Origin of the sequence: Peribacillus sp. YIM B13482, from assembly GCF_042787975.1 — a bacterium.
Lineage (GTDB): Bacteria > Bacillota > Bacilli > Bacillales > DSM-1321 > Peribacillus > Peribacillus simplex_A.
In genome coordinates, this window is record NZ_JBHZPF010000013.1 from 1 (window position 1) to 57,671 (window position 57,671).

Here is a 57,671-nt window from a genome sequence, read left to right on the forward strand (position 1 = left end):
GTAATGAACTAGCTACAAAAAAAGGAAGAAAAATAATAAATAAACAAGCAATTAACGATAAAAATCAAAATGGGGAAGGAGCAAAAGCTCTCCCCCATTTTGTCAACAGCCCCTGTATGGGTCCCTTTTTTGTTTGGCCTTAATAGATAAACACATCTTGATCCTTTTTTATCATTGCGCTAAACAAAAGACAAAATTAACCGAATTATTAGGTATGTGTTGATAATAAAAAAACATGATAGGTCCATGTAACTGACAAGCAGGATTTTTATGCTGTTTAAAAGATTTAGGGAATTATAAAAAGTAAGAGAAGGGCGAGATGAAATGGAAACTAATAAAGGGATATTACTGGAAAGTGGTACAAATGAGCTGGAGATAGTGGAATTCGGCATCGGTAAGAATAAATTCGGCATTAACGTAATTAAGGTGAAAGAAATCATTAATCCTGTTCCTATCACGCTTGTACCTCATTCCCATCCAAATGTGGAGGGGATCATTGAGCTTCGCGAAGAAGTCCTGCCGGTTGTGAATGTAGCGGAGCTTTAGGATTTCCGCCATCTGAAACTCCTGAGCAGGATAAATTCATAGTCGCTGAATTCAATCAGCAAAAAGTGGTTTTCCATGTTCATACAGTAACGCAGGTCCATCGTATTTCCTGGTCTCAAATAGAGAAGCCTTCGGATATGTATCAAGGGCTTGAAAGTCAGATTATCGGAGTAATAAAATTAAAAAGCGAAATGTTACTGTTACTCGATTTTGAAAAAATAGTGGTCGAAATCAATCCGGAATCGGGAATAAACATCCAGCAGGTTAAAAAGCTCGGTAGCCGACAAAACTCAGATAAGAAAATCCTGATTGCAGAAGATTCTCCATTACTGAGAAAGCTGCTTTTTGATACATTGTCGGAAGCAGGATTCAAGTACTTGGAGTTTTATGAAAATGGACTTGATGCAATTAATTATCTGGAGAATTTGATTGATTCAGGAAAAGTGGTCGAAAAAGAAGTGCAACTTGTGATTACCGATATTGAGATGCCCCAAATGGATGGTCATCATTTGACTAAAAGAATAAAGGAAAGCGGTGAACTCGCATTATTGCCGGTGATTATTTTCTCTTCCTTGATTACGGACAGCCTGCGTCATAAAGGGCAGGTCGTAGGGGCTGACGCCCAAATCAGCAAACCCGAAATTGCTGAGCTAATAAAATTGATAGACAGGTTTATATTATAAATGTGAAAACGGGCCGATGAGGCATTACCTCACGGCCCGTTTGATTTATCCGGAATTCATACTTAATACTTGGAACCTTTTCCTAAAAAGGAGGATGGGAATGGGTTGTGAAAAGGTTGCTTGACCGACCCACGCCCGTAAGCCCTTTTCTCGGTATTGGTTGGGGTCGGTTGTTTTTCACCTGCTTGTCCAACGTAAGATTGCAGGATTTGTTTGGCCTTGGATAATGACAACGCAGCTTTAGGATTACGTATGGATGCTGCCCGGCTGCCGAGGTGGGGTAGTTTTTTCAAATCTTCCTTAGTGGGAGGCAGATGAAAAACATATGATCCGCATTCGACAATCACGTCGGATTGTTGTGCTGCAAAGCGAGGGTTATCAGAGAAATGAAGTCCAATCTTCTTCGCTTTTCCTTCTTGCATAAGCTTGCTTAATGCGAGCCGTTTCAAATTATATAAATTTTTAGGCTCCAACGCAGTTTTTGCGTGCTTATTAACAATAAACACGGCTTGGGCAAGGGAGTTAATCGAAAACTCATCCCTTTCAGAATGTCCTTTCGTTTGGTTCATTATGGAAACTCCTTTTCTTAATAAGGTTAGAAGGGCATTGCAGACTCCTTCAATAAAAACCTGTTTTTATAATGGGTGAAATATAGACGTGTGCCAATAAGGCAAGAAATAGTTAAAAATTAATGCATGTACATCTCTAGGCTATGACAATCATTTCCCAACACTTTACCATCTATGCATTTCATATTATACCACTTCAAAATATATAAGGAAGTAAAATTCAATCGGATGCCTTTTAAGCTAAGAAAAAGAAGGCGTTTAATGACGCCTTCTGTCCAATCCTTATCTAGTGTATATATTGATATTTTCGGATACTCCAGCCTGTGCGCCGAATTGTTGTTGCTGGTAGCCCTGAAAACCTTGATAAGCAGGGTAAGCAGGATAAGCAGGATAAGGAGGGTAAGCGGGTGGAAATGGGGGAGGATATGGAGCGTAGACTGGTGGACGGTTATTGAATAGCAACGGTCCAATTGCCAATCCTGCAACAAAAGCTACAGGCGCCAATAGAGGAAAGAAAGGAAAGAAGCGCTCGTCATTCCAATATTCAGGTCCATATTCATTCCCATATGCATTTCTGTATTCGTTCTGTAGCATCATGGTTTGTGGATAGTGGTAGTAAGGAAAATGCTGTACTTGCATAATTAGCCTCCTTTTCTCTAATTCTTTACATAGTATGGATTTTTTTTAGAAAAGAGCCTGTTTCATCTTAATCTGTTATAATGAATCTACTTGTGAGAAAAATTTGGGGTGACTGTAATGGATCGGTTAAAAAGCTTTATTGCCGTCGGTTTCGGCGGAGCAGCGGGAGCGTTATTGCGGTATTGCGTAATCTTGACCACTGCCCATTCCTTCTTCCCGTTTGGAACCCTCTTAATAAATATAGTAGGCAGCTTTTTACTTGGTATGATAAGTGGCTATTTCGCCTCAAAAAAGAAATCGTATGTTTTTTTGGCTCTGGGAAGCGGGTTTTGCGGCGGTTTCACCACGATGTCCACGTTTTCCCAAGAAATGGTGAATCTATTACAGACTTCTCTGCCATTTGCAGGACTGTATCTTGTGTCCACGCTTTTATTTGGTTTGGTCGCCGGTTTCCTCGGACTGTGCCTTTCTAATATAAGGAGAGGTGAGACCTTATGATAGAAGTTTTTTCAGTTTTTATAGGAGGCTTTTTTGGAGCATCCTCTAGATATGTCTTACAGATTATTTTTAATAGGCTATTGCCAGGTGGCTCAATACCCATTAGTATTTTACTGATTAACCTTATAGGATCTTTCGGTTTAGGAATGGCATTTCCACAGAAAGAAAGCTGGGCTTTATCTTTACAAGTTTTCATTACAATAGGTTTCTTAGGAGCTTTTACGACCTTTTCCACATTCAGTATGGAAACACTAGAACTTATTAGAAAACACCGTTATATAGATGGTCTTATCTATATAACGGTGTCGGTTATAGGTTGTATCGGAACTTTCCTGTGTGGCTACTTAAGCATGTTATGATTTTATGCCGCTTACCTATGTTGCTGGTAAAAAAAACCTGGTTTTCTCAGATATACATCTAATGCTATAATTCATAAGAATACATTACAAATGATTTATGGAACAAGTTGTTTTAGTCGCACAGGTTTTGTTAATAAGTCTGGCGGTTTTCCCCTGTGTTTTTTTCTTATCATTTTTCGGCCTGGAATTCGTAAACCGTCAACTCAGGACGCGAAAGAAAACGATAAGGGAGTCGGGTAGTGCCAAGCCCTCTATTAACATGTAACGTTAACGAATCGATTTCATACGTGCCTTCTCGGTACTTTTCAGCGTATGGGGGAGTTACAAGGGCTCCGGCAAAGGGAATTTGTACTTGGCCCCCATGACTGTGACCGCTTATTTGATATTGGATGTCGTAAGTCCTTGATATGTCGGCAAGGTCAGGAGCATGCGAAAGCATAATGGTGAACACTTCTTCTGGAATGCCTGAAAGGGCTTTTTCAAAATCCGGTTTTCCAAGCATAGCATCATCAACCCCGGCAATGAATATTTCTTCTGCCGTTAATAAGGTAATCTTAGTCGAGGTATTTTGCAGCATGGTAAAATGAGATTTGTTCATGATATCGCTGTAAATTTCCGAGCCATATCCCCCATGATCATGGTTGCCATAGATGCTGAATTTTCCAAGCGGCGCTTTGAGCTGATTCAAAACAGGAGGGATTTTCTGTTGAGCCTTGTATTTATTAGGCTGGTCCATTAAATCTCCGGTAAATAAAATAACATCCGGGTCGAGTTGGTTTATCTTATTGACAATTGCTTGTAAATCTTTAAGCTGAAATTGAAAACCTAAATGAGTATCACTGAATTGGACCATTTTCATGCCATGGAAACCTTCAGGGATAAGGGGATGTCGAATGATTTTATGCTTGGTTTCTAACCATTTCGGCTCCAAATTATGGGCATAATAGCTGCCGCCAATACCTAAACCGGTTAAGGTAGCCAATGTACCAAGGCTTTTTTTTAAAAATGTTCTTCTGGATATGGGTTTATTCAAATTAATCAACCTATCTAATATAAAAATGTTACTTCCTCATACTAACAAACAATATTCATAAAATGAAGAAAATATCTTCTGTACGCACATGAAAAACATGTAAACTGGGGTTTAATGAAACTGTATCCGGTTTGAAATTGAACATCTATACGGAGGTAACATGATGACCGAACCAATGTTTATTACACTGATTATACTTCTATGCGCCATTGCGCTTTTTATACAAGGAAAATTCCGCGCAGATTTAATTGCACTTAGTGGACTTTCCATACTTGGTTTACTGGGGATACTTACATTGGATGAGCTAGTGGCCGGGTTTGCGAATCAAGCGGTGATCATGCTGGCTGGGCTATTTATCGTCGGTGCCGGCCTTTTAAATACAGGAATCGTGGAAAAGGCAGGAAATAAGTTGTTAGGTTTATGCGGGGGCAGTGAATGGAAATCGCTGCTTATCGTCATGCTTACAGCTGGAATATTAAGTGCGTTTTTAAGTGGAACGGGCATTGTTTCCATACTGCTTCCGCTCGTTATGAGCATGGCTTTACAACAAAAAACAAGTCCGACAAGGTATTTATTGCCCCTTGCCTATGCAAGCAGTATTGGCGGACTATTAACACTTACCGGTACACCCTCCAATATGGTCGTTGCTGATGTATTACGGCAAAACGGAATAGGAACATTATCATTTTTTGACTTAACACCAGTGGGCTTAATCGCTTTTGCAGCAGGATTATTGTTCATGTTGACACTTGGGCGCCTGTTACTACCCGAGAAAACGATTGCCGCGAACAATAGTGTCAAGGGACTGTCAGCAGGGGAGCTTGCCGGCATGTACAAAGTGTATGACCGATTGCATTATCTGCATATACCCGCTACTTCCGATATTGTTGGGGAAAGGCTGTCAGACCTTCAGCTTCCTATCCAGTATGAATTGACTTTGATTGAAATTCAGCGGAAGCCAAAGGATAAGCAATTGCCGCTGTTGCAAAGACAGCTGACGATTCCAGCCAGAGCGGATGAAGTTCTTCATCCTGAAGATATCATTTTGGTGTTTGGGGAAGAAGAAGCAGTTGAGAGATTGGCACTTAACTATGAACTGGAGTTTAAGCATTTCAATACCGAACAAATAAAAAAACATTTTCTAAGCAGTAGATTTGGATTGACGGAAATATTGATCGTTCCGAATTCGGATTATGAAAACCAGACCTTGATAGATGTGCATTTTCGTGAGAAATACCAATGTAATGTGCTGGCAATCAATCGGAATGGTGAATATATTCAAGCGGATGTCGGTACGGAACGTCTGAAACCGGGGGATGCAATCCTGATACATGGAGAATGGGAGAACATTGAGAGGATATCCTCGGATTTACAGGATGTCATCGTTATTGGCAGTACTTCGGAAGATGGCTCTCCGGTCAACTCCAAAGGTAAAACATGGATTGCCTTGGGCATCACTGCATTGATGGTCATTCTTTTATCGATGGAGTCAATCCCTGCTGTGCTATCAGTATTGACGGCCGCATTGTTGATGGTAATCACTGGCTGTGTCCGTTCGATGGAAGATGCTTACCAAAAGATTAACTGGGAACCTGTTCTATTGATCGCCGCCATGTACGGAATAACGGCAGCATTGGATAATACGGGTGGAGTAAGAATGATAAGTGATTGGCTGGCCGTTCTATTCAGTAATATCGGGGCACATGGCATATTAGCTTTCTTTTACCTCCTGACACTTATCCTAAGCCAATTCATCCCGTATGGAGCAGCGACGGTAATCATGACGCCCATTGCCCTGACGTCTGCAGTGAATCAAGGAATCGATCCTCTTCCTGTATTTTTATGCCTTGCAGTTGCAGGCAGTTTGGCGTTATCCACGCCTAGGGTTGCCACTACAAATGCGCTTGTCATGACAGCAGGTGATTACAAGTATAAGGACTTTATCGTGATCGGGATATCCATACAGATCTTCATTGGCGTTATCATGGTGATCACCATCCCATGGTTCTTCCCTTTTTAATTAGGCATTAAGGCATTGTTCGATTTATGAACAATGCCTTTTCGACGAAGAATCGTTTAGTTTCATTCAAAAGTCATGACTGAAAAAAGAGTTATGTTGTAGGAATTAAAATTAAATATTATCAATTCTAGAAACTAATGGTATAATTTTTGCATATTGGTGTTTCGTAATTAGGGGGAAGATGCATCATGGATACAGAAAAAATATTGAAGAATTTAGACAGGGTGACACCATTCTTTCAACCGATTTTCAGTGCAGATCAACATCAGGTAATCGGATATGAAATTTTAGGGCGCTATGAGGAACAATCAGAATATAAAAGCCTTGGCTCTTTTTTTCACGATTCTGCAGTGCCGGAAGAGTATAGGGTGGAAGTGGATAATTACGTTCTTGAAATAGCCTTGGAAAGAATAAAAGACTATGGTGAAGATTTTCTTATCTTTATTAACAGAGATCCAAATTTGCTTATGCTGGATCATGGCGAAGAATTCATGGAGATTTTACATCGTCATTTTCAACCGGAGGAAATGCACCGGATTGTGCTGGAATTATCAGACACGATCAGTCCGGAAAACTTAGACCCTTTGCAGCATGTGCTCGCTTATTTTAAAACATATGGGATTAAGATAGCTCTCGATCATTTAGGACAAGACACGCAATTGGACCGAATTGCACAAATTTCTCCTAATATTTTAAAAGTTAACCTGGACCAGCTTCGCATATCAGGTGGAGATGCCTATCAGGTCATACTGTTTTCTCTAAGCATGCTTGCGCGAAAAATAGGCGCCAATCTACTATTTGAGAACATTGAGTCTGAATACCAGCTTCGCTTTGCATGGAAAAACGGTGGACGATATTATCAAGGGTATTTTTTGGCGAAACCGGAAGGTGAGTTCATCAATAAGGATTTACTGCGTGAAAAATTCCATCAAGAATGTCAGTCCTTCATTTCACTTGAGACCAAGAAGCTTGAAGCCGTTTATCAAAAGACTTCGCAATTCAACGAAAATATGCAAGGCTTCTTAAAACAGCAAAAGCGAGTTGGCTCCCATGAAGATTTTCTTCGTAGTTTGGCGAAAAAATTGGATTACATATGTTTTCGGCTTTATATTTGTGATGAAGAGGGGTATCAAAAATCACCCAATATCCTCCATAAGGACGGGCAATGGTTAGTACAACCCAAATATATGAATAAAAATTGGAGCTGGAGACCTTATTTTCTCGAAAACATCGTAAAGATGCGTAATGAGAAGAAAGGAATTTTATCCGATTTATACAGTGATATCGAAACGGGAGAAACCATCCGGACCTTTTCATATCCCCTGAATGATAAGGAATATATTTTCTTTGATCTTTCTTATAGTTATTTATATGAAAATGAAGCCCTTTTATAGAAAAACGGTTCATGTATATAATCGCTTGAAGTGTGTAACGATAAGCAGAAATGATGCACTTGGAGGAGACATATTTTGAGCACGTACATCTGGATTTTAATCATAGTCGTTACAGTCATGGCGTTATATCTGCTCTTTTATACTTATTCTGTAGCAAGGGCACAGAAAGTGAAAGCCAGATATGATTCGACTATTGATGATTCGGTTAAAGAACATCCGTATTTAAAGAACCCAGTATTCGTTTCCCTTTTTGTCGGGACGGTTTTGGTTGCCGGTTTTATTTTTTACTATGCTTTTCAATAATTGTAAGAGGGAGATTTCGATTTCATGAAATCTTCTTTTTTTATTGTGAAGGAATGGGCAATGGTATCAAGGTATCCCGGAGAATTTGATTTTGTAGTTTGGCTTTGATTTTGACGGGTATTGAAAGGCATAGGCAAAAATCAGAACCATTAGGAGAAATTCTATAACTAGGAGATGATTGTAATGAGGAAATATCTAGTTGCATGTCTTGCCAGTGTCCTTCTTTTTTTAGGAGGAGGGTTAACAGCTTCAGCGGAGGGCTTACATAGAGAGGAAGTACTATCTTTAGTACAAGATGCCATGGAGAACCAAGGCTCGATCAGTGAGGAAGTACGTACTAAGGAAGCGATTGAAGGGAAGCTGGATAAACATTTCACAGGTGATTTCATCAAGAAGTTTGTCCAAGCGAATGTAGTGAAAGTCGATGGCGGTTATACCACATTTGGATCAGATTTCGCTCCGTATTATATCCCTTTTTTCAGTTATGACAAGAATACGGAAATTGTATATGGGAAAAACGGTGATGTCATTTATGTTCAGGAGGAATTCAAGGGCACTGGGGACGGACCGGTATCGATGGAAAAACATGTTGAATCAGTTACATTGAAAAAGGAGAATGACGTTTGGAAGGTAATGGACGTAAAGTATGAAAGCGAAAAAATGAGATGAAGTATTCAAAAGGAAAGTCTTCCTTCATCTGAAAAATATGGAGCCTGAAAAAGTCTAGAGGAGGGCAGCCTTCTCTAGACTTTTTGCTATATATTCAGTTCTTTTTTTATTTCGTCCAGTTCAAAACCGATAATGGCTTTCCCATCGATGACGACCGTGGGCGTGGAATAGGCGCCATATTTATTCGTTAGTTCTTTACGTGCATGTCCATCTGCATTAATATCCTTTTCTTTGTATACGACATTATTATCATCAAAGAACATTTTCATGATTTTGCAGGGAGGGCAATCAGGTTGGGTATAAAGCGTTACGTCTTTCATTTCATTCCTCCATGTATTCTATATGTAAGATGTACTTATTCATTATAGAGAATCGCAGGACATTTGAATAGGGAAAAACCTTGAAGGAACCTTTTTACTTAACCTTTTCCTGTTTTATAAGATAGTCTATCAGCCCCATGGAACAAACATTTACGTCCATGGCGATGATTTCAAAAACGGGATGATCAGTAATGATTCCTTTTTCACCTAAATGAACCGCGACTTCCGTGAAAATATTTTTACTGGTTGCCGCTACTTGTTCCTCAAAGCTATCATATTCCCTATATGCCGATTTGGCAGTCTCCACAAATTTGGGCAGCCAATAATGAAGTTGTTTATATACTTCCTTAGGGTTTTCCGATACCCCGTAATGACCAAAATATATACGCTCGACGCCGATGCTTTCGTACAATTCCGCTGCAGCAAGCATCGCATCGGGATTAAATTGGTTTGGTGATGTGGATGGTAAATAAAATTCCAAACCTTCTTCATCAAGTTCACGATAAAAAATGCCAACTGTGTCACCTGAAAACATGCCTTTTGATACGGAATCGAAAATGCTTAAATGATGGTTTGCATGCCCTGGGGTGTCATAAAAGGTCAAGGAGGAATTATCACTGGTCTTTAGGGCTTCTCTATCATGTATAGTCAGCATTCTATCAAATGGAATAGGTAAAATCGGATTGAAAAGCTCATTGAATTCTTCACCATAGACAGCTTTAGCCCCAGCGATCAAACGTGTTGGGTCTTCTAGATGCCGTGCACCTTTTGGATGGACGATCACTTTGGCGTTTGGACAATGCTGTAAAAAAAGTCCCGCTCCACCTGCATGGTCCAAATGTATATGGGTAAGAATGATATATGTAATATCCAAAGGGGAGATTCCCAGATCTTCAAGACCCTTCATTAAATGGGGGATGGAAGGGCTGGCGGAAGTTTCGACTAAAGTGATGTCTGTATCGGCAATTACATATGTTCCTGTTCGATTTCTTCTATTCAAATCAAAACCATCAATCAATGAAATGCGATAACCAAGTTCACTAATGTTTTGCAATAGAATCTACCTCCAGAAAATTTTTCATGTACAAAATCCATTCCTTATTTTATTCTGTTAATAGTACCATGTAAAGAATGAAGTTTTAAATTATTCTGAATTTATTTCAGCGTGGCTACTGGATAGAAAAGTATGGTATAGTGAAACCTATCGAAAAGGTTTTATTCAGAAAGGAGAGGGAGTATGTCTCAATTACAGGGCATTCTTACCAGATTGAAAAGTCTTCAAGAGCAAGCGAAGGAATCTGAATCTGCTCAACGTTTTTTTGAAATAGATGGTGTGAAAAAGTGCCAGGTTACATATTTCAGCAAAACAGAAATGTTCGAGCTTGAAGTATACAGTGATAAAGGGAAATCAGCAAAATATCAATTCGATAATATTGATATGATTACCATTGAAATCTTTGATCTTCTTCAATCTTAAAAAATCATTAAAAGTCGCCTTCCCATGGAAGCGGCTTTTTTTATTGTGCATGAAACCGTTCAATTATTACTTTTTGAATGAAGAAGTGATTTTTACGACATCTTATTAATTGGAGGGATAAAAATGAAAAATCCAATGGTAATTTGTCCTGTTTGCGGAGAAGAAAGGGAAATGGAAAATGTATTAACGGCACAATCAAACCAAAATGTGATTTATCAATGCCCGGAATGCGGTTTTAAACAGGTTAACATTAAAACTAGTAAGGGGTAAGGAGCTTTGTCAAAATCCCACAGTTTGGGATTTTATTGATCTAGGAATGAGCCTTTTCTGCTTACATATGTTAAACTGATGAAAGAGCTGTATATAAAAACATATGGTAAGGGGTTTTAACATGATCGGTACTCATGATGGGGATTTATTGGAATCCAGCGTTAAAGACTTAATGATTTCTTCTGAACGCGTGGCCCACGTGCAGGTAACCAATAATTTAGAACATGCACTTTTGGTATTAACAAAGAGCGGTTATACGGCCATTCCTGTGTTAGATCCGATGTATAAACTGCATGGCTTAATCAGCACACCGGTCATTCTTGATTCAATTTTGGGACTGGAACGAATTGAATTCGATAATCTTGAGAATAAAAAAGTTTCTGAAATAATGAATATAGAAATACCTCGCCTGCATATTGAAGATACTTTGACAAAGGGTGTGGAATTGTTAATCGATCATCCGTTTGTCTGTGTAGAGAATGACGAACATGTATTTGAAGGTATCTTAACTAGAAGAGCAATCTTGAAAAAAGTATTTAAACAAAATACAGCTGAATAAAAATGTAAGGCTGAATATGGTTAACCTTAAGACTCGCCAGTTGGCGAGTTTTCTTGTTTTTTACATATTTGTACCAGTTGATGGTAAAATCTAAAAACAGTTATTACTTATTAGGAAAGGATGGCGGAAATTGGGCCAAGCAGTGGATAGTGCAAAAGTGCAGAATAAAAAATTGAAACGTCCCTTCGTTTTAGGTGCCATCATGTTGGCTATGTTTATGAATGCTATTGAAGGAACGATCGTTTCGACGGCTATGCCAGCCATTGTAAGCGATTTAGGTGGTTTTTCACTTTACAGCTGGGTGTTTTCAGGCTATTTGTTAATGAACGCTGTGACAGTCTTGATATATGGAAAGCTCTCAGATATTCTCGGTAGAAAACCTGTCTTATTATTTGGGATCGTTGTTTTCTTAATTGGCTCCCTTCTTTGCGGCTTTGCCAATTCCATGACGGAACTCATCATTTATCGCTTTGTACAAGGTTTTGGGGCAGGGGCTGTAGCTCCAGTAGCTTCAACGATTGTTGGTGATATCTATAAAAATGAGGAGAGGGCACGCGTTCAAGGGTATCTATCGAGCGTTTGGGGCATTTCAGCGGTAATGGGGCCGGCTTTGGGCGGCATGCTCGTTGAATCCCTGACTTGGAAGCTTGTATTTTGGGTTAATATTCCTCTGGGCTTACTATCTTTTATAGGGATTTGGTTTTTCCTTCATGAAAAAATTGAAAAGAAAAAACGTGATATCGATTACCTTGGTGCAACCCTATTGACGTTATCCATATCCACTCTTATGGTGATACTCGTAGAAGGGGGAGTAAAATGGTCATGGGCTTCAGCTCCAGTCATTTCCCTGGCATTAGTGGCCATAATCACCTTTATCTTATTCATTCTTCAGGAAATGAAAGCAACCGAACCGATGATGCCATTTGAAATCTGGCAGGAGCGCTCCATCTTGATTGCGAATCTTGTATCTCTGACGACAGGGGTGATGATGATAGGATTATCAAGTTTCCTCCCAACATTCGTTCAGGGTGTGATGGAACGCTCTCCTACGGTAGCTGGGTTTACATTGACAGCCATGTCAATTGGCTGGCCGATCGCTTCAATGGTATCAAGCAAGTTATTGATGAAAATAGGCTTCAAAGCGACCTCCCTCCTTGGAGGGTGCTCGCTGATCCTTGGGAGTTTGATCCTAGTATGGATGAAGCCAGAAGCAGGGCCCCTTATTGCTGCCATGGGATCCTTCTTTGTCGGTGTAGGGATGGGTTTGACTTCTACCTCATTCATTGTCGTCATTCAAAAAACAGTCAGCTGGGAACGCAGGGGGATTGCGACAGCTTCTAATATGTTCATGCGTAATTTAGGAAATACGGTAGGTGCAGCATTACTTGGAGGAATCATGAATACGAGACTTCAAGCCTATTTAAACGAGCATGCACCATCCGGTTCGGGAGTGACGATAGATACGGCAAATAAACTGTTGAACAGTGAAGAACGTACGAAGCTTCCTGAAAATGTGGTAAAAGTTTTGCAGGAAGGACTTACATTGTCTTTACAAACGATTTATCTCATTGTTCTAGTCTTCTCAGTAATCAGTTTCATGTTACTTACAAGACTAAGAAAGAATAAGAAGGCATATGAGAATAAGGCAGACTCATAATTGGAGCTTGCCTTTAAGTGGAAGGGAAATGCGACTCGGATGATCAATGGAATCAATCATGCGATCGAGACCGTATGTTGAATTTCAGCTGTCGATGTGCCTGCATTGAATGCTGCAAAACTGATGACCAGCAATAATATGATCGTAAAAGGATATTCACTCCATTTCTTTTCCCTTGTAATATATGCGGACTTTGTTGATAATTAAATGTAAATAAATTAAGTCAGCATGATAAGAATTAATTATCAAGAGGTTGGTGTGTATGTCGTTTTCAGAATTTCATTTATTATCTGTACTTGCTCAGGAAATGAATATGAGAAAAGCAGCTGAGCGGTTGTTCGTTTCCCAGCCGGCTTTATCACAGCGTTTACAATCAATAGAAAAGGATTGGGGATCGAAACTGTTTCTGCGTTCACAAAAAGGGCTGTCTCTGACGCCTGCAGGGGAAGCGGTAATCCGTTTGGCCAATGAGGTAATAGAAAAAGAAGAAAAGGTCAGGGAAAGTATCCAAGCTATGGATCATGAAGTATATGGTACTTTGAAAATAGCCTGTGCCTCGATTGTCGGCCAAAATTGGCTTCCGCAAGTATTAAAAAAATTCGTCCAAAAATATCCCTATGCCAAAATTTCATTAATCACTGGCTGGAGCAGTGAGATTTTAAAGTCTTTGTATGAAGGACAAGTACATATTGGAATTATAAGGGGAGCCCCGGATTGGAAAGGGGTTAAACAGCATTTATTTACAGATATGCTTTATTTGGTGGATACTGAAATGAAGGAACTGAATCAAGTGTTTGAAACGGACCGGCCATTCATTCAGTTTAAAAGCGATTCGAATTATTACCAGGAAATTCAGGACTGGTGGCACCGGCAATTTAAAACGACACCCAAAAACACCATAGTCGTGGATCAAATCGAAACATGCAAACAAATGGTATTTAACGGCATTGGATATGCAATCCTGCCTGCCATCACTTTACATGATAAAGATACGAATGTTTTTAAAATCCCTCTTCTAGATGGGCATAATCACTCAATCGAACGGGATACATGGCTTTGCGGCTATGAATCTGCTTTCCAGTTAAAGCAAGTCCAAGCATTCACTGAAGTGGTAAAAGAGCATATTCGCCAACAAGGAATGTTATGAGTCCGATGACGAAAATGTCAATAGGGCAGAATAATATTTAAGAGTGACATTCAACTTGTCTTGCCGGCATTTGTCTGTTAAATTTAAGACGAGTAATGATACATATTTAGGAGGTTTTACCCGGAATGAATAAAATGGATGCAAATGAAATTATTTCTTTTATCTCAAATAGTAAAAAATCGACACCAGTAAAAGTATATGTCAAAGGTGATTTAGAAGGTATGGATTTTGGACCAGCTTCTAAAACCTTCATTACAGGAAATACAGGGGTTGTATTCGGTGAGTGGTCTGAGGTCGAAGAGGCAATCGAGGCAGCGGGGACAAAAATCGAGGATTATGTAGTTGAAAACGATCGCCGTAACTCTGCCATTCCTTTATTGGACCTAAAAGGCATCAAAGCCCGTATCGAGCCTGGAGCAATAATCCGTGACCAAGTATCGATCGGTGACAATGCAGTGATCATGATGGGAGCATCGATCAATATTGGCTCCGTCATTGGTGAAGGCACAATGATTGACATGAATGCAATACTGGGCGGACGTGCAACAGTGGGTAAAAACTGTCACGTTGGTGCAGGTGCAGTATTAGCAGGTGTCATCGAGCCTCCTTCTGCACAACCGGTCATTTTGGAAGACGATGTTTTAATCGGAGCTAATGCGGTGGTTCTTGAAGGTGTGAAAATCGGTCAAGGTTCAGTTGTAGCGGCTGGTGCAATTGTAACGAAAGACGTTCCGCCTTACTCAGTGGCTGCTGGTGTCCCGGCGAAGGTCATTAAACAAATTGATGAAAAAACTAAATCAAAAACAGAGATCATGCAAGAACTTCGCCAACTTTAATTTCTTAAGTGAATATTGCCTTAAGCGTGGATATAATTATCCACGCTTTCTGTATAGGAGGGAATAATGTGAAAACAAATCCTTTTGCCGAGATCCGGCGTGATTTGCATCAAATACCGGAGATAGGATTTAAAGAATATAAGACGCAGCAATATCTATTGAATTACATAACGAATCTTGCCTCTGAGCGAATAGAAATAGAAACTTGGCGAACGGGGATATTCGTGAAAGTGAAGGGAAGGAACCCTCGGAAAATAATTGGCTATAGGGCAGATATAGACGGTCTGCCGATAAAAGAGGAAACTGGGCTGCCCTTCGCATCCAAACATGAGGAACATATGCATGCCTGCGGCCATGATTTTCATATGAGCATCGGTTTGGGATTATTGACGTATTTCGCCGAAAATCAAATCGATGATGACTTGCTATTCATTTTCCAACCGGCAGAAGAAGGCCCTGGTGGTGCGGAACCGATGCTTAAATCGGAGACCATGAAAAAATGGAAGCCTGACATGATCCTTGCTTTACATATTGCTCCAGAGTATCAAGTTGGAACGATTGCCGTTAAAGAAGGGCTTCTATTTGCCAATACATCTGAATTGTACATCGATTTGAAAGGTAAAGGAGGGCATGCAGCCTATCCACATGAAACAAAAGACATGGTCATCGCGGCCTGCTCGCTTGTAGGGCAACTGCAAACCATCGTTTCGCGGAATGTAAATCCACTTGATTCAGCTGTCATTACAGTTGGGAAGATTACTGGAGGAACCGTTCAAAATATTATTGCGGAGACAGCGCGGCTAGAAGGCACAATACGAACCCTTAACCCCGAATCGATGGTAAAGGTCAAGTCAAGAATTAAAGCGCTTGTGGATGGTATACAAGTTGGATTTGAGTGCTTGGCAGAAATCGACTATGGTGCGATGTATCACCAGGTGTATAATGAAGAAAGGCTGACCCGGGAATTCATGGAATTTACAGACAAGGCATCGGATGTTCATTTGCATCGCTGTACTGAAGCGATGACAGGTGAAGATTTTGGATATATGTTAAAGGAGATTCCAGGTTTCATGTTCTGGCTAGGGGTTTCATCAGAATACGGATTGCACCATGCTAAGTTGAGTCCGGATGAGAGTGCGATCGAACTCGCGATTAACCATTTGACGGATTATATAACGTTTAAAGGAAACAGAGCTTAAAAAACGCTTTTCAGGACGGAACATTAAAGAGAGAACGAATGATGTTGGAGGGCTTATTGTGAAAAAAGAATTTGCGGTGATTGGACTTGGCCGTTTTGGCGGCAGTATAGTCAAGACATTGGCTGAAGAGGGATTAGGAGTGCTGGCCATTGATGCAGACGAAGATCGAGTGAATGAATTTGCCAAAATAGCTTCTCATGCCGTAGTAGGGGATACGACAGATGAAAATGTGCTGAGAAACATAGGAATTCGTAATTTTGATCACGTAATCGTAGCGATTGGCGAGAATATTCAAGCAAGTATATTGACGACTCTCATGCTTAAGGAATTGGGTGTCGGAAATGTTACGGTAAAAGCGCAAAATGATTATCATGAGAAGGTTCTTCGTAAAATCGGGGCCGACTTCGTTGTGCACCCCGAACGAGATATGGGGAGAAGGATTGCACATAATATCGTCTCCAATAATATTCTCGATTATTTGGAGCTATCTGATGAACATTCCATCGTCGAAATTGTTGCAAGCCAAAAGATGAATGGAAATTCGATATTTGATCTTGATATCCGCGCTCACTATGGGCTGAATATCGTCGCGATTAAAAGAGGGAACGAAATAAATGTCTCCCCACAGGCAAGCGATTTAATACATAAAGGTGATATATTGATCGTCATCGGAGCGGATTCGGACATCAATCGATTCGAAAAAAAGATTGTAGAATAAGCAAGCGTCCTGCTAAATTAGTATCAGGCAGCGTTTCTTTTATCAAAGGAAAACAAAAAGGTTTCGGAATGGTCTCATTCCGAAACCTTTTTGTTGGTTTTGAAGCAGATACCGAGAATAGCCTGCAGCGAAAATTTTTTTAAGTTCCCTTAAAGTAGTCCAACGCATACAATACTTCTTTTGCGTCTTTCGAATACACGCTCTATCGTTTCTTTACGTTTCGCATCTTCATTATGACGCAGATGATCTGCTTCTTCCATAATTCTTGCCAAAAATAGCGTGTCGCCGCTTACTTTCGGAAGCTATCATTAATACCCGATAGAAAATCTGTTCAAACAGGTCAGTATCTTTAAAGCTCCGCCCATTTTTTTTCGCGATCGTAGAGAAGCGTGGCACTTTAACATGGAAACCGTAACCTAAACCAACGGCCATGTTGTTACGCAGACCTTTGAATAAATATCTTTCACCAAGTCATGCCCGGAAAGCAAGTGCCCTACGTTCCAATCACCGGTCAAATTTAGTAAACCTAAAAAAACTGTGGACAAACTCAATTATAATCAAGTTTGTCCACAGTCTGAAAACCCAGCCATCATATGGCTGGGTTTTTTTGTTTATTGGACTTCCATGATGATCGGTAGGATCATAGGACGGCGTTTAGTTTTTTCATATAGGAATGGAGATAAAGTGTCTGTAATTTCATTTTTAATTTCAGACCATTGAGTAGTTTTGCGATCCATCACTTTATTTAAATGCTTAGTGATCAAGGATTGAGCATCACTGATCAGGTCTCCCGATTCCCTCATATAAACAAATCCGCGTGAGATGATGTCAGGGCCGGACGCAATTTTGAATTCCTTCATATTTATGCTGACAACGACAACCACAAGACCTTCTTCGGAAAGAATCCGACGATCGCGTAAGACGATATTACCGATATCCCCGATGCCGCTTCCATCGATATAAACAGAGCCTGAAGGGATTTTACCAGCAATTTGTGCTGTGTTTTCACTTAAGGAAAGAACTTCACCATTATCCATGATAAAGCAATTTTCTTCCGGGACACCGCAATCGACTGCATGACGGGCATGAAGTTTTTGCATGCGATATTCACCATGGATTGGCATGAAGAATTTTGGCTTTATCAAACGAAGCATTAGTTTTTGTTCCTGCTGTCCGCCATGACCTGAAGTATGAATATCATTCAGTGGCCCTGAAATGACGTCTGCACCTGCACGATATAATTGATTAATCGTTCTGGAAACACTGATTGTATTACCAGGAATAGGTGAAGAAGAAAATACGACTGTATCACCAGGAATGATTTGAATTTGACGGTGAGTCCCATTTGCTATCCTTGACAGTGCTGCCATTGGTTCACCTTGGCTGCCTGTACAAAGGATGGTTACTTTGTTCGCAGGCATACGATTTAATTGCTGTACATCTATAAATGTATCTTTAGGCGCTACGATATAACCAAGGTCTTGGCCAATTGATATGGCGGAATCCATACTGCGGCCAAAAACAGCTATTTTACGGCCATTAGCCACGGCTGCTTCTACAACTTGCTGAAGGCGATGGATGTTCGATGCAAACGTTGCAAAAATGATCCGGCCGTCAACCTTACGGAAAATGTCTTGAATGGTATCGCCGACACGGCTTTCAGACATAGTGAAGTTCTGCACTTCACTATTTGTGCTATCCGAGAGTAAGCACAATACGCCTTCTTTGCCAATTTCGGCCATCTTGGTCAAGTTCGCTGGCTCGCCAACAGGTGTGAAGTCGAATTTAAAATCACCAGTATGGACAATTTGCCCAGGTGGCGTTTTTACAACGATTCCATAAGAATCAGGGATACTGTGAGTTGTGCGGAAGAATGAGACGGAAGTCTTCCGGAACTTGATCACTTCATCTTCACTGATTTCAATCATGGTTGTCTGACGTAAAAGGCCATGTTCTTCCAATTTATTCCGAAGTAATCCAAGTGCAAGCTTCCCGCCGTACACAGGGACATTCACTTTTCTAAGTAAATAAGGAATCCCGCCAATATGGTCTTCATGGCCATGCGTGATGAAAACACCTTTAATTTTATCTACATTTTTCTCTAAATAGCTGTAATCCGGAATCACATAGTCAATACCGAGAAGTTCATCTTCAGGAAATTTAATTCCAGCATCAATGACGATGATCTCATCTTGAAACTGAACAGCATATGTGTTCTTACCGATTTCGCCTAAACCGCCCAGGGCGAATACAGCTGTTTGATCATTTTTTACAAATTTCATAAATTATAGCTCCAATACTTTGTAATCTTCATTTTGTTTTTCATATTCTAAATATGCTCCGGTTACCGGTAGTACAATTTCTACGTTATAAGGTTCTTTTTTTAATTTTAAACGGACGTCACGAACAGATTCACCTTCAACAAACACTGTTTTAGTATTCTCCCTGATGGGAACCTCTGCTATGGTTACTTGATAGTATACCTTAAAAACCATTTTAATCTCTCCTCACTTGTTTGCATTGCTTTTTTCATTATATATAAAAACAACAATTTTTTCATGTTTTTCAACATCATGTAAAAATAAACCCAGCTCCGCCATAAAAACGGAAGGGGTTTTGATGAATTAAATATACCAATGTCTAAAAAAGTATATAAAAAAATAGATGGCAGATATCGGGTATCAATCCAATTATAGCTTCCTCTATCATATATCCTATCCGTTTTTACTATGTGTAAAACTTAAATCGCTAAGAAAAGTTTCTGCAAGCTTCTTTTCATGCGAAAATAGTTTACTCACTTTATCTTATTTGAATGGGATCCTTTTTCGCAAACGATTTCTTTCTTAATTATATAGTACCATTGGGTACAGCGTTTCATGAAAAGACAACGGCTAATAATTTGATGAATTATGTAATCACCTTGCATATCAATGCCAAGATAGAAAGAATGCTTAACAAGAACTTTACAACAAGGAAGAAGCCCTCCGCAAGTTTTTGAAGGGCTGTCCGAAAAAAATTCGCATATGGATGACGGCCATGGCAGGATATGAATGGCAAATCATGCGATAGATTTTTTTCTTAAAAGATCATTCCACTGTTTAACAAGCTTTTTACGAAGCTTTTTTAACATGGCGATCACGCTCCCTTAGTTATTATTGTATAGGATTATTCAATAATGTAAATATGTCTTTACAAGTACTTGGCCCATTTTTGAAAAAAAAGGCACATTCATACCGACAACTGTGATTTCAGAGGCAAGAAGGAGGGGAGAAGTGTAAGATGGAAAACCTGAGTTTTAGTTCTATTAAGAATAGTATATGCTCATTTTTGAATACAAACCGTAACTTTGAGTGGAATTCTGTAGAGTTACTTGACTTATCTTGATGACAATTATTAAATGGGTACATATTAAAAAAGGAAAAATGAATGAATTGGAAGTGAATCGTTAGTGAAAATCGTATTTTTTGATATTGACGGAACATTGCTTGATCATGAAAAAAAGTTACCTGCTTCAACGAAAAAAGCCATTAAGCAATTACAGGATAGCGGGGTTTTCGTAGCGATTGCCACTGGAAGGGCACCGTTTATGTTCGAGTCTTTAAGGGAAGAACTGGGCATCGATACATTCGTTAGTTTCAATGGACAATACGTTGTTTTTGAAGGGAAAGTCGTTTATAAAAACCCTTTGAGCATAACTGAGATAAAAAGGCTTCACGAACATGCTGAAAATAATAAAATCCCAATCGTTTTCATGAATGAGGAGACAATGAAATCGAGTGTCCCACATCATAGCAGAATTGAAGAAGCATTAAGCACCTTGAAGTTCCCACACCCTGAACATGTGGCAGACTTTTATGAGGACCATGAAATATACCAGGCCTTATTATTCTGCTCGGAAGATGAAGAAGGGAATTTTGTTGGGAAATATAATGACTTTCACTTTATTAGATGGCATGAATACTCGACGGATGTACTTCCATTCGGGGGTTCAAAAGCTGAAGGTATTAAAATACTAATGGATAAAGTCGGGTTTGCTCTTGAAGATGTTTACGCCTTTGGAGATGGCTTAAATGATATAGAAATGTTAAAAGTAGCGGGATATGGCGTGGCAATGGGGAATGCCGGTCAACTTGTGAAGCAAGAGGCCGACTTTGTAACGAAGGATGTCGATGATGATGGCATACTTTTTGGTTTGAAGGAACTTGAACTGATTTAAATAAAAACTCCCGTCAACCAAAAGACGGGAGTTTTTGTCGCTTATACGTTTACCTTTCCACCGCAATGGAATTTTCCGGAACGGCATAGGGTTCTTCCTGATTGATATGATCATAAAACATGATTCCATTAAGATGGTCGATTTCATGTTGAAAGCAAATGGCTGCGGTGCCTTTAAGGCGGAGCTGAACCGAATTTTCTTCCAGGTCCGTACCCACAACCGTTATTCGAGCATAACGTGGTACATAGCCAGAAACGGGGCGATTAACGGAAAGACAGCCTTCTCCGGATGTCAAGTATGCTTTCTCCATTGAATGACTAATGAGTTTTGGGTTGAAAAGTGCATAGCTATACAGTTGATCATCTTTTTCTTTCAAATGGACCGCAATCATCCTTTTTGAAACATTAACCTGTGGTGCAGCCAAGCCGATTCCTGCCCTTAACCCGTATAAAGCAGCAATATCGGGCTTTTGGCTGTTTTGGACGTATTCCATCAAGCTAGCTAAAAGTTGCTTATCTTCATCTGACGCCGGAAGTGGAACCTCCAGCGCGACTTTCCTTAATATCGGATCGTCTTCCTTAACAAAATCATCCATAGTAAGCATAATCTTTCACCCCATAGAAATTCTTATAATATGTATAGGTTATTTTAACAAAAAAAATGCTGAAAGTTAATGGGAGGGATGGAATCGGTCGACAAATTCCTATCCCAGCCATTATTTGTTGAGGTCTTTTAAAAAAAAATAGAAATTTTTTTGTGAATAGGGTAAATAGATAACATTTTCGGGTAAAGGTAGAAGTAATTATCGGTTTAGCAAAAGCAAGCGCCGACAATGATGAGCAGAATGAACAGGACGATGATTAGGGCGAAGCCGCTTCCAAAGCCGCAGCCTCCACCACATTGACCACCGTAACCAAAGCTGGGTTCAACGGAAACCGGATAACAACAATCCTGGTTGTAACCTCCATACATAATTTCATACCTCCGTTTTTGTATTATTAAAATGTTGACCACTCTGATTTGAAACGGTCCCTACAGCCTATGCAGTATGGTTTAAAGGGTGTAGGCTTGCGCCCAGTAATGAAAAATTCATGTTCGGAATATGATTAGTACAAGTGTCTGTGCTTAAACAGAAATTTAGAGAAATATGAATCTACAAAGAACTATCAGAAGGAGCTGTCTATGTTGAAGCGTTTTGGTCCATATGTTATTTTACTTCTTTTTTTAGCGATCTTGACCGGTTGTTTTAATGGTTCACCGGAAGAAAGAATCCACAAGATCCTAGAGAAAACTGCAGAAAAGGAAAGTGATTTCACCGAGAATCAGGAGCCACTTAATGATTTGGAGAAAAAAGAAAAAGAACAGTATGAGAAAATCATTAAACTTGGCTTGGAAGAGTATGAACAAATCGTCGAGCTTTCAGATGAAGCAACTAAAAATATTGACCAAAGGGAGGAAATAATTGAAAAGGAACAAAGCAGCATGCAATCCTCGAAAGAACAATTTAATAAGATAGATGAACAAATCGGGAAAATAGAGGATGAAAAGGTAAAAAAAGAAGCGACTGAAATGAAAAAGGTCATGAGTGAACGTTATAGCACCTACGACAACTTATATGATGCCTATCAGCAAAGTCTGGCAAATGATCGTGAATTATATGAACTGTTTAAAAAAGAGGATTTGAAAATGGATGAATTACAAGGACAAATCGAGAAAATCAATACTTCCTATACAAAAGTTTTGAAAGCGAATGAGCAATTTAATGCATTAACGGTAAAGTCCAATCAAAAAAAAGAAAGTTTTTATGACAGTTCGGGCATAGAAATGGCTGACTCAACAAAATAATATAAGTAATGATGGGCTGTGATCCTCACTCACAGCCCATTTTTTGTGGCTCCAGTTTTCTATAAACTGAAAAATTCTAGAATGATTTTTAAATGCAGATAGCCGAGGGTAAATTTCAGTACCTGTACTAAAAAAAAATGAAAATAGAAAATCTAACAGCAGACTGATATGAAAGCGTTTGAATATTTTTTTAGAATATTATCTTAAAGGCTCAAATGCCTTTAGTTAAAGCGGTTTTGGAATCGATTGGATAGGCTGAGGGATTGAAATATTATCTTTATTCATCCATAAATTGAAAAATGGTGGGGGATTAATAGTACAGTTGTAAAACGAAAACTAATACAGAGAAGAAGTATGAGTATTGTAGATTCTCGTAAATCAAAAAAATAAGGAACTCCAAGTGATTGACTTGATGTTAATTCATCTTGTAAACTAAATCTGTAAAAGTTCTTGTATCATTTTCCTTGATTTTTTTTATGGTACAGAATAAGATTGAGACATATTAAGCATATCCACGTTTGAGGGATTGGTCTTAAGGGAAAAATAAAACAATGAATTGTTGAAGAAACTATAAAGCAAACTATTTTTGCTTTAGAGAATAATAATAGCAAACCTTTTTAATGAAAGGATGAGGTGCCAAATGGCTCAAAAAACTAAACAAGCTAAAATTAATGTTCAAGATCAGCTTAAGAAAGTGGAAGAACAATTTGAAACTTTCCAAATTTTAAATGAAGAGGGAGAAGTCGTTAACGAAGCGGCAATGCCTGATTTAAGTGATGAACAACTGCAGGAATTAATGCAACGTATGGTTTATACCCGCATTTTGGATCAACGTTCTATATCACTGAACCGCCAAGGCAGATTAGGGTTCTATGCACCGACTGCCGGTCAAGAAGCTTCTCAGATCGCTTCCCAGTATGCATTGGAAAAAGAGGATTTCATTCTTCCAGGTTACCGAGACGTGCCGCAAATCGTTTGGCATGGCCTGCCGCTTTGGCAAGCATTCTTATTCTCTCGGGGACATTTTAAAGGAAATCAAATTCCTGAAGATGTCAATGTGATTTCCCCTCAAATCATTATCGGTGCTCAATATATCCAAGCTGCCGGAGTGGCACTTGGTATGAAGAAACGCGGAAAAAAAGCTGTAGCAATCACTTATACCGGTGACGGTGGAACCTCACAAGGTGACTTCTATGAGGGAATTAACTTTGCAGGTGCATTTAAAGCGCCAGCTATCTTCATCGTGCAAAATAACCATTTCGCAATCTCAACTCCGGTTGATTTACAATCAGCATCGAAAACATTGGCCCAAAAGGGTGTGGCTGCAGGTATTCCTGGCATCCAAGTTGATGGTATGGATGCATTGGCTGTTTATACAGCAGTTAAAGAAGCGCGTGAACGTGCAATTAATGGTGAAGGCCCTACATTGATTGAAACATTAACTTACCGTTATGGACCACATACGATGGCTGGTGATGACCCGACACGTTACCGTACTTCAGATATGGATAATGAGTGGGAATTAAAAGATCCATTGGTTCGTTTCCGCAAGTTCTTGGAAAACAAAAAACTCTGGAATGAAGAATTAGAGAACGAAACAATAGAAAAAGCAAAAGACGATATTAAAGAAGCAATCAAAAAGGCTGATGCAGAACCTAAGCAAAAGGTTACAGACCTTATTGAAAACATGTATGAAGAAATGCCTTATAACTTAAAAGAACAATATGAAATTTATAAAGAGAAGGAGTCGAAGTAAGCCATGGCTCAATTGACGATGATTCAAGCAATTACAGAAGCATTACGTACAGAACTTAAAAATGACGAGAATGTACTCGTTTTTGGAGAAGATGTTGGTCTTAATGGAGGAGTTTTCCGTGCAACGGAAAATCTTCAAAAAGAATTCGGCGAAGATCGTGTATTTGATACACCTCTAGCTGAATCCGGAATCGGTGGATTAGCTGTCGGTCTTTCCTTGCAAGGTTTCCGTCCTGTTCCTGAAATACAATTCTTCGGTTTCATATATGAAGTAATGGACTCCGTAAGCGGTCAGCTTGCTCGTATGCGCTACCGTTCAGGCGGACGTTACAGTGCGCCGGTTACAATTCGCTCACCTTTTGGAGGCGGAGTGCATACTCCGGAAATGCACGCTGATAGCTTAGAAGGTTTAATGGCTCAGCAACCTGGGTTAAAGGTAGTTATCCCTTCCACTCCTTACGATGCTAAAGGCTTATTGATTTCGGCGATTCGTGATAATGACCCTGTCATTTTCCTTGAGCACATGAAATTGTACCGCTCTTTCCGTCAGGAAGTTCCTGAGGAAGAATATACAATTCCATTAGGAAAAGCGGATGTGAAAAGAGAAGGAACGGATTTATCCATTATTACGTATGGTGCGATGGTACAGGAATCAATCAAGGCAGCTGAAGAATTGGCTAAGGAAGGTCACTCCGTAGAAGTGGTCGACTTACGGACTGTATCTCCATTGGATATTGATACAATCATTGCTTCTGTAGAAAAAACAGGACGCGCAATCGTTGTTCAAGAAGCACAAAAGCAAGCTGGTATAGCAGCGAATGTTGTCGCGGAAATTAACGAACGTGCCATTTTGAGCTTGGATGCTCCAGTACTGCGAGTGGCGGCTGCTGATACGGTATTCGCGTTTTCACAAGCTGAAACAGTATGGCTCCCTAATTATAAAGACATTATTGAAACGGCGACTAAAGTCTTGAAGTTTTAACAATCTTAAGCAATGGAATGAATGTCCTGCTTGAGAAAGTAATTTCGCATTAACGGTAATGCAAGATAAAGGACTTTATTCAAAGCACTAAGTATGATTTAATATAGGAGGTTGAACTCAGTGGCATTCCAATTTAGACTCCCTGATATCGGAGAAGGTATACACGAAGGTGAAATAGTGAAATGGTTTGTAAAACCAGGAGATAAGATTCAAGAAGATGACGTGCTTTGCGAGGTTCAAAACGATAAGGCCGTTGTTGAAATCCCATCACCAGTGGAAGGTACCGTTGAAGAAATCCTTGTTCAAGAAGGAACGGTTGCCGTTGTAGGTGATGTACTTGTAACATTCGATGCTCCAGGATATGAAGATCTTCAGTTTAAAGGGGATCATGGAGAAGAAGCGAAGGCAGAAGGTGCTAAGAATACGGAGGCCCAGGTTCAAGCTACAGCTGAAGCTGGACAGGAAGTCAAGAAAGAGGCTGCTCCGGTTCAAGAAAATAGTGCAGAAACGGGCGCGGGATCACAACCACAAGTTGAGGCGGATCCTTCACGACGTATTATCGCCATGCCTTCTGTTAGAAAATATGCACGCGAACAAGGGGTAAATATTCGTGAGATTTCTGGTTCTGGGGATAACGGCCGCATCATGAAAGATGACATCGATGCTTTCAAAAACGGCAAAACGGCTCCACAGCAACCAGCAGCTCAAAGTGAAGCTTCACAACAAACTGATACGGAAAAAACCGAAAAACAAAAAGTTTCAATTCCAGAAGGGCAATATCCTGAAACTCGCGAGAAAATGAGCGGTATGAGAAAAGCGATCGCCAAAGCAATGGTTAAATCCAAACAGACAGCTCCACATGTAACATTAATGGATGAAATCGATGTGACGCTATTGGTTGCTCACCGTAAAAAATTCAAGGGAATTGCTGCAGAAAAAGGAATCAAGCTTACTTTCCTACCTTATGTTGTTAAAGCGTTAACAAGTGCATTGCGTGAATTCCCTATGCTAAACACATCATTTGATGATGAGGCTAGTGAGATTATCCATAAACACTATTACAATATCGGAATTGCTGCAGACACAGACAAAGGACTGCTCGTTCCAGTTGTAAAAGATGCAGATCGTAAATCAACTTTTGCTATTTCACAAGAAATTAATGAATTAGCGACGAAAGCCCGTGACGGCAAATTGGCTCCTAACGAAATGAAAGGTGCTTCTTGCTCCATTACGAATATCGGTTCCGCAGGCGGTCAATGGTTCACACCTGTAATCAATCATCCAGAAGTTGCCATTCTAGGGATTGGACGCATTGCCGAAAAAGCAATTGTACGCGACGGGGAAATTATCGCCGCTCCAGTTCTGGCATTATCACTGAGCTTTGATCACCGCATGATTGATGGGGCTACTGCTCAGCATGCATTGAATCATATCAAAAAGTTATTGAACGACCCAGAATTATTGTTAATGGAGGCGTAAACAATGGTAGTAGGAGATTTTCCAATCGAAACAGATACTTTAGTGATCGGTTCAGGCCCAGGGGGATATGTTGCCGCAATTCGCGCAGCGCAGCTTGGACAGAAAGTAACGGTCGTTGAAAAAGGAACAATCGGCGGAGTTTGTTTGAATGTAGGCTGTATCCCATCGAAAGCTTTAATTTCGGCAGGACACCGCTTCCATGAAGCTCAGCATTCAGAAGACATGGGTATCTTTGCAGAAAAAGTTACTGTTGATTTTTCTAAAGTACAAGCTTGGAAAGGTACTGTTGTAAAAAAATTAACTGGCGGTGTAAGCAGCCTGTTAAAAGGTAATAATGTTGATGTTGTAACTGGCGAAGCTTACTTCGTTGATGAAAACAGCATCCGTGTTATGAATGAAGACTCAGCGCAAACATATACATTTAAAAACGCAATCATCGCTACTGGTTCATCGCCAATCGAGATTCCGTCATTTAAATATACGAAACGTGTACTTAATTCCACTGGTGCTCTTGCTCTGGAAGAAGTTCCAAGTTCGATCGTGGTAATCGGCGGAGGTTATATTGGTACTGAGCTTGGCGGAGCGTTCGCAAGTTTTGGCACTAAAGTGACCATCCTTGAAGGTACAGAAGAAATTCTTTCTGCAGGCTTTGAAAAACAAATGGCAGCACTTGTTAAACGTAACCTTAAAAACAAGGGCGCTGAAATTGTTACTAAAGCAAATGCTAAAGGCGTGGAAGAAACTGAAACAGGTGTAACCGTTACTTATGAAGTAAAAGGCGAAGAGAAAAAAGTTGAAGCCGATTACGTTTTAGTAACAGTGGGACGTCGTCCTAATACTGCAGAAATCGGTTTGGAACAAGTCGGAATCAAAATGACTGACCGCGGTTTGGTCGAAACGGATAAACAATGCCGTACAAGCGTGAAAAACATTTATGCAATCGGAGATATCGTTTCTGGACCTCAGTTGGCTCATAAAGCTTCTTATGAAGGTAAAATTGCTGCTGAAGCCATTGCAGGACATTCATCTGAAATCGACTATCTTGCTATTCCGGCTGTTGTATTCTCTGAACCGGAACTTGCTTCTGTCGGTTATAATGAAAAAGAAGCGAAGGAAGCTGGAATCGAAGCTCTTGCTTCTAAATTCCCATTCGCTGCAAATGGACGTGCCCTTTCATTAAATAATACGGACGGATTTGTGAAGCTTATCACTCGCAAAGAAGACGGATTGGTTATAGGAGCACAAATTGCAGGACCAAACGCTTCTGATATGATTGCAGAACTTGGTTTAGCTATCGAAGCGGGAATGACTGCCGAAGATATCGCCATGACAATCCATGCACATCCAACATTAGGGGAAATCACAATGGAAGCTGCTGAAGTTGCCCTTGGAACTCCTATTCATATCATTAAGTAATTATTTTATAAAAGCGTACTGCAAATGCAGTACGCTTTTTCTTATTTGCCAGATAAAATGAAGGATTACCCCAATTCATAAATTTTTCTTTACACTAGTTAAATGAAAAGGACAAAAAGGGCATAAGCTATAAAAAGGACGTCTTACTTTTTTTCCTTGAAAAGGTTTGAATAAGGTAAAAGAGGATAAAAAATAAGAAGAGCGATTTGCTGAACGAATATTTTTTCCAATAAAAAGTTTATTGCTGATATATTCATATTAAAATGGGGTGGATCACTTGAAAAATTATCTGGTAATCCTCTTTCAACTAATCGTTTGGAGTGGGTATACATTAGTTGAATGGCTTTCCGTTAATGATCGATTTGTTTTCAAAGTATTCATGTTTCTGGTCTTCTCTTATTTAGCCATTTACATTGGTAAAATGATTTTAAAATCCAATAAGCGCACCTTGCTTGTTACCGTGATAAGTTTATTATGTTACGGTATTTTGCAAATCCTATTGGAAACGCTTGTACCGGTTTATTGAAATTTTCGTAAGGTAAACAACGACACAAGAATCCACGGGGGAACTATGATTAACAAAGTATTAGTATTATTTACATTTGTATCATTTTTATTTATGGGCTGCAATGAACCCAATCTCGATCAAACTGAACATGAGAATCAAAAAAGTGTGGAAACGACAACTACCGTCCAAGATGAAAGCCAGTACGAGAAAGATCTGAAAGTAGAAACATCAAAAACAAATGGGGAAATGAATGTTAAGGCAGAATATCGGTTGGACAAAGATGATTGGTCATTTAAACCCATTGGGAATGCAAATCCGAAAGTTGTTTTGTTAACCTTTGATGATGCACCTGATAAATATTCGCTAAAGATTGCCAAAACCCTTAAACGACATGAGGTACCTGCGATTTTTTTCGTGAATGGTCACTTTCTTGAAAATGATGAAAATAAAGCGATGCTAAAAGAAATTCATGAAATGGGTTTTCCTATAGGTAATCATACATATTCTCATGTGAATTTAAAAGAGTTGAGTGAAAAGGAACAAGAGAGGGAAATCGTAAAATTGAACAATTTGGTTGAGGGTATTATCGGAGAACGCCCTAAGTATTTCAGGGCGCCTTTTGGATCGAATACAGATCATTCAATAAAAGTCGCTGAGAAAGAAAAAATGTTGGTCATGAATTGGACATATGGATATGACTGGGAAAAAGAATATCAAGATAAAAAAGCTTTAACTGAAATCATGCGGAACAGCCCTTATTTAGGAAATGGCGCGAACTTACTGATGCATGACCGGAAATGGACGAGTGAAGCGATAGAGGATATCGTGAAAGGGTTACAAAAGAAAGGTTATAAGATCCTTGATCCAAAATTAATTGAAACGCCTGCATGAGCTGATTTTCGGCTTCAGCAGGTTTTTTATTTCCTAGAATAGTAATACATCACTCGATTATTGAAGAGATGGAGCTGCGCCCGTAATTTCTTTGCAAGGAACTTGCACAATTCATTTGCTTTTCCTTTATCACCGGAAGTTGCTGTTTCTGGGAGAGTGAATTGGATATAGGATTGAATCCGCTCTAATCCATCTTCATCCCTAACGACTTCTTGGTCAACGCCTATCAATATCATATGGTAACGATCCTCATTGGATTGAAGATATATTGCCTTATCTTTCATTCTTTCAGGTTCTTTCATTTCATAAGGAAATGCTTTCTTTTCATAGTCCCAATCCAGTTGCTTTCCGGTTTTCGCAGTGATCATTTGATAATAATTCAGTAATTCTTTAACGTCTTCGATGGTTACTGTCGCTTTCACGGACTCGGGAACAAGTTTGATATAGGCATTTTCAGTCATTTGGAACCCCCTTAGATCTATAGATGTAAGTATATATTAACATTTTATGTTCGTATTATATACTAATCTATATGTAAATTTATAGGTAAAATTCCATTTTCAATGTTGCTTGGCTGAGATTGGAATGGTGTAATATGTAAAAACAGCCCAGAGAACCCTGCATTGTTTGAACTCAAATGAATTAAATGGGAAAATATATATATGTTATACTTTTTGGCTTGAAATAATAAATGTGTTATATTATAATTCATATAAAGCGGTTACATTACGTTATTAATGCATACAATATAGAGGAAGGGGTTGTAAAAATGGGAACTATCGTATGTCAAACTTGCAATAGCACGATTGAACATTTTGAAGATGAAAAAGTAAGTGTACTTTATACACACAATCACAACTGCCAATGCTGTGATACAGCTGCCTCTGAAAAATAAATGGAAAAAGAACTTAAAGATTAATAGAATTTAAGGGTGTTTCAGGATTGCAACCTGGAGCACCCTTTTTATAGGAGTTAATAAGGGAGTATTCTTCCGTTTTCGACAAGTGCACTTTGCTCAATTACAATTGAAACAATAGAATGGGCAAAAAAACCAGAGCAGGTATCTGCTCCGGTTTGATGAAATTCAATCAGTTTTTAATGATGCGTAAATATTTTATCTCTGGATCCTCTGGACCTTGAACTGGTAGGCCTGCCTCGATGTTCTTCCGGATGTAATTGATATTATCTTCGGTTATCAGTTCACCGGGTATAAAGATCGGGATTCCCGGCGGGTAAACCATGATGAATTCAGCGCTGATTTTGCCAACGGATTCCTCGATGGGAACTACTTCGGTTTCTGCATAAAAAGCTTCCCTGGGAGATAAAGCCAGTGGAGGTGTATCAGGAAGCAGTACTTCAATTTTTTCATGTTCTGCAGCCATTTCCTTAAACTCATTCGATAAGTCTCTAAGGGCAGCAATCAGCAGGTCCGCTTCTGTTTTTGAGTCCCCCGGTGTTATCAGGCAAAGGATATTGTACAAGTCGGAAAGCTCCACTTCGATATTATGCTTTTCACGAAGCCATTTCTCAACGTCGTACCCGGTAATATTCAATTCCTTAATGGAAATGATCAGTTTAGTCGGATCATAACTAAAGGCTGCCTTACTGCTTAGGATTTCGCTGCCGACACATAATAGATAAGGAATCTCATTCACGGCCTCACGGATATATCCTGCAAGATTTATGGCTTCATCGATCATTTCCCTGCCTACCGTCGCAAGTTGTCTTCTAGCTGTATCCAGAGAAGCTAGAAGGATATAGGAGGTTGAGGTAGTAGTGAGCATGCTCAAAATTGATTGAACACGATTTGCAGAAACCAGTCCATTCTTAACATTTAATATGGAACTTCCCGTTAGTGAACCGCCCAGTTTATGAACACTCGTAGCAGCCATATCTGCTCCGGCTTGCATGGCTGACATCGGCAAGTCCTCATGGAAGTGAATATGGACACCGTGTGCTTCATCTACGAGTACTGGGATTTGGTAGGAATGAGCAACTTCCACTATTTTTTGCAAATCAGCCGAAATGCCGAAATAGGTGGGGTTGATTACAAGCAATCCTTTTGCATCACTATGTTCACTTAAAGTTTTTTCAACGGCATCGATGGTTATTCCGTGTGAAATGCCCAAGTCCTTATCTATTTCAGGATTGATGAAAACGGGAACCGCTCCGGAAAATACAATGGCAGACATTACGGATTTATGCACATTCCTCGGAACGATGATTTTGTCCCCAGGGCCGCAGACTGTCATGACCATAGTCATGATTGCTCCGCTTGTTCCTTGAACGGAAAAGAATGTGTGATCTGCACCAAAAGCTTCAGCGGCAAGATCCTGAGCTTGTTTAATGATGCCCTTTGGCTGATGGAGATCATCGAGTGGTGCTATATTGATTAAATCTATGGATAATGCATTTTCTCCAATAAAATCACGGAAATCAGCGTCCATTCCTTTTCCTTTTTTATGACCTGGAATATGAAATTGAACGGGATTTTTTTTTGCGTGCTGCAATAAGGCAGTGTATAAGGGTGTTTCATTCTGTGACAATTCTTTGTAGCCCCTTTTCAATATAATAGGTACGAAATATTGGGGAGATATACTCCCAATTATTAACGATCGCATGTTTCTCCGATTCCATTCAAATGGTCTTTTGGATAGACATAAAACAAATGAATTATAGCACGTCTTATAATAAATGCCTAGCGTGACTTTAATGTACTGACATAAACAATTTCTAAATTTCTTTGATATTATGGGGCCCAATAAAAATAACAGCCGGTTATAATTGTCTATATCCCTAGTATTAACTGGATTGACCCAAGAATTCTTCTTTTATAAATATTGAATGGGTATGAGTTTAAAAATTGAACGGGTAAATTATATTTGCCATAATAAAGCTGTGATATAAATTGCTTATAAGTAAAACAAACCATTAAAAAGGGAGATGAGGAGCTTGGAGTGGAATACGCGTGTGACCGATTTGTTAGGGATTCAATACCCAATCGTACAAGGGGGACTGGCTCATTTAGCATATGCAGACCTGGCTGCGGCAGTTTCGAATGCAGGGGGGCTAGGGCAGGTAACGGCCATGTCCTTGGACAACCCAGAGCAACTGGTAGATGAAATAAGAAAAACTAAATCAATGACGGATAAACCGTTTGGTGTGAACTTTGCAATCGGTCAGCATGGAAGGCCTTATGAACACATGCTTGAAGCAGCCTTGAAAGAGGATATCGCAGTTGTTTCCGTAACAGGCGGTAACCCTTCACCATTTCTTGATTACGTCAAAGGTACTCAGGTGAAAAAACTGGTGCTTGTTGCTGCAAGAAGACAGGCAGTGAAGGCTGAACAGCTTGGTGCAGATGCAGTGATGGTAGTTGGTCAGGAGGGCGGTGGACATTTAGGCCGTGATGATATTGGAACTTCCGTGTTAATTCCTCAAGTTGTGGATTCCGTTAAAATTCCAGTCATCGCCTCGGGTGGTTTTGGCGATGGGCGCGGTTTGATGTCAGCGTTGGCACTTGGTGCCGATGGAATCGAGATGGGAACACGATTCATAGCAGTCAAGGAGTGTGTTCACGCACATGAATTATATAAAAATGCCTTGGTTTCCGGCACAGAAAATGATACCGTTGTCATTAAGCGGTCCATTGGTGCCCCAGCCAGGGTAATTGCAAATAGCTGGACTGAAAAGATCCTTGAAATAGAAAAAGAAAATGGCGGATATGAGCAACTGAAGGATTACATAAGTGGAAAAGCGAACCAGCGTTATATCCATGATGGTGTTGAAGGTGAAGGGTATGCCTGGGCTGGACAAGTGATGGGGCTGATTCATGATGTACCATCGACTGCTGACCTAATCAGCCGGATTATCTACCAGGCGGAAGCAATTCGTTCAAAATGGGCAGACTGATGATGCATGGTCTGCCGGACAGCATGAAAAACTATCTAGAAGGAGCGTGTTTAGGGTATGGATTATCAATATCCAATGGATCTTGATTGGTCTACTGAAGAAATCGTAGATGTGATCAAATTCTTTGAAGCTGTAGAAAAGGCTTATGAAAATAAAATACAAAAGGAAGAATTTATGAAAGCCTACCGAAGGTTCAAGGAAATAGTCCCAGGTAAGGCGGATGAGAAAAAGTATACGGATGAGTTTGAGTCAGTCAGCAACTATTCATCATATCTTGTAATTAAGAAGGCAAAAGGAATAGAAGACGGAGAATGGATAAAAATGAAAAATTAAAAATATAATTTTTAGAGAACTCCATTGACTTACTGAAAAGATTGTTTTAACATAATAATCAAGAAAAAGATAAAGGCAGTGACGAAGAAGAGTACCTTAATGCTGTTCTGCAGAGAGCCAGTGGTTGCTGAAAACTGGTGAACGAATTTAAGCGAATGGACTTCCGAGCCCCAAACCGAAACGGATGGACGGAGTAGGCTTTGGCGATTATCTCATCGTTATTGGAGATAGGCATGTTAATGCCGTAAAGTGAGCTAATTTAGCTAATTAAGGTGGTACCACGGGTTCCTCGTCCTTTGGATGAGGGCCCTTTTTGCGTTTTTATGAAAATGATAATTAAATCTATGAATAAGAGTAGTAATCTTTTTAGATGCGTTACAGAGAGCCGGAATAGGTGGAAACCGGTACGATATAAGAAGATGAATGGACTTATGAGTGGTTTCTTGAAATAAGTAGGGAAACTCGGCTGCCACCGTTAAAGGGTATTGGCAAGAAATTTTGATTTCTTGCTTAAGAGGGAAAAATGATGAGTTTTTCCAACTTGAGGTGGCACCGCGGTATACCGTCCTCTGCAGACACATATTTGTGTTTGCAGGGGATTTTTTTATGGATTTTCAATATACCTTGGAGAACAAAAGGGTTTCATCGGCAGTTTACATGATCGTTTAAGAATCAGGAGGGAATTGGGATGAACAATTTGGATGAAAAAAAAATACTTCGCTTTAAAATGGAAACAATTGAAGGGGATATTCATACACCCATCGCAATATTTCAAAAATTAGATGATGAACAGAAATTTTTATTGGAAAGTTCAAATTCGCATCATGACAACGGCCGCTACTCTTATCTAGGTTCAAACCCATACCTGGAGGTGACTTCACTTGCTGATCAAGTAATTGTGAAAGACCCTGAAACAGGTGACGAATTCGTAAAGAGCATCAATATCATCGAGTTTCTAAAAAGTGAATTGTTAGTGGAGATAGGAGAGGCCCCCGTACATCTTCCTCCATTTAATGGAGGCGCGATCGGATATATGGGTTATGATATCATTCGCCTATATGAAAATATTGGCCCGGTGCCTCCTGATTCTCTGCAGATGCCTGATGCACATTTTCTTTTTTTTAAAGAACTGTATATATTCGACCATGTCCTGCAGAAGATTCATCTGTTGACCGCGGAAGAAGATGGTGAAAAAAGTTTATTGGGGATGAAGGAAAAAATCAATCAGGCAAGCAAACCGTCAAAAGAAATATCGTCGGAATATTTGGAATTCAAGTCGAATTTCAGTCAGGATGAATTCGAGAAAATGGTCCTTGAAATTAAAGCGGCGATTGTGGCTGGTGAGGTGTTCCAAGTTGTTTTATCACAACGATTTAAGGCGGACTTCGATGGGGAGCCTTTCGATGCCTACCGTCGTCTGCGATTAGCTAACCCATCTCCTTATATGTTTTATATTGAATTTGGTGAATATACCATTATAGGGTCGTCTCCAGAAAGTTTGATCAATGTTTCATCAGGAATGGTTCATGTTAATCCCATTGCTGGTACACGGCCGAGAGGGAAAACGGATGAAGAAGATAAAGGCTTCGAAAAAAGCCTGCTGATGGATGAAAAGGAACTTGCCGAGCATAAGATGCTTGTTGATTTGGGTAGGAATGATCTTGGCAGGGTTTGCGAAATCGGTTCAATTCACCTTACCGAGGAAATGGAAATTCAAAGATATCAGCATGTCATGCATATTGCTTCAAAGGTTAGCGGAAAGCTTAGGGAAGGGTTCACGAGTTTAGATGCGCTGACGGTCTGCCTCCCTGCTGGGACAGTTTCGGGTGCTCCTAAAATCAGGGCAATGGAGCTGATTAATGAACTGGAAAATTGTAAACGCGGGATGTATTCGGGATCGATAGGATTCATAGGTTTTGGAGGGGATCTTGATATGGCTTTAGCCATTCGGACGATGATCATAAAAGATGGCAAGGCATATGTACAGGCAGGAGCAGGTATTGTATATGATTCAGATCCAAAAACGGAATATGAAGAAACACAAAATAAAGCACGCGCTCTTATGGAGGTTCACACAAAATGATTTTATTAATTGATAACTATGACTCTTTTACTTACAACTTATACCAATATTTAGGAGAAGTAGAAAATGAAATCTTAGTAAAAAGGAATGACGAAATCACTCTTGCTGAAATTGAGGAATTGAATCCAATGGCAATCGTCATTTCTCCGGGACCTGGCCGGCCGGAAGATGCCGGTATCAGTATGGAGATCATCCGTAATTTTTATGAAAAGGTCCCGCTTTTAGGCATATGTTTGGGGCATCAAGCCATTGGTGCGGTTTTTGGTGCGAATGTGGTTGGGGCAAAACATATCATGCACGGGAAAACATCGGTTATCAAGCATGAGGGAACAGGGGTATTTGCCAAACAGGACTTAGAATTCCCGGTAATGCGATATCATTCCCTCGTAGTTGAAAGGGCGAGTTTGCCAAAGGAACTGACTGTGACGGCAGTAGCATTGGATGATGGGGAAATCATGGCTCTAAAACATCAAGATTACCCGCTATACGGTTTACAATTCCACCCTGAATCAATAGGGACGAAAATCGGCAAGGAATTATTACATCAATTTTATAAGATTGCCGGAACCTTCCAATCAGGGAAGGAAAAATCCGTTTTATAAAAAACGACTGGGGGAGTTAGCGGTGAAGGAGTATTTAGCGAAGTTAGCAGAGCGTCAAACATTGACGGAAGAAGAGATGAGCAGAGCAGCCCAAGCGTTATTTTCTAAAGATATCACCGAAAGCGAAATTTCAGCTTTCATCATAGCCCTAAAATCCAAAGGGGAAACGGCAGGTGAAATAGCAAGCCTTGTCCGAGTCATGAGAAAAGAAGCAAGAAGTGTGCAAACAAGCTCCCTTAATGTAATGGATAATTGCGGGACGGGAGGAGATGGATCACAAAGCTTCAATATAAGTACCGCATCGGCTTTTGTACTGGCAGGGGCAGGTGTCAAGGTTGCCAAACATGGAAACCGGAGCATTTCAAGTAAAACGGGCAGTGCGGATGTATTGGAAGAGCTAGGTGTTAATTTGTACTTGGAGCCTTACATGTTAAAAGAACTGTTGGAGGAAAATGGGATCACATTCCTATTTGCACCATCCGTCCACCCTAATATTGCACGAATCATGAAAGTCAGAAAAGAATTGAAAATCCCGACAATATTTAATCTTATCGGACCTTTGACAAACCCAGTCCAACTTGACACTCAATTATTGGGAATTAATCGACGCGATATGCTCGAGCTATTTGCGGAAGTCCTGCATAAATTAGGCAGGACACGTGCGGTCGTGATCAATGGTGCCGGTTTTATGGATGAAGCAAGCCTCCAGGGTGAAAATTCACTTGTGCTGTTGGAACAAGGGGACATTATCCCATTTACGCTGCATCCTGAAGAAGTGGATCTGCCGGTTTACGGAAATGATGCCATCCGTGGCGGTGACGCCAAACAAAATGCCGATATTATGCTCCGCCTTCTTAAAGGGGAAAAAGGGGCATATCGTGATACCGTTTTATTGAATGCTGGATTGGGATTATACGCACATGGTACGGCAGCAACGATCAAAAAAGGAATCTCCATGGCCAAAGAAAGCATTGATAGCGGATCGGCTCTTGAAAAGTTAGAAAATATAATTGCTTATGGCAAAAGAAATAAGGTGGTCATGTAAATGGAAAATATTTTAACGAAAATCATCGAACAGAAAAAGGTCGAAGTAGCAAAATTAAAAAAAGAAATGGATTTAGATGATTCGGTCATGATCAACATAGTCAGACCATCTCTGGTAGAAAATTTGAAAATGGCAAAATCAATGGCGGTTATCGCTGAAATAAAACGGGCGTCCCCTTCAAAAGGGGACATTAAAATCAATGTAAATCCAATCGAGCAGGCTCTTTCATATGAAAGGGGAGGAGCGGCAGCGATATCCGTATTGACGGATGAGGTTTTCTTTAAAGGATCCATTGCCGATTTGAGAAACGTAAGCGAAGCCATACGGATTCCCAGGTTGTGCAAAGATTTCATCATCGATGAAATCCAAATCGATCGTGCCTATCAAAGTGGTGCAACCATCATTCTATTAATTGTCGCAGCACTTTCTAAAGGACGCCTTCATGAATTATATCAATATGCAAAAAATAAAGGGCTTGAAGTATTAACAGAAGTCCATGATGAAGCCGAACTGGAACGAGCGCTCGAACTAAACGCAGAGCTCATAGGGATCAACAATCGGAATCTAAAGACCTTCAAAGTGGATTTGGCTGTAACGGAACGACTGGCGAATTTACTTGATCCAAAAAGCCACATCATTATCAGTGAAAGTGGAATCAAGACAAAAGAAGACGTAATGCGTGTGAAGGAAGCTGGGGCAAAAGGGATTTTAGTCGGGGAGACGCTTATGACTTCATCAAATCTTCCACATACGATGGCAGAACTGCAAATGAGTATATAAGGAGATTAATATGTTAGTGAAAATCTGTGGGATTAAGACATTGGCAGCTGCTCAGACTGCTGTTAAATCCGGGGCAGACTTTATTGGATTCATTTTTGCCGAGAGTAGCAGGAAAGTCGAGCCAGATTTAGTGGGTGAATTCGGAGCTAATCTACCTGGACATGTGAAAAAAGTCGGAGTGTTTGCCAATCAAACTGAACAAGAAGTGATAAAAAGTGCTGAAATTGCAGGGTTGGATTATATTCAGCTTCATGGCAACGAGTCTGCCAGTTTCGCCCGCAGAATGCCCCTACCGGTGATAAAGGCCTTTGCAATCGAATCAGAGCAAGACCTTGAAAACCTTCATGAGTACCCAGCGGATTTTATTTTAGTGGATCTACCTAAAGGTTCATCTGGTAAGGGGCTGACTTTGGACTGGGAAATGATCCGAAAAGCGGATCTGCCACGGGGAAAGGTGATTCTAGCGGGTGGGCTGACTCCTGGAAATGTCGGAAAAGCGATCAGTGCCGTTTCACCATTCGCAGTTGACGTAGCTAGTGGTGTTGAAACAAACGGATTAAAAGATGCTGTAAAAATAAAAGCATTTATAAATGAGGCGAAATATACAGCCGGAAAAGAGGAATGAATAGATGAGTACTTATACACAGCCTGATAAAACTGGACATTTTGGAGCGTATGGAGGCCGTTTCGTTCCGGAAACTTTAATGTCGGCGATTATGGAGCTTGAAGATGCATATGAACAATCTAAAAAGGATCCGGAATTCCAAAAACAGCTAAGCTATTACCTGAAACAATATATTGGTCGTGAAACACCACTTTATTTTGCGGAGAACTTAACGAAACTAGCGGGTGGTGCAGATATTTATCTGAAGCGTGAGGACTTGAATCATACCGGAGCCCACAAAATTAATAATACGATCGGTCAGGCTTTGCTGACTCAGAAAATGGGCAAGAAAAAGGTGATTGCCGAAACGGGTGCAGGTCAGCATGGCGTTGCAACTGCGACTGTGTGTGCTTTGCTGAAGTTGGAATGCATCATTTTTATGGGAGAAGAAGATATCAGGAGACAGAAATTGAATGTGTTCAGGATGGAGCTTTTGGGAGCCAAGGTCATATCTGTATCACAAGGAAGCGGGACACTGAAGGATGCAGTGAATGAGGCGTTACGTTATTGGGTTGCGAACGTGGATGACACCCATTATATAATGGGATCAGTACTTGGACCGCATCCATTCCCCGTTATTGTACGAGATTTTCAAAGTGTGATAGGGAATGAAACAAAGCGTCAGTATTCGGAGACTGTTCATTCCCTTCCGGATGCAGTAGTCGCTTGCATAGGTGGAGGCAGTAATGCCATGGGGATGTTCTATCCCTTCATTGAGGATGAAACGGTAAAATTATATGGAGTGGAAGCGGCAGGTCATGGACTGGAAACACCATTACATGCTTCAAGTTTGACGAAGGGGAAACCTGGGGTGCTCCACGGGGCATTCATGTATGTATTGCAGAACGAGGACGGTCAGGTCCAGGAGGCACATTCAATTTCAGCAGGGTTGGATTATCCGGGGGTAGGGCCTGAACATAGTTATTTAAAGGATACCAATCGGGTGGTGTATACTTCCGTAACCGATGATGAAGCATTGGAAGCTCTAGTGATGCTTTCAAGGGAAGAAGGGATCATCCCTGCTTTGGAAAGTTCACATGCCATTTCCTATGGTTTAAAACTTGCTAAACAAATGGAGAAAGGAACAGGACTGGTGATTTGCCTGTCTGGCCGTGGTGATAAGGATGTAGAAACAGTCCAATCATTAATAGGGGGTAGTGAACATGAATAAATTGACAAAAGCGCTTGAAGAATGTCAAATAAAGCAGGAAAAAGCATTCATTCCTTATATTATGGCAGGTGATGGCGGTCTTGAACGCTTAAGGAGCCAGCTTCTTTTCCTTGAAAGCAACGGGGCGACAGCTGTTGAACTAGGAATACCATTCTCTGACCCTGTCGCAGATGGACCGGTTATCCAACAGGCTGGCATCCGTTCTTTGAATAATGGAACAACGTTAAAAGATGTCCTGAAAAAAGTTATGGAAATCAAAGATGATGTGAACATTCCAATTATTTTAATGGGTTATTCGAATTCAATCCTGGCATATGGACTTAAAGAGTTTACGGAAGATTGTCTTCAAGCAGGAATTTCCGGGTGCATCATCCCCGATTTACCGATTGAAGAAGAAGCCATCTTTTCATCAATCAAAACTGCAGGGATCGTTCTTATTCGACTTGTGACACTCACGTCTTCGAAAGAACGTATCACCGAGATTACCGCAGGGGCTGAGGGTTTTATCTACGCAGTTACAGTCAAAGGCATTACAGGCACCCGTGAAGCCTTCGGGGAAGAAGTTGGAGGCTATTTAAAGAAGGTAAAAGAGCTAAGTCCCGTTCCCGTTCTTGCTGGGTTCGGCATATCGACGCCAGATCATGTCCGTGATGCAATGCAATACTGCGATGGTGTCATTGTAGGCAGCAGGATCATCGAATGCTTTGAAACAGGTAAAGAAGATCAAATTAGTGACTTGATACAAGCTAGCAAAGGGTTAGTGCGTAAATAAGGAAAGGAGGGCCTTCAGGGCTCTCCTTTTTTCTTAATCAGTTTAATTCCGATAATTCAATCTGAATACTGCTCAAAGGTGTTTAATTTAATTTATATAAGGGTAAAAGATGTTCAAACGCATCTTGAATGGTTTGAATGAAATCATTATCATTTAACTTAATCGCGTCATCACGGGAAATTCTTATGCCGCATAGGATTTCGGCTTTCTTTACAGTTTGCAGGCGAGTGAACATTGAATTTAAATCATCGACTCCAAGACCATCGTGAGGAATGACATCAGGTTTTGTATGGTCCATTGACCAAACATAATGGGTGGGAATGCTATTCACTAACCGGTCCGCCTGCTGCTCAAGATGCTTTCCGATTTCAATTTTATTAGGTGCTTCATAAATGACGGCGTACCAAATGAACATATGTGTCTCCCACAACCCAATTTGGAAATGCGGCATCATTTTATAACCTCTGTTGTTGGCAGCGAAAGCAACCCATGTATCATTAGGAGGATTCACTTTCCGTCTGGCATGCTTTGCGACGTGAGGGTACATTTCTTCGCCCGTCAAAACTGACAGTTGTTGTGAAAATTGCTCTCCAAGAGCTTGTAGTTTAGGCTGGATATGTTCTTTTAAAGCATCCATTCGGGGTTCCAAACCATCAATTTTAAAAACATTAAAATCATCAGCTGTAAAACTAGCTATATTCATAATCATCTCTCCTACCGTAATATCTGCACATATTGTAGCATAAGTAAAAGTGAAATTTAAAAAATATGATTTGGATGGGCACTTCAAAATTCCTTATAGGTTAAAGCACAAATTAGTTGCTATTTGTGGTAGGAAGTCATATGATAAAATAAAATAAATTCAGAAGATTAAGTTAATTGATGAAGGGAGAATGTTAATTATGAAACAAGTCATGAACCAAGCATTAAAAGCTAAAGAAGTTGAAAGACATAGAGCTGCAGTGTTAAGAATGGAAATGGACTATGAATTAGCAACCCTTTTTGAAGCAATTGGTGAAGAGAATGACCAAAAGAGGTCACAATGTAAGCAAAGGCTTGAACGCATCCGGTTGGAACTGTTGAAACTGAAAGCCTTGTAAATGATTGGCTGCATAGATCTTGAAGGAGAATGAGTGAAAGAAATGAATCAATTTCAATACAAGGAATTTTATTATAGATGAACGGACACTTATTTTATTTAAAAAATAATGTGTCCGTTTTTCATTAAATGTCCAATATATATAAGGCCGCGTATTTTTAATCAAGCATCATTGGGGCGGCTCCATTTAATAAGGAAGGGAACCGGTAGAGTTATTTGAAAGTATTTGTACTGGCTTATTCATGATTGGGAAATCGTAATGGATGGGTGAGGAAGATAACCATCATTCCTCATTTTTGTTTTAATAATGGAAAATTTAAGATGTTAAAAACTTGAAGACAAGCTCTATTTGCTTTAATCTTTAGTAGAGGATCATTTTAATGTAGTTTCTGATCATAAAAGGACGGGGATATTATAATGGTATCGATTAGTGAAATGGATACATATGCTAAGTTATGGATGAAAGAAGCGGGTACGAGGCTAAGGGCGTCCTTTAAAACCAAGTTGAATATTGAAATGAAAACGAATCCCAATGATTTAGTTACAAATATGGATAAAGCGATAGAAAAATTTTTTTGTGAAAAGATTAGCGAAGTCTTTCCTGAACACCGGATTTTTGGTGAAGAGGGAATGGGTAATGATATTAAAGACCTAAAAGGAACTGTATGGATTATTGATCCGATTGATGGAACTTTGAATTTCATTCATCAACAGCGGAATTTTGCAATTTCTCTTGGGGTTTATGAGGATGGCATCGGAAAAATTGGTATGGTTTATGATGTGGTTACCGATGAATTATATCATGCGATTAAGGGGCAGGGAGCATTCATGAATGATCAAAGGCTTCCATCCCTTGAAGAGGCATCAGTAAGCAAAGCCATCGTTTCCATTAATGCAAGCTGGGTAACGGAAAACCGTAGGATTGATCCGAGCCTTCTTGCACCACTTGTTCGGGATGCAAGAGGGACCCGTTCCTATGGCTCGGCAGCATTGGAGCTTGCATTCGTGGCAGCTGGAAGGATCGATGCATACATAACCATGAGACTCATGCCCTGGGACTTTGCCGGGGGAGTTATCCTGGTTGAGGAAGTGGGCGGGGAAGTTAGTAATATTAAGGGTGACAAATTGGATTTTTTAGAAGGTGACTCACTTTTCGTTTCTAAACCAAGGCTGCATAAAGAAGTATTCGATAAATACTTATCAGGTACTTCCGGCAATTAGTGCCATGGCCAAAGTTAATGGTAAGCCGAAAAGGTTATGGTTTTTCCAGGTTCCGGCAAGTATGGGGTGAAAAACTAAATTTCAAATAATTAACAAAAAAAACTCGCTGTCCGACAGCGAGTTTTAATATTATAACTTTCCTGCTTCGCGTAATTTCTTCTTTTGAGTGAAACCGAACCCCATAACTCCGCAAAGTATAACGATTGCAGCTAATATTCCAAGCAAGCTTTTTTCAGCAATGAAGATGCCAATGGAGCCAATGCTGGATGCTGCCAATACCGCTAATATTAAGAAATTCCATTTAATATTCATTAATATCACCCCTAATATATCTATTGTACATAATTTCTGTATTTGTTTCTAGTATGTTTGTGATATAATATGTAAGTTAATACTAGTGATACGTTAAACACAAACTTTTTTAGGAGTGAATTTTTTGAAATTAAGAGAAAATATTCGTAATATAGCCATCATTGCCCACGTTGACCATGGTAAAACGACATTAGTGGATCAGTTGCTTAAGCAATCTGGTACTTTCCGTGAAAATGAACATGTGGAAGAACGTGCGATGGATTCTAATGCTATTGAAAAAGAACGCGGAATTACGATTCTTGCGAAAAATACAGCAGTTCAATACCAAGATACAAGAATCAATATTTTGGATACACCTGGTCATGCCGACTTTGGTGGTGAAGTAGAACGGATCATGAAAATGGTTGATGGTGTTTTACTTGTTGTTGATGCATATGAAGGATGTATGCCGCAAACTCGTTTCGTGTTGAAAAAAGCATTGGAACAAAAGATCACGCCAATCGTTGTCGTGAATAAAATTGATAAAGACTCTGCCCGTCCAAACGAAGTTGTAGATGAAGTAATTGACTTATTCATCGAACTTGGAGCTGAAGAAGAACAATTAGAATTCCCTGTTGTCTTTACTTCAGGTATTGCTGGTACAGCAAGCTTGGATTCAGATCCTGCCAAACAAGAAAAAGACATGACCCCATTATTCGAAACAATCGTCGAAACGATTCCTGCACCAATTGATAACACTGATGAACCACTTCAATTCCAAGTGGCTTTACTTGATTACAATGATTATGTAGGACGTATTGGTGTTGGCCGTGTATTCCGTGGGAAAATGCATGTAGGTCAACAAGTTTCATTAATGAAACTTGATGGATCGGTTAAGCAATTCCGTGTAACGAAAATCTTTGGTTATATTGGCTTGAAAAAAGTTGAAATCCAAGAAGCTGTTGCCGGTGATTTAATTGCTGTTTCTGGTATGGAAGATATTAACGTTGGGGAAACAGTTTGTCCTATTGAACATCCTGATGCCCTTCCAATTCTACGTATCGATGAGCCAACATTACAAATGACTTTCCTTGTAAACAACAGCCCATTCGCAGGCCGTGAAGGTAAATTTGTAACAGCTCGTAAAATTGAAGAGCGTTTGAAAAGCCAATTGCAAACTGATGTTAGCTTAAGAGTTGAAAATACAGATTCTCCAGATGTCTGGATTGTTTCAGGTCGTGGAGAGCTTCACCTTTCTATCTTAATTGAAAACATGAGACGTGAAGGTTATGAACTGCAAGTTTCTAAACCTGAAGTTATCGTTCGTTTGATTGATGGAGTGCGTTGTGAGCCAGTTGAACGTGTTCAAATCGATGTTCCTGAAGAGCACACTGGTTCCATCATGGAATCCATGGGAGCACGTAAAGGTGAATTGTTGGATATGATTAATAGCGGAAGCGGTCAAGTTCGTTTACTATTCACGATCCCAGCTCGCGGACTTATTGGTTATTCTACTGAGTTCTTAACAATCACACGTGGTTATGGTATCATGAACCACTCATTTGACAGCTACCAACCAATGGCCCAAGGTCAAGTCGGCGGAAGACGTCAAGGTGTACTTGTTTCAATGGAATCTGGAAAAACTACACAATATGGTACGATGCAAGTAGAAGACCGCGGCGTCATTTTCATTGAGCCAGGTACTGATATTTATGAAGGTATGATTGTCGGGGAACATAACCGTGATAGCGATTTGACTGTTAATATCGTAAAAGCGAAACAAATGACAAATATGCGTTCAGCTAATAAAGACCAAACTTCTTCAATGAAGAAACCAAGAATTTTGTCTCTTGAAGAAGCTCTAGAGTATTTGAACGACGATGAGTACTGTGAAGTAACTCCGGAGTCAATCCGTCTTCGTAAAAAAATTCTTGATAAAAACGAACGTGAAAGAGCAGCTAAAAGAAAAAAAGTTGCTGTTGAAGAAAAATAAATAGCAAGAGGAGGAGAAAAGATTGGATATCCAAGAGCGATTATCATTTTTTGCAGCATTGTACAGAGTGGATGAAAATCCTGAAGCAGGAATGTGGTATCTATATTTGACGATCTTTGGATTATGCATCCTTGTCTATCAGTTAGGTTTTGCCAAAAAGTTACCTTTGCTAAAAAATGTGATCATTTATGCGGTAATGGCACTTGGATGTACCCTTCTTTCTTTCTTTGCGGTGTTTCTTCCTATGGGGGAAGCATTAGTCATCGCTTCACTTGTTCTTGGGATTTATAGAATCCGTCTTCATAATTCGAGAAAAGAAGAACAGGCTTAAGACGATGAAATCATTACAGGATGCTTTATACAATTGGTTGACAATCAAAGTTGTCTGTGATGCAAGGCCTGATGATACAGCTGCCCGCGATACAGAAATGTTTTTCATGCAGATGTTGAAAGCCGATCATCAGGTAATCATCGATTCAGTTTCAAAAACGGAACCTTTTTATTTCGTCGAGTATCTATTGGGAGACGAAATGAAAAAGCAGCGTTTTCCGATCGAATTGATTGATATCATGCTAGACCAAATTCAGCTTGAGCCAGAAAAGTATAAAAATATCGAGTGATGATAAAAAGAACCGTGCGATTTCCCGCACGGTTCTTTTTATATTGCTTTAGGGAGGAATAGTCCATAAAAAAGATGTAAGAGTGACCACAAAAAGAAGGCTGTCAAATCAGAAGGAAGGACAACTTCTGTTATGGACAGCGCCGATAATGGAAAGTAAAGCATGATGGCAGGAATAATCGTGAGAAAAGCAAGTGTGTATTTGTTCCATTCCCTGAAAAATTTCAAGGGATGAAGGATATAAACGTAACTAAACGTAATTGCCAGTGAGAATAGAAGATGGAAAAAGTACAATGATGCCTCACTCCAGGGAACAGCTCCGATTACAGGAAGGAAATCCACATTCAATAACAGTTTATAGACTTGTTTACCAGAAAACATTTCAACCAACTTCATTGCAAATCCAAGCATGATTCCATTTATGAGACCAATCAGGGAAACTTTATAAAATGTTTTACCATTCATCTTCATTTTTGATTGTCCGGTAAAGACGGAAGTTCCCAGTTGCAATCCGTTCGTTCGTACGCTTTTCTATGCGTTGATTGCATGCATTGCACATATAGGTATGTATAGGACGGTTACGAAGTTTCTTTGCTTCTGGGCTATCGTCAGGTATAGATTCGATTTGATCGCATATTACACATTTAACCTTCATATAATTTGAACCCCACTTCAATTTGAATATGCTTTTAAGTATACCAATAATTTTATGGTAAAACGAGGATAAAGTGAAACTACATTTTATCGTAGACAAAAACCCGAAGATTCACTTCGGGTTGGGAAAATTCATTCTTTATAGTGATTGGATTGATCATCTTGCTCTTTATCAAGTTTTTTCCTTTCCGAATTATCAAGTTTATTTTTTTCCTTATCGATGGCCTTTGAAGGCGTTGGGGTTAAAATATCACCAGGAACCTCAGGAATGACTCGACTTGTGATATCAGCCAATTCATTTAGTATCCCTGTTACCGGTTTACCGTCTTTAATATCTTTGGCTACCTCCCTGATCCGTTCATTTAAATCCGGGTCCGCAACGATGATGGCATTTGCACCGTTAGGATCGTGTTTTAAAGTTTCTCCAACTGAATACTTAATCGTTCCTACCTGTGAACGCTCAATATCTTGGTCAATATCTATTCCGACAATGGCATATTTGCCAAGTACGACTGCCGTGGCATCGTTCACCTCCGGAATGGATTTAGCCAAACCTGTGAGTCTCTGTGCTGTTTCCTGACCTGTAGTTCTGTCTGTTTCCTGGATGGTCGAGTTATTGACTTTTGTTATATTATTTTTAGCATTATTTTCAGACGCTCCATTTTTATTATTCATTGAGCAACCTGTCATCAGCAGAAAAGCAGCGAGTGACAATATGATTTTTTGCAATGTACAACCTCCTTAATGTTTATCATTAGTTACAGCCTGTCCACACCGGCTAAGTCTGATGCATGTAAGTATAAAATGAAGCGAAGCAGGATGTAATCCATGTTGAGTAAAGCATTCTTTGCTGGAAGTTTTCTTTATAGTCTGTAAATGTTCTTCTATCTTTATGCAAAGGAACATATATTTTATCAACAGTCTCGTCCGCTACATAACTGCTTAGTGTAGTAAATGGTAAGGCATATCCTAAAGAGCAGGCAGGAGGCGTCATATTGGGGAAAAAAATCTATGTTTTAGATACGAATGTCCTGTTGCAGGATCCATATTCGATTTATTCATTCGGAGATAATGAAGTTGTCATTCCAGCAGTCGTACTAGAAGAATTGGATTCGAAGAAAAGGTATATGGATGAAATCGGAAGGAATGCCAGGCAAGTATCGAAATTGATCGACAGCTTCCGTGAAAAAGGGAAGCTTCATCAAAGCATTCCGCTTCATAATGGGGGCAGCCTAAGAATTGAACTCAATCACCGTTCATTTCATAAGCTTCAGGAAATTTTCGTGGAGAAAACGAATGATAACAGAATATTGGCTGTCGCAAAAAATTTATCTTTGGAAGAAGAGACAAAGGAAAATGGGAAAACGGTCATTTTGGTTAGCAAAGATACTCTCGTCAGGGTAAAAGCCGATGCAATCGGACTCGAGGCAGAGGACTTTTTAAATGATCGTGTCGTAGAAATGGATCATATATACGGTGGCCATAAAGAAGTATTTGTATCAATTGATAATCTGAATAAGTTTTATGAGAAAAGTTTTTTGGCACTTGAAGAACTTACAAAAGATTCCTATTATCCAAATCAATTCCTTTTGATGAAGGACACGCTGGGCAGTTCAGCTTCTGCGATTGGGATTGTGGATGAGAATTGCAGGTTGGTTAAGAAATTGATGTATGAAGGGGAACATATTTGGGGAATTAAACCGAGAAACGTCCAGCAGACGATGGCCCTCGATTTGCTGCTTCGTTCGGATATTCAACTTGTGACGCTTATTGGTAAGGCAGGGACAGGTAAGACTTTATTGGCATTGGCAACAGGATTAATGCAAACTGAAGATTTGTCACAATATAAGAAACTTCTGGTCGCCAGGCCAATTGTGCCGGTTGGTAAGGATATTGGTTATCTGCCAGGGGAAAAAGAAGAAAAGTTAAGACCGTGGATGCAGCCTATTTTTGATAATCTTCAATTTTTGTTCAATACGAAAAAACCAGGGGAATTGGATGCCATTTTAGCTGGCATGAGTTCGATTGAAGTGGAAGCCCTGACATATATCAGGGGAAGGAGCATCCCAGATCAGTTCATCATCATCGATGAAGCCCAGAATTTAACAAAACATGAGGTTAAGACCATATTGACGAGAGTCGGGGAGCGGAGCAAAATTGTATTAATGGGAGATCCTGAGCAAATAGATCATCCTTATTTAGATGAATATAATAATGGGTTGACCTATGTGGTTGAAAAATTCAAGACCGAGCGTATTGCAGGCCATGTTAAATTGATAAAAGGGGAAAGATCGGGATTGGCCCAACTCGCTGCAACACTTTTATAATACAATCGGCAAGGGAGTCCCCCTTGCCGATTGCCTTAAAGTTTTGTGATCATTATGGGCTAAGTCTTATTTAACAGTGAAAGACCGTACATTTTTTATCGGATCATTGATGTTGGAAGCATCTCCGAAATAAATTTCCAAAGGACCACCCTCGGATACTTTAAGCGGCTTTCCATTCTTTGAAAAGCCAAGGAAAAATTCAAGTGCAACTTCCAACGGGAATGTAAGTTCCTTATCATCGGTCGTAACGATGACTTCAGTTACCCCATTTTCAAGTTCCGCATTTTTTAAAAAAGGTTCAAACGGAATGCCGAAGGTCCCTTCCAGCAATCTTTGCTTCTCGAATTTTCGTTCCGTTTTTAATGTGGGTGGCATTGTTGCGCCTTCCTGTATTTCTTTTTGCCAGTGTTTGGAGGCGGCAATCGTATATTCTTCTAATTCATTGACTTGGACTCTTTCAGCGTGGAAATATGTATCAATTTCAACTTTACGATCATCAAAAATCCACACTCCAGGATCTAGCGTAATTGGATATTTCACTTTTCCATTAATAAATACGATGGGTTCCAAATATCTCATTCCTTTCTGTTGCTCTTTAATAATTATAATCAATTATAATTGAAATGTCACATCTGCACGATGGTGAACAATTTCTATATCTGGCTATTTTCAGCTGAGGGGTGTGTGTGCTATCTCGATGGTAAATTGTTTGTCAATGTCCTTGCTTTTTCATAAAACTAAAGGTAGAATTTAAGGATAAGATTTAATCGCTCTGAGCGGGGGGATTTAACATGGCATCTGATATGCTTGTCAATCATCGAGAAAAAGCTTATGCTTTATTAAAAGCAGATGCTGACAAGATTCTAAAACTGATAAAAGTTCAAATGGAAAATCTCACTATGCCTCAATGTCCTTTATATGAAGAGGTACTTGATACACAAATGTTCGGCCTATCACGAGAAATTGATTTTGCCGTACGCTTAGGCTTGGTAGAGGAAACCGAGGGCAAATCTCTTTTGGAAACCCTTGAACAGGAATTGTCAGTTTTGCATGAAGCATCATTAAAAAAATAATAAATAAAACATACTAACTCAAACAAATCTCGATGATTGTTTGAGTTTTTTATTTATGTACATCTATTAGTCGAAAGTGTTATACTATATTAAATAATGTCATACTAATTAAATGTGCATATGTTGTTTAATGGGGCTTTTTTATTTTTTGTTTTTTGAATTTTCAATGTACGGTTTAATCCCATCGACTCTTTCAATCTAGCATTTAAACCTGGTGGTGGCATTGTTGAATTAACAATCGATCCGTTAGGCGGAAGAACAGCGAATTCCTTGTGTTTACCTACGAATGTTCGTAATTTTTCATTTTTTTATTGTATTCAGTTTATTTTAGTATTATGGTTATATTAATTGTATTTTAAATCCAACTGATTACCTTTTGATAATATATTATAATAACTAAATTTTCTTTTGCTAATTTGGTAAGGTTCCTATTTTGTATTTATGGATGAAAAAACGAAAATATTAATATATATCGAACTAATTACATTAGCAAGAAAAAGAGCCTTATCAGATCGGTCTCCCTTTTGGGGAAATAAACTTATGAATAAAAAGTGGTGAATCTATCACGCTTTTTTTTCTATATATTCAATAAAAATACATATTGATTAGGGTGGTAGCAATGGGGAAACGTATAGAAAAAGTACTTGCGGCAAATCGTGGAGAAATAGCGATACGAATTTTTCGGGCATGTACGGAATTAGACATTCATACAGTTGCAATCTATTCGAAGGAAGATTATGGTTCTTATCACCGATATAAAGCGGATGAGGCATATTTGGTTGGGGAAGGCAAAAAGCCGATTGATGCATACCTGGATATTGAAGGCATAATCGCGATTGCCAAAATGAGCGGAGTTGATGCGATTCATCCCGGTTATGGTTTCCTTTCAGAAAATATTGACTTTGCGAAACGTTGTGAGGAAGAAGGAATCATCTTCATCGGACCAGAATCAAGACACCTAGATATGTTTGGTGACAAAGTGAAAGCTAGAACACAAGCTGAACTAGCTGATATTCCGGTCATCCCTGGTAGCGAGGGACCGGTGACCAATGTTGAAGAAGTAAAGGAATTTGGAAAACAATACGGTTTTCCAATTATTATAAAAGCATCTTTGGGCGGCGGCGGACGTGGAATGCGGATTGTCGAAAAAATCGAAGAAGTTGAAGAGGCATATGATCGCGCAAAATCAGAAGCTAAAGCAGCCTTTGGTAACGATGAAGTCTATGTAGAGAGATTCATACAGAATCCAAAGCATATCGAAGTTCAGATTTTGGCTGATACTCATGGGAATATCGTCCATCTGTATGAACGTGACTGTTCCGTTCAAAGAAGGCATCAAAAAGTTGTGGAAGTGGCACCTTCCGTATCCCTTTCCGAGGATTTAAGGGAAAGGATTTGTGAGGCAGCGGTCAAGTTGGCGAAGAATATTGATTATGTAAATGCTGGTACGGTCGAGTTCCTTGTGGCAAATGGCGAATTTTACTTTATTGAAGTCAATCCACGGGTGCAGGTTGAACATACCATTACTGAAATGATTACGGGCATTGATATCGTTCAATCTCAAATCATGGTAGCCGAAGGGCATGAGCTCCATGGCAAAAAGATCGGGATCCCCGAACAAGCAGGGATTAAAACGCATGGATACGCAATTCAATCACGGGTGACCACTGAGGACCCGTTGAATAATTTCATGCCTGATACCGGGAAAATGATGGTATATCGTTCCGGTGGAGGATTTGGTGTCCGTCTGGACGCTGGGAATGGATTCCAAGGTGCAGTCATCACACCATATTATGATTCCCTTCTCGTTAAACTTTCTACTCATGCACTTTCATTTGAGCAGGCAGCTTCTAAAATGGTTCGTAACCTTAAGGAATTCAGGATTCGTGGAATTAAAACAAATATCCCCTTCCTTGAAAATGTTGTTAAACATGAAAAATTCATAAATGGGGAATACGATACATCATTCATCGATTCAACACCGGAATTATTTAGCTTCCCAATCAGAAAAGACCGTGGGACCAAAATGCTTTCATATATCGGAAATGTAACTGTGAATGGTTTCCCAGGCGTCGAGAAAAAGAAAAAACCTGTTTTCGATCCAGCTCCAATTCCGAATGTTGGTGGCCTGCCGCTTATCTCGGGTACAAAAAATATACTTGAACAGCAAGGTGCAGAGGGACTGATCAATTGGATTAAAGAACAGAAAGAGGTATTGATCACAGATACGACTTTCCGTGATGCACATCAATCTTTACTGGCGACGAGAATTAGATCGAAGGATATCCTTGATATCGCTGAGCCTACAGCAAAACTCCTTCCTGATTTATTTTCAATGGAAATGTGGGGCGGGGCAACTTTTGATGTCGCTTATCGATTCTTGAAAGAAGATCCATGGGACAGGCTGTTAAGTTTCAGGAAAAAAGCACCGAATGTCCTTTTACAAATGCTTTTAAGGGCTTCAAATGCAGTTGGTTATAAAAATTACCCTGATAATGTCATTCGTGAATTCGTCGAGAAATCAGCGGATGCTGGCATTGATGTTTTCCGGATTTTCGATAGTTTAAACTGGGTTAAAGGGATGGAAGTGGCTATTGATGCAGTCCGTCAATCCGGCAAAATTGCGGAAGCGGCCATTTGTTATACCGGGGATTTGAATGATCCATCACGCAGTAAATATAATATCGGATACTATAAAAATATGGCGGTGGAATTAGAAAATGCCGGTGCCCATATTTTAGCGATCAAGGATATGGCTGGCCTCTTGAAACCGGATGCTGCTTACCGACTTGTATCGGAACTGAAAGAAACTACATCCCTTCCGATCCATTTGCATACTCATGATACAAGCGGAAATGGAATTTTCATGTATTCAAAAGCGATTGAAGCTGGTGTGGATATCGTTGATACGGCGATTGGGTCTTTAGCTGGCCTTACTTCGCAGCCAAGTGTACAAACGCTTCATTATGCTCTGGAGGGGTCAAGCAGACAGCCTAAATTGGAAGTCGATTCACTAGAGCGGTTAGGCGAATACTGGGGAGAGGTAAGAAAATTCTACCATGACTTCGAAAGTGGCATGAATGCACCTCATACAGAAGTGTACAAACACGAGATGCCTGGCGGTCAATATAGTAATCTGCAGCAGCAAGCTAAAGCTGTGGGGCTGGGTGATCGCTGGAATGAAGTGAAAGAAATGTACCAGCGCGTCAATGCAATGTTCGGAGATATCGTAAAAGTAACGCCTTCATCCAAAGTTGTAGGAGACATGGCCCTATTCATGGTGCAAAATAACCTTTCTGAAGAAGATGTTCTGACAAAAGGCAAATCCATCGATTTCCCTGATTCAGTCATAGAGTTATTCGAAGGCTATCTGGGTCAGCCTGTTGGTGGATTCCCTGAAGAGCTTCAGGAGGTTATCCTGAAAGGGAAAAAACCTATAACAGTAAGACCGGGTGAATTATTGGAGGAAGTGGACTTTACTTCCCTTAAAGAAGAATTATTCAAGGAATTGGGACGGGCTGTCACTGATTTCGATGCGCTTGCATACGCCCTATATCCAAAAGTGTTCTTGGACTACAATAAAACAATTGAGCTGTTTGGAGATGTTTCCAACCTTGATACCGCGACTTTCTTATATGGTATGAGGCTAGGTGAAGAAATCGAAGTTGAAATTGAAAAGGGTAAAACGCTCATCGTTAAATTAGTTTCAATCGGTCAACCATTGGCTGATGGAACACGGGTCGTGTATTTTGAGTTGAATGGTCAATCACGTGAAGTGATCATCAAGGATGAAAACATTAAATCTTCCGTTATATCAAAAATGAAAGCTGACCCTAAAAATAAAGAACAAATCGGTGCGACAATGCCAGGTACGGTTATTCGTGTAGTAGTAGAGAAAGGCGATCAGGTCAAACAGGGTGATCACCTGATCATTACGGAAGCGATGAAAATGGAAACTACCGTACAAGCGCCATTCTCTGGGACCATTAAAGACATCTATGTAAAAGATGGAGAAGCGATCAGTACTGGTGATTTATTGATTGAAATAACTAAGTAATATCGTGACTGTGAGCTTGTAAATGATTTCGGGTATAAATGGTATGCTTGAGGTTTCAAGCTGCTCTGTACCCTCTTTTAGGCAATGTAGGGTCACTCGAGTCTCTCTTTAAGGTAAAACAAAAACCACCATAATGGTGGTTTTTGTTTTACCTTATTATCTTATTGATTGAACAATCAGACATTAACGGGCGGGTATCGTTGGCGTTATATCATGTTCACCCTGCCTTTTGACCGTGTGGGTGGGGCTCCCTTTTTGCTTGGATAGGGCATTTTTTTTGCTTCTTGAAGTCAGTAGCATCAAATAGCTCATTACACCAAAAAAGCAGGCAATGAATAAAGCGTGTGCCAATGCGATATATAAGTTCTGCCTTGAGAAAATTATAAAGGCCCCAGCGGTAACCTGTAAAAAAACGAGAATGAATGCAGCAATCCAACCGCCATACAACACTTTTTGATCCCTGTAATATTTTTTTGCAATATAAGCCACATAGGAAACCCAAATGAAAATAGCGCCAGCAATTGCACGGTGCCCCATCTGAATCCACTCATAAAGGTTGGAGGGGAGCGCGAGGCTGTCATTTACACATAAAGGCCAATCCTTACAGATTAGACTGGATTCCGTATGCCTTACAAGAGCACCCGTATATACGACTACCAGACAAAAAATCAATACGCCAATAATATGGAATTTCATTCGTTTATCAACTATAAGTTTTTCGGCTTCGAACTTCTTGTCGACTTCAAAAATCAATAGTGTCAGTAAAAAGACGGCAGCAAAGGAAATGAGTGATATGCCAAAATGAAGGGCAAGGACGAAATCAGATTGAGACCAAAGGACGGCAGCAGCTCCAATCAACCCTTGTAATAACAGAAAACCAAAAGAAAGGACGGATAAGAAACGTGCTTCACGGATATGGCCGATTTTTCGCCAGGACAAATACGATAAAATTAAAACCAAGAAACCCCCGGCACCTGATACGAGTCGATGTGAAAGCTCAATGACCAATTCTAACGTGATTTTGTCTGGGATCAATTGGCCATTGCATAATGGCCAGGACCTGCCGCATCCCATGCCGGAATCCGTCTTCGTGACTAAAGCTCCACCCAGTAAGATGAAAAGCATTACAATCGTAGTTAAAACAGCAAACCATTTAAGAGACGATTTCACTAGTAGTCCCACCTTTTTCTCTGTAGCCAAATTAGGTTGTTCAATAAAATTAATAATAGCATAAGATTTTTCATAATATTTGTCGAACTTCCTCGATATTACACAATTTAGAATGATTTTACAAGTTCAGTTAATAACATTGCTATTAATTAAAATGCCGGAAATAGTTGAAAGTTACAAAAGACTTTGATAGAAATAAAGGGAGTGTAAACCTTCAAGTAGGACCAAAATAGGGACAGAGCCTAGGGGATGATGATAACAGCATACTATTCATGTTCTTGATGAACATCTAACAAGTGAATTGAAAGTATTGAGACACAAATTGGTCAAAAAATAACCGAAAAATTTTCACAAAACCTTCCAAAAATGTGTTTTAATATATTGAAGAAATGATTTTACTAAATTTTACTGTTTTTAAGCATGATATTAAGAATGATAGCTCTCGATGGATTCCATTTACAACGGCCATTGGTAAATAATTTACTTTTTGTGTGCGCTTCCTTGGTTACAAATATCAAAAAGTATGAAATAATGTTCTATAGCATATGTAAGTAAGTATTTTTTGCATTTGCGTCTGTGCTGAATGATTTAAAGGAGGAAAACAAATGTCAGAAACAAGGGGTTTGTCAGATGCTGTCATGAAGGACAGTAAAGCCGCCCTTCAATCGGATATACCGGAAACAACAGCTTGGAAGGATTTTCTCGCACTTATAAAAGTGGGGATTGTCAATTCAAATATAATTACAGCTTTTACCGGCGTATGGTTAGCCCTTCATTTTTCGGGGCTTAGCTTCTTAAGTAATCTTGATGTAGTGTTTTATACACTTGCAGGTTCGGCGCTCATAATGGCAGGTTCCTGCAGTTTCAATAATTATTATGACCGTGATATCGATCATTTAATGGAAAGAACGAAAAACCGGCCAACGGTAACTGGTAAAGTACAGCCTTCAAAGGTATTGGCGTTAAGCTTTGGCTTAATTGCTGCAGGACTGGTATTGCTTGCTTTGACTAATATGACAACTGCTATACTTGGTGCATTCGGCGTCTTCGCCTATGTTGTCTTATATACCATGGTTTTTAAACGGAGATTTGTCTCGAATACGATAATAGGCAGTATATCAGGAGCGGTACCTCCACTTATCGGGTGGGCTGCCGTCGACCCGAGCCTTGATACGATCGCTTGGGTCCTGTTCGCGATCATGTTCTTGTGGCAGCCTCCTCATTTTTATGCACTTGCAATGAGGCGTGTCGAAGAATATCGTGCAGCGGGGGTACCAATGCTTCCGGTTGTAAAAGGGTTCAAGGCCGCAAAAAGATCAATCATGTTATGGATCGTCTGTTTAATGTTCGTTCCATTCTTTTTAACTCCATTAGGAACTCCACTGGTTATTCTTGCTGCATTATTGAGCACAGGTTGGCTTATTTTGGGGATTAAGGGGTATAGGAAGAAAGATGATGTTAAATGGGCTACATCCATGTTTGTTTATTCTTTAAATTATATGACCATTTTATTTGTAGCCATGGTTATAGTCACACTCATCTAGTTTTTGTTAAATAAAAGTTGCTGCGCGGCCTGTTTTTTTACAGGCTGCAGCTTACTTATATATAATGCATTGACCGCCATTCATACATATTAACGGAGAACTTCAACAGGATCATTCATAAGGGTGGTTACATGAATCATCATAATAATTCCTTAAATTAGGGATTCTTTCTTTTTTAGAAATTGACATAGAGAGAATATTCGCAATTGCGCCCATTTTTATTTTTGTGAGAAAATTTTGACGAAAGAGGGGTTTCTGAAGCTATGAAAAAAA

The 57,671-nt window shown here is 39.8% G+C and carries 58 protein-coding genes, 4 pseudogenes and 2 other annotated features (1 of these 64 running past the window's edge); of the genes and pseudogenes, 44 read left to right on the top strand and 18 right to left on the bottom strand.

The window, feature by feature from the left end; translation table 11 throughout:
* The first annotated feature begins 324 nt into the window (after positions 1-324).
* Positions 325-1,229, top strand: a pseudogene (locus ACFX4L_RS08830) (chemotaxis protein).
* Positions 1,230-1,291: 62 nt separating this feature from the next.
* Here ACFX4L_RS08830 and ACFX4L_RS08835 read toward each other — a convergent pair.
* Positions 1,292-1,798: a YkyB family protein gene (locus ACFX4L_RS08835; RefSeq protein ID WP_061462243.1), complete on the bottom strand. Its 507-nt coding sequence runs from the start codon at positions 1,796-1,798 to the stop codon at positions 1,292-1,294.
* Between the two features lie 282 nt (positions 1,799-2,080).
* The gene (locus tag ACFX4L_RS08840; protein WP_318680489.1) at positions 2,081-2,437 is read right to left on the bottom strand and encodes a hypothetical protein; all 357 of its coding nucleotides are present in this window, start codon (positions 2,435-2,437) and stop codon (positions 2,081-2,083) included.
* Positions 2,438-2,554: 117 nt separating this feature from the next.
* On the opposite strand from ACFX4L_RS08840, the gene ACFX4L_RS08845 reads away from it, so the two are divergent.
* Together ACFX4L_RS08845 and crcB are read left to right on the top strand one after the other, a co-directional pair.
* Positions 2,555-2,935, top strand: coding sequence for a fluoride efflux transporter FluC (locus ACFX4L_RS08845; RefSeq protein WP_061462244.1), 381 nt, complete (start codon positions 2,555-2,557; stop codon positions 2,933-2,935).
* Entirely contained in the window at positions 2,932-3,294 is a 363-nt protein-coding gene (gene crcB, locus ACFX4L_RS08850) for a fluoride efflux transporter CrcB (protein WP_284471355.1), read from the top strand. The genes ACFX4L_RS08845 and crcB overlap by 4 nt, the downstream gene beginning before the upstream one ends.
* 169 nt (positions 3,295-3,463) lie before the next feature.
* Here the strand turns inward: crcB and ACFX4L_RS08855 are convergent, their stop codons facing one another.
* On the bottom strand, positions 3,464-4,327 hold the full coding sequence (locus tag ACFX4L_RS08855) for a metallophosphoesterase (RefSeq protein ID WP_061462246.1): 864 nt from the start codon (positions 4,325-4,327) through the stop codon (positions 3,464-3,466).
* Positions 4,328-4,490: 163 nt separating this feature from the next.
* Between ACFX4L_RS08855 and ACFX4L_RS08860 the strand changes: the two genes are divergently transcribed.
* The 4 genes from ACFX4L_RS08860 to ACFX4L_RS08875 all read left to right on the top strand — a co-directional run bounded on the left by ACFX4L_RS08860 (position 4,491) and on the right by ACFX4L_RS08875 (position 8,713).
* Positions 4,491-6,347 (top strand): SLC13 family permease, encoded by a 1,857-nt coding sequence (locus ACFX4L_RS08860; protein ID WP_377404820.1) that lies wholly within the window; start codon positions 4,491-4,493, stop codon positions 6,345-6,347.
* Between the two features lie 188 nt (positions 6,348-6,535).
* Positions 6,536-7,741, top strand: a complete 1,206-nt coding sequence (locus ACFX4L_RS08865) for an EAL domain-containing protein (protein ID WP_284471353.1) — start codon at positions 6,536-6,538, stop codon at positions 7,739-7,741.
* Positions 7,742-7,816: 75 nt separating this feature from the next.
* Positions 7,817-8,044, top strand: coding sequence for a hypothetical protein (locus ACFX4L_RS08870; protein WP_284471352.1), 228 nt, complete (start codon positions 7,817-7,819; stop codon positions 8,042-8,044).
* A gap of 183 nt (positions 8,045-8,227) precedes the next feature.
* Positions 8,228-8,713: a DUF3993 domain-containing protein gene (locus ACFX4L_RS08875; RefSeq protein WP_284471351.1), complete on the top strand. Its 486-nt coding sequence runs from the start codon at positions 8,228-8,230 to the stop codon at positions 8,711-8,713.
* An 86-nt stretch (positions 8,714-8,799) separates the two neighbouring features.
* On the opposite strand, the gene ACFX4L_RS08880 is transcribed toward ACFX4L_RS08875, so the two are convergent.
* Together ACFX4L_RS08880 and ACFX4L_RS08885 are read right to left on the bottom strand one after the other, a co-directional pair.
* Entirely contained in the window at positions 8,800-9,033 is a 234-nt protein-coding gene (locus tag ACFX4L_RS08880) for a glutaredoxin family protein (protein WP_284471350.1), read from the bottom strand.
* Positions 9,034-9,127: 94 nt separating this feature from the next.
* Positions 9,128-10,087: an MBL fold metallo-hydrolase gene (locus ACFX4L_RS08885; RefSeq protein WP_377382641.1), complete on the bottom strand. Its 960-nt coding sequence runs from the start codon at positions 10,085-10,087 to the stop codon at positions 9,128-9,130.
* A gap of 183 nt (positions 10,088-10,270) precedes the next feature.
* Here ACFX4L_RS08885 and ACFX4L_RS08890 point away from each other — a divergent pair, with 183 nt between their 5' ends.
* The 8 genes from ACFX4L_RS08890 (at position 10,271) to ACFX4L_RS08925 (ending at position 16,896) form a co-directional block, all read left to right on the top strand.
* Positions 10,271-10,510, top strand: a complete 240-nt coding sequence (locus ACFX4L_RS08890) for a YkuJ family protein (protein ID WP_061462253.1) — start codon at positions 10,271-10,273, stop codon at positions 10,508-10,510.
* A gap of 123 nt (positions 10,511-10,633) precedes the next feature.
* Positions 10,634-10,780, top strand: a complete 147-nt coding sequence (locus ACFX4L_RS08895) for a hypothetical protein (RefSeq protein WP_089362373.1) — start codon at positions 10,634-10,636, stop codon at positions 10,778-10,780.
* Between the two features lie 121 nt (positions 10,781-10,901).
* Positions 10,902-11,339, top strand: coding sequence for a cyclic-di-AMP-binding protein CbpB (gene cbpB / locus ACFX4L_RS08900; protein ID WP_061462254.1), 438 nt, complete (start codon positions 10,902-10,904; stop codon positions 11,337-11,339).
* A gap of 130 nt (positions 11,340-11,469) precedes the next feature.
* Positions 11,470-12,996, top strand: coding sequence for an MDR family MFS transporter (locus tag ACFX4L_RS08905; RefSeq protein ID WP_377404823.1), 1,527 nt, complete (start codon positions 11,470-11,472; stop codon positions 12,994-12,996).
* Positions 12,997-13,258: 262 nt separating this feature from the next.
* Positions 13,259-14,143, top strand: a complete 885-nt coding sequence (locus ACFX4L_RS08910; protein WP_061462256.1) for a transcriptional regulator CcpC — start codon at positions 13,259-13,261, stop codon at positions 14,141-14,143.
* A gap of 125 nt (positions 14,144-14,268) precedes the next feature.
* On the top strand, positions 14,269-14,979 hold the full coding sequence (gene dapD / locus ACFX4L_RS08915; RefSeq protein WP_377382645.1) for a 2,3,4,5-tetrahydropyridine-2,6-dicarboxylate N-acetyltransferase: 711 nt from the start codon (positions 14,269-14,271) through the stop codon (positions 14,977-14,979).
* A 68-nt stretch (positions 14,980-15,047) separates the two neighbouring features.
* Entirely contained in the window at positions 15,048-16,178 is a 1,131-nt protein-coding gene (locus ACFX4L_RS08920; protein WP_284471346.1) for an N-acetyldiaminopimelate deacetylase, read from the top strand.
* Positions 16,179-16,236: 58 nt separating this feature from the next.
* Positions 16,237-16,896 carry a potassium channel family protein gene (locus ACFX4L_RS08925; RefSeq protein ID WP_089362376.1) on the top strand — a complete coding sequence of 220 codons (660 nt, stop codon included), beginning with the start codon at positions 16,237-16,239 and terminating at the stop codon, positions 16,894-16,896.
* Between the two features lie 611 nt (positions 16,897-17,507).
* Here ACFX4L_RS08925 and rnjA read toward each other — a convergent pair.
* Positions 17,508-19,178, bottom strand: a complete 1,671-nt coding sequence (gene rnjA / locus ACFX4L_RS08930) for a ribonuclease J1 (RefSeq protein ID WP_061462260.1) — start codon at positions 19,176-19,178, stop codon at positions 17,508-17,510.
* A gap of 3 nt (positions 19,179-19,181) precedes the next feature.
* Entirely contained in the window at positions 19,182-19,391 is a 210-nt protein-coding gene (locus tag ACFX4L_RS08935) for a DNA-dependent RNA polymerase subunit epsilon (RefSeq protein ID WP_061462261.1), read from the bottom strand.
* Between the two features lie 953 nt (positions 19,392-20,344).
* On the opposite strand from ACFX4L_RS08935, the gene ACFX4L_RS08940 reads away from it, so the two are divergent.
* Positions 20,345-21,112, top strand: coding sequence for a Cof-type HAD-IIB family hydrolase (locus ACFX4L_RS08940; protein ID WP_377382651.1), 768 nt, complete (start codon positions 20,345-20,347; stop codon positions 21,110-21,112).
* A gap of 49 nt (positions 21,113-21,161) precedes the next feature.
* Here ACFX4L_RS08940 and def read toward each other — a convergent pair whose 3' ends face one another.
* Together def and ACFX4L_RS08950 are read right to left on the bottom strand one after the other, a co-directional pair.
* Positions 21,162-21,716: a peptide deformylase gene (def, locus tag ACFX4L_RS08945; RefSeq protein WP_377404826.1), complete on the bottom strand. Its 555-nt coding sequence runs from the start codon at positions 21,714-21,716 to the stop codon at positions 21,162-21,164.
* 206 nt (positions 21,717-21,922) lie between these two features.
* A pseudogene (locus ACFX4L_RS08950) lies at positions 21,923-22,027 on the bottom strand (YjcZ family sporulation protein); the annotation flags it as partial.
* A gap of 267 nt (positions 22,028-22,294) precedes the next feature.
* On the opposite strand from ACFX4L_RS08950, the gene ACFX4L_RS08955 reads away from it, so the two are divergent.
* The 8 genes and pseudogenes from ACFX4L_RS08955 to ACFX4L_RS08990 all read left to right on the top strand — a co-directional run bounded on the left by ACFX4L_RS08955 (position 22,295) and on the right by ACFX4L_RS08990 (position 29,988).
* The gene (locus ACFX4L_RS08955; RefSeq protein WP_061462264.1) at positions 22,295-22,957 is read left to right on the top strand and encodes a YkyA family protein; all 663 of its coding nucleotides are present in this window, start codon (positions 22,295-22,297) and stop codon (positions 22,955-22,957) included.
* 640 nt (positions 22,958-23,597) lie between these two features.
* On the top strand, positions 23,598-24,713 hold the full coding sequence (gene pdhA, locus ACFX4L_RS08960; RefSeq protein ID WP_061462265.1) for a pyruvate dehydrogenase (acetyl-transferring) E1 component subunit alpha: 1,116 nt from the start codon (positions 23,598-23,600) through the stop codon (positions 24,711-24,713).
* Between the two features lie 3 nt (positions 24,714-24,716).
* On the top strand, positions 24,717-25,694 hold the full coding sequence (locus tag ACFX4L_RS08965; protein WP_061462266.1) for an alpha-ketoacid dehydrogenase subunit beta: 978 nt from the start codon (positions 24,717-24,719) through the stop codon (positions 25,692-25,694).
* A 177-nt stretch (positions 25,695-25,871) separates the two neighbouring features.
* Positions 25,872-25,979 (top strand): annotated as a pseudogene (locus tag ACFX4L_RS08970) (biotin/lipoyl-containing protein); the annotation flags it as partial.
* Between the two features lie 243 nt (positions 25,980-26,222).
* Positions 26,223-27,173, top strand: a pseudogene (locus ACFX4L_RS08975) (dihydrolipoamide acetyltransferase family protein); the annotation flags it as partial.
* A gap of 3 nt (positions 27,174-27,176) precedes the next feature.
* The gene (gene lpdA, locus ACFX4L_RS08980; protein ID WP_061462268.1) at positions 27,177-28,589 is read left to right on the top strand and encodes a dihydrolipoyl dehydrogenase; all 1,413 of its coding nucleotides are present in this window, start codon (positions 27,177-27,179) and stop codon (positions 28,587-28,589) included.
* Between the two features lie 268 nt (positions 28,590-28,857).
* A complete protein-coding gene (locus ACFX4L_RS08985; RefSeq protein ID WP_309145510.1) occupies positions 28,858-29,115 on the top strand; it encodes a hypothetical protein in 258 nt (85 codons plus the stop codon).
* A 45-nt stretch (positions 29,116-29,160) separates the two neighbouring features.
* Entirely contained in the window at positions 29,161-29,988 is an 828-nt protein-coding gene (locus ACFX4L_RS08990; RefSeq protein ID WP_377382656.1) for a polysaccharide deacetylase family protein, read from the top strand.
* A gap of 26 nt (positions 29,989-30,014) precedes the next feature.
* On the opposite strand, the gene ACFX4L_RS08995 is transcribed toward ACFX4L_RS08990, so the two are convergent.
* Complete coding sequence (locus ACFX4L_RS08995; RefSeq protein ID WP_377382658.1) at positions 30,015-30,449, bottom strand: DUF1885 family protein; 435 nt, start codon at positions 30,447-30,449, stop codon at positions 30,015-30,017.
* A gap of 308 nt (positions 30,450-30,757) precedes the next feature.
* Here ACFX4L_RS08995 and ACFX4L_RS09000 point away from each other — a divergent pair, with 308 nt between their 5' ends.
* A complete protein-coding gene (locus ACFX4L_RS09000) occupies positions 30,758-30,883 on the top strand; it encodes a GapA-binding peptide SR1P (RefSeq protein ID WP_081108747.1) in 126 nt (41 codons plus the stop codon).
* Positions 30,884-31,076: 193 nt separating this feature from the next.
* Here the strand turns inward: ACFX4L_RS09000 and ACFX4L_RS09005 are convergent, their stop codons facing one another.
* Entirely contained in the window at positions 31,077-32,534 is a 1,458-nt protein-coding gene (locus ACFX4L_RS09005) for an aminotransferase class I/II-fold pyridoxal phosphate-dependent enzyme (protein WP_125162545.1), read from the bottom strand.
* A gap of 406 nt (positions 32,535-32,940) precedes the next feature.
* Between ACFX4L_RS09005 and ACFX4L_RS09010 the strand changes: the two genes are divergently transcribed.
* The 9 genes from ACFX4L_RS09010 to trpA all read left to right on the top strand — a co-directional run bounded on the left by ACFX4L_RS09010 (position 32,941) and on the right by trpA (position 41,350).
* The gene (locus tag ACFX4L_RS09010; RefSeq protein WP_284471339.1) at positions 32,941-33,900 is read left to right on the top strand and encodes an NAD(P)H-dependent flavin oxidoreductase; all 960 of its coding nucleotides are present in this window, start codon (positions 32,941-32,943) and stop codon (positions 33,898-33,900) included.
* Between the two features lie 57 nt (positions 33,901-33,957).
* Complete coding sequence (locus ACFX4L_RS09015) at positions 33,958-34,233, top strand: UPF0223 family protein (RefSeq protein ID WP_061462273.1); 276 nt, start codon at positions 33,958-33,960, stop codon at positions 34,231-34,233.
* A 69-nt stretch (positions 34,234-34,302) separates the two neighbouring features.
* Positions 34,303-34,533, top strand: a binding site (T-box leader).
* Between the two features lie 35 nt (positions 34,534-34,568).
* Positions 34,569-34,806: a binding site (T-box leader), on the top strand.
* Positions 34,807-34,921: 115 nt separating this feature from the next.
* On the top strand, positions 34,922-36,316 hold the full coding sequence (trpE, locus tag ACFX4L_RS09020; protein WP_284471338.1) for an anthranilate synthase component I: 1,395 nt from the start codon (positions 34,922-34,924) through the stop codon (positions 36,314-36,316).
* Positions 36,313-36,918: an anthranilate synthase component II gene (locus ACFX4L_RS09025; RefSeq protein WP_061462275.1), complete on the top strand. Its 606-nt coding sequence runs from the start codon at positions 36,313-36,315 to the stop codon at positions 36,916-36,918. Before trpE ends, ACFX4L_RS09025 begins: the two co-directional genes overlap by 4 nt.
* 22 nt (positions 36,919-36,940) lie before the next feature.
* Positions 36,941-37,963, top strand: a complete 1,023-nt coding sequence (gene trpD, locus ACFX4L_RS09030; protein WP_061462276.1) for an anthranilate phosphoribosyltransferase — start codon at positions 36,941-36,943, stop codon at positions 37,961-37,963.
* Positions 37,964-38,743 carry an indole-3-glycerol phosphate synthase TrpC gene (trpC, locus tag ACFX4L_RS09035; protein ID WP_061462277.1) on the top strand — a complete coding sequence of 260 codons (780 nt, stop codon included), beginning with the start codon at positions 37,964-37,966 and terminating at the stop codon, positions 38,741-38,743. It begins immediately after the preceding gene.
* 10 nt (positions 38,744-38,753) lie between these two features.
* Positions 38,754-39,368 (top strand): phosphoribosylanthranilate isomerase, encoded by a 615-nt coding sequence (locus tag ACFX4L_RS09040; protein ID WP_377382663.1) that lies wholly within the window; start codon positions 38,754-38,756, stop codon positions 39,366-39,368.
* Positions 39,369-39,372: 4 nt separating this feature from the next.
* The gene (gene trpB, locus ACFX4L_RS09045) at positions 39,373-40,578 is read left to right on the top strand and encodes a tryptophan synthase subunit beta (RefSeq protein ID WP_377404830.1); all 1,206 of its coding nucleotides are present in this window, start codon (positions 39,373-39,375) and stop codon (positions 40,576-40,578) included.
* On the top strand, positions 40,571-41,350 hold the full coding sequence (trpA, locus tag ACFX4L_RS09050; RefSeq protein ID WP_377404833.1) for a tryptophan synthase subunit alpha: 780 nt from the start codon (positions 40,571-40,573) through the stop codon (positions 41,348-41,350). The genes trpB and trpA overlap by 8 nt, the downstream gene beginning before the upstream one ends.
* An 82-nt stretch (positions 41,351-41,432) precedes the next feature.
* On the opposite strand, the gene ACFX4L_RS09055 is transcribed toward trpA, so the two are convergent.
* Positions 41,433-42,053 (bottom strand): YktB family protein, encoded by a 621-nt coding sequence (locus ACFX4L_RS09055; protein WP_377382666.1) that lies wholly within the window; start codon positions 42,051-42,053, stop codon positions 41,433-41,435.
* A 199-nt stretch (positions 42,054-42,252) separates the two neighbouring features.
* Between ACFX4L_RS09055 and ACFX4L_RS09060 the strand changes: the two genes are divergently transcribed.
* Positions 42,253-42,450: a hypothetical protein gene (locus ACFX4L_RS09060; protein ID WP_034314018.1), complete on the top strand. Its 198-nt coding sequence runs from the start codon at positions 42,253-42,255 to the stop codon at positions 42,448-42,450.
* Between the two features lie 416 nt (positions 42,451-42,866).
* A complete protein-coding gene (locus ACFX4L_RS09065) occupies positions 42,867-43,670 on the top strand; it encodes an inositol monophosphatase family protein (protein ID WP_089362386.1) in 804 nt (267 codons plus the stop codon).
* Between the two features lie 129 nt (positions 43,671-43,799).
* Here ACFX4L_RS09065 and ACFX4L_RS09070 read toward each other — a convergent pair whose 3' ends face one another.
* On the bottom strand, positions 43,800-43,982 hold the full coding sequence (locus ACFX4L_RS09070; RefSeq protein ID WP_061462283.1) for a YlaF family protein: 183 nt from the start codon (positions 43,980-43,982) through the stop codon (positions 43,800-43,802).
* A 124-nt stretch (positions 43,983-44,106) separates the two neighbouring features.
* Here ACFX4L_RS09070 and typA point away from each other — a divergent pair, with 124 nt between their 5' ends.
* The 3 genes from typA to ACFX4L_RS09085 are packed head-to-tail and all read left to right on the top strand — an operon-like array spanning position 44,107 to position 46,574.
* On the top strand, positions 44,107-45,954 hold the full coding sequence (typA, locus tag ACFX4L_RS09075) for a translational GTPase TypA (RefSeq protein WP_061462284.1): 1,848 nt from the start codon (positions 44,107-44,109) through the stop codon (positions 45,952-45,954).
* Positions 45,955-45,976: 22 nt separating this feature from the next.
* The gene (locus ACFX4L_RS09080; protein WP_053345193.1) at positions 45,977-46,285 is read left to right on the top strand and encodes a YlaH-like family protein; all 309 of its coding nucleotides are present in this window, start codon (positions 45,977-45,979) and stop codon (positions 46,283-46,285) included.
* Between the two features lie 4 nt (positions 46,286-46,289).
* Positions 46,290-46,574 carry a hypothetical protein gene (locus tag ACFX4L_RS09085; RefSeq protein WP_125162533.1) on the top strand — a complete coding sequence of 95 codons (285 nt, stop codon included), beginning with the start codon at positions 46,290-46,292 and terminating at the stop codon, positions 46,572-46,574.
* 38 nt (positions 46,575-46,612) lie between these two features.
* Here ACFX4L_RS09085 and ACFX4L_RS09090 read toward each other — a convergent pair whose 3' ends face one another.
* From ACFX4L_RS09090 to ACFX4L_RS09100, 3 genes are all read right to left on the bottom strand, one after another.
* A complete protein-coding gene (locus tag ACFX4L_RS09090; protein ID WP_284471333.1) occupies positions 46,613-47,044 on the bottom strand; it encodes a hypothetical protein in 432 nt (143 codons plus the stop codon).
* Positions 47,028-47,228 (bottom strand): YlaI family protein, encoded by a 201-nt coding sequence (locus tag ACFX4L_RS09095; RefSeq protein ID WP_061462287.1) that lies wholly within the window; start codon positions 47,226-47,228, stop codon positions 47,028-47,030. The genes ACFX4L_RS09090 and ACFX4L_RS09095 overlap by 17 nt, the downstream gene beginning before the upstream one ends.
* 131 nt (positions 47,229-47,359) lie before the next feature.
* Complete coding sequence (locus ACFX4L_RS09100; RefSeq protein ID WP_284471332.1) at positions 47,360-47,956, bottom strand: YhcN/YlaJ family sporulation lipoprotein; 597 nt, start codon at positions 47,954-47,956, stop codon at positions 47,360-47,362.
* A 266-nt stretch (positions 47,957-48,222) separates the two neighbouring features.
* Between ACFX4L_RS09100 and ACFX4L_RS09105 the strand changes: the two genes are divergently transcribed.
* Entirely contained in the window at positions 48,223-49,554 is a 1,332-nt protein-coding gene (locus ACFX4L_RS09105; protein ID WP_061462288.1) for a PhoH family protein, read from the top strand.
* 66 nt (positions 49,555-49,620) lie between these two features.
* Here ACFX4L_RS09105 and ACFX4L_RS09110 read toward each other — a convergent pair whose 3' ends face one another.
* Entirely contained in the window at positions 49,621-50,124 is a 504-nt protein-coding gene (locus ACFX4L_RS09110) for a peptidyl-prolyl cis-trans isomerase (RefSeq protein WP_284471331.1), read from the bottom strand.
* A gap of 221 nt (positions 50,125-50,345) precedes the next feature.
* On the opposite strand from ACFX4L_RS09110, the gene ACFX4L_RS09115 reads away from it, so the two are divergent.
* Positions 50,346-50,627: an Fpa/YlaN family protein gene (locus tag ACFX4L_RS09115; RefSeq protein WP_034313996.1), complete on the top strand. Its 282-nt coding sequence runs from the start codon at positions 50,346-50,348 to the stop codon at positions 50,625-50,627.
* A gap of 619 nt (positions 50,628-51,246) precedes the next feature.
* Positions 51,247-54,684: a pyruvate carboxylase gene (gene pyc, locus ACFX4L_RS09120; protein ID WP_377382670.1), complete on the top strand. Its 3,438-nt coding sequence runs from the start codon at positions 51,247-51,249 to the stop codon at positions 54,682-54,684.
* A gap of 183 nt (positions 54,685-54,867) precedes the next feature.
* Here the strand turns inward: pyc and ACFX4L_RS09125 are convergent, their stop codons facing one another.
* Positions 54,868-55,854: a COX15/CtaA family protein gene (locus tag ACFX4L_RS09125; RefSeq protein WP_377404836.1), complete on the bottom strand. Its 987-nt coding sequence runs from the start codon at positions 55,852-55,854 to the stop codon at positions 54,868-54,870.
* 605 nt (positions 55,855-56,459) lie between these two features.
* Between ACFX4L_RS09125 and cyoE the strand changes: the two genes are divergently transcribed.
* Entirely contained in the window at positions 56,460-57,398 is a 939-nt protein-coding gene (gene cyoE / locus ACFX4L_RS09130; RefSeq protein WP_125162526.1) for a heme o synthase, read from the top strand.
* 263 nt (positions 57,399-57,661) lie between these two features.
* A protein-coding gene (coxB, locus tag ACFX4L_RS09135) for a cytochrome c oxidase subunit II (protein WP_284471328.1) crosses the window boundary here: on the top strand, positions 57,662-57,671 show its 5' end (the start). 1,073 nt of this gene lie beyond the right edge of the window; 10 of the gene's 1,083 nt are visible here — the first part of the coding sequence; the start codon lies at positions 57,662-57,664; the stop codon falls past the right edge of the window.

Excerpts from the sequence above, each read along its gene's own strand:
- ACFX4L_RS09060 (WP_034314018.1), top strand. The coding sequence starts at position 42,253 with ATGAAACAAGTCATGAACCAAGCATTAAAAGCTAAAGAAGTTGAAAGA.
- trpE (WP_284471338.1), top strand. The coding sequence starts at position 34,922 with ATGAACAATTTGGATGAAAAAAAAATACTTCGCTTTAAAATGGAAACA.
- ACFX4L_RS08895 (WP_089362373.1), top strand. The coding sequence starts at position 10,634 with ATGAAAAATCCAATGGTAATTTGTCCTGTTTGCGGAGAAGAAAGGGAA.
- ACFX4L_RS09055 (WP_377382666.1), bottom strand. The coding sequence starts at position 42,053 with ATGAATATAGCTAGTTTTACAGCTGATGATTTTAATGTTTTTAAAATT.
- ACFX4L_RS08875 (WP_284471351.1), top strand. The coding sequence starts at position 8,228 with ATGAGGAAATATCTAGTTGCATGTCTTGCCAGTGTCCTTCTTTTTTTA.
- ACFX4L_RS09095 (WP_061462287.1), bottom strand. The coding sequence starts at position 47,228 with ATGAAGGTTAAATGTGTAATATGCGATCAAATCGAATCTATACCTGAC.
- ACFX4L_RS08845 (WP_061462244.1), top strand. The coding sequence starts at position 2,555 with ATGGATCGGTTAAAAAGCTTTATTGCCGTCGGTTTCGGCGGAGCAGCG.
- def (WP_377404826.1), bottom strand. The coding sequence starts at position 21,716 with ATGCTTACTATGGATGATTTTGTTAAGGAAGACGATCCGATATTAAGG.
- ACFX4L_RS09015 (WP_061462273.1), top strand. The coding sequence starts at position 33,958 with ATGGATTATCAATATCCAATGGATCTTGATTGGTCTACTGAAGAAATC.
- rnjA (WP_061462260.1), bottom strand. The coding sequence starts at position 19,178 with ATGAAATTTGTAAAAAATGATCAAACAGCTGTATTCGCCCTGGGCGGT.
- trpA (WP_377404833.1), top strand. The coding sequence starts at position 40,571 with ATGAATAAATTGACAAAAGCGCTTGAAGAATGTCAAATAAAGCAGGAA.
- ACFX4L_RS09085 (WP_125162533.1), top strand. The coding sequence starts at position 46,290 with ATGAAATCATTACAGGATGCTTTATACAATTGGTTGACAATCAAAGTT.
- trpC (WP_061462277.1), top strand. The coding sequence starts at position 37,964 with ATGGAAAATATTTTAACGAAAATCATCGAACAGAAAAAGGTCGAAGTA.
- pyc (WP_377382670.1), top strand. The coding sequence starts at position 51,247 with ATGGGGAAACGTATAGAAAAAGTACTTGCGGCAAATCGTGGAGAAATA.
- cbpB (WP_061462254.1), top strand. The coding sequence starts at position 10,902 with ATGATCGGTACTCATGATGGGGATTTATTGGAATCCAGCGTTAAAGAC.
- lpdA (WP_061462268.1), top strand. The coding sequence starts at position 27,177 with ATGGTAGTAGGAGATTTTCCAATCGAAACAGATACTTTAGTGATCGGT.
- pdhA (WP_061462265.1), top strand. The coding sequence starts at position 23,598 with ATGGCTCAAAAAACTAAACAAGCTAAAATTAATGTTCAAGATCAGCTT.
- ACFX4L_RS08910 (WP_061462256.1), top strand. The coding sequence starts at position 13,259 with ATGTCGTTTTCAGAATTTCATTTATTATCTGTACTTGCTCAGGAAATG.
- ACFX4L_RS09040 (WP_377382663.1), top strand. The coding sequence starts at position 38,754 with ATGTTAGTGAAAATCTGTGGGATTAAGACATTGGCAGCTGCTCAGACT.
- ACFX4L_RS08990 (WP_377382656.1), top strand. The coding sequence starts at position 29,161 with ATGATTAACAAAGTATTAGTATTATTTACATTTGTATCATTTTTATTT.
- ACFX4L_RS09070 (WP_061462283.1), bottom strand. The coding sequence starts at position 43,982 with ATGAATATTAAATGGAATTTCTTAATATTAGCGGTATTGGCAGCATCC.
- ACFX4L_RS08835 (WP_061462243.1), bottom strand. The coding sequence starts at position 1,798 with ATGAACCAAACGAAAGGACATTCTGAAAGGGATGAGTTTTCGATTAAC.
- cyoE (WP_125162526.1), top strand. The coding sequence starts at position 56,460 with ATGTCAGAAACAAGGGGTTTGTCAGATGCTGTCATGAAGGACAGTAAA.
- ACFX4L_RS08860 (WP_377404820.1), top strand. The coding sequence starts at position 4,491 with ATGACCGAACCAATGTTTATTACACTGATTATACTTCTATGCGCCATT.
- ACFX4L_RS08890 (WP_061462253.1), top strand. The coding sequence starts at position 10,271 with ATGTCTCAATTACAGGGCATTCTTACCAGATTGAAAAGTCTTCAAGAG.
- ACFX4L_RS09115 (WP_034313996.1), top strand. The coding sequence starts at position 50,346 with ATGGCATCTGATATGCTTGTCAATCATCGAGAAAAAGCTTATGCTTTA.
- ACFX4L_RS08840 (WP_318680489.1), bottom strand. The coding sequence starts at position 2,437 with ATGCAAGTACAGCATTTTCCTTACTACCACTATCCACAAACCATGATG.
- ACFX4L_RS08880 (WP_284471350.1), bottom strand. The coding sequence starts at position 9,033 with ATGAAAGACGTAACGCTTTATACCCAACCTGATTGCCCTCCCTGCAAA.
- ACFX4L_RS08865 (WP_284471353.1), top strand. The coding sequence starts at position 6,536 with ATGGATACAGAAAAAATATTGAAGAATTTAGACAGGGTGACACCATTC.
- ACFX4L_RS09000 (WP_081108747.1), top strand. The coding sequence starts at position 30,758 with ATGGGAACTATCGTATGTCAAACTTGCAATAGCACGATTGAACATTTT.
- crcB (WP_284471355.1), top strand. The coding sequence starts at position 2,932 with ATGATAGAAGTTTTTTCAGTTTTTATAGGAGGCTTTTTTGGAGCATCC.
- trpB (WP_377404830.1), top strand. The coding sequence starts at position 39,373 with ATGAGTACTTATACACAGCCTGATAAAACTGGACATTTTGGAGCGTAT.
- ACFX4L_RS08965 (WP_061462266.1), top strand. The coding sequence starts at position 24,717 with ATGGCTCAATTGACGATGATTCAAGCAATTACAGAAGCATTACGTACA.
- ACFX4L_RS08955 (WP_061462264.1), top strand. The coding sequence starts at position 22,295 with ATGTTGAAGCGTTTTGGTCCATATGTTATTTTACTTCTTTTTTTAGCG.
- dapD (WP_377382645.1), top strand. The coding sequence starts at position 14,269 with ATGAATAAAATGGATGCAAATGAAATTATTTCTTTTATCTCAAATAGT.
- ACFX4L_RS09090 (WP_284471333.1), bottom strand. The coding sequence starts at position 47,044 with ATGAAGATGAATGGTAAAACATTTTATAAAGTTTCCCTGATTGGTCTC.
- ACFX4L_RS09065 (WP_089362386.1), top strand. The coding sequence starts at position 42,867 with ATGGTATCGATTAGTGAAATGGATACATATGCTAAGTTATGGATGAAA.
- ACFX4L_RS08995 (WP_377382658.1), bottom strand. The coding sequence starts at position 30,449 with ATGACTGAAAATGCCTATATCAAACTTGTTCCCGAGTCCGTGAAAGCG.
- ACFX4L_RS08935 (WP_061462261.1), bottom strand. The coding sequence starts at position 19,391 with ATGGTTTTTAAGGTATACTATCAAGTAACCATAGCAGAGGTTCCCATC.
- ACFX4L_RS09025 (WP_061462275.1), top strand. The coding sequence starts at position 36,313 with ATGATTTTATTAATTGATAACTATGACTCTTTTACTTACAACTTATAC.